The sequence below is a fragment of the Nostoc sp. DedSLP04 genome (assembly GCF_034530775.1).
In the GTDB taxonomy this organism is placed as follows: Bacteria; Cyanobacteriota; Cyanobacteriia; order Cyanobacteriales; family Nostocaceae; genus Nostoc.
In genome coordinates this window covers 36,832-93,638 of sequence record NZ_JAVRCL010000022.1, presented here as the reverse complement: position 1 = coordinate 93,638, position 56,807 = coordinate 36,832, and the positions used below count along the sequence as shown (strand labels likewise).

The window sequence follows — 56,807 nt, the reverse complement described above, 5'->3', positions numbered from 1 at the left end:
GACTTTTTGAATGACAACTCCGAGGAACACCCTAATCAACTTGTTTCCGACCACTCTGAGGAATACCCTAATCAGTTACTCAAATATCTACAGCATCAGTCTCCTGATGTTTTAGCTAGGGTTGCTCAGTCCGCCAGCCCCGAAATTAAACAAATCATCTCGCAAAATGTCCAAGGGCTAGTGGGAATGCTCCCGGCAGAAAATTTCAACGTGCAAATCACAACAGATCGGGAGAATTTAGCTGGACTTCTAGCGTCGGCCATGATGACGGGGTATTTTCTGCGCCAGATGGAACAAAGAATGCAGTTAGAGCATTTGTCTAATGGCCAATAGTTAATAGTCGCTAGTCAAACATTCTGAGACTATTGACCAAATAATCACTAATTCGTAATTCGGAATGACCCTCTCTAGAAATTACGAATGATTTTGACTAGTTCTTTTCAGGATAAGCTCCTGATTGGACTTTGAAGGTTTGAACTTTACCACTGCGGTTGACTTCGATCGCTATTATGTCTCCAACTTTGCTCGACTCTACCAGCCTCTGAACTTGGGCTGAAGTTTTGACTGGTTTCCCGTTAATTTTTTGAATCACGTCTCCAGGAAGCAGTCCTCCACGCTTGGCTGGGGAATCATCTGTGACTCCTTTAATCACAATTCCAGCATCCTGCTGAATATTCAGTTGATTTTCTTGATTAATCTGCTGTTTTCTGATAGGAGACAGGTCTGCCATTTCAACACCCAAGAAGGGATGTTCTACACGCCCTTTAGTAAAAAGTTCATTAGCGATGCGGGCGGCGGTTTCGATGGGGATGGCAAAACCGAGTCCTTGAGCATCAGCGCGGATGGCTGTGTTAATACCAATCACCTCGCCTTGAGCGTTTAATAAGGGGCCACCAGAATTACCAGGGTTAATAGCGGCATCAGTTTGGATAAAGCTGACTCGCTTATCGGGAACACCAACTTGAGTGCTAGTGCGATCGGTAGCGCTGATGATACCGATAGTGACAGTATTATCTAAACCTAGAGGATTGCCAATAGCGATCGCCCATTGCCCTGGAATCAAGTTTTGTGAATTGCCCAGTTTTACCGTCGGCAAATCATTCGCTTTTATTTTCACTACCGCCACATCTGTCACAGAATCAACTCCTACCACTTTCCCCTCTAAACTGCGACCATCTTTGAGGGTAACTTGCACTGTATCTGTATCTGCTACTACATGAGCGTTGGTGAGTAATTCTCCATCATCGCTCAAAATAAATCCCGATCCTGTACCGCGCTCAATGCGTTCTTGAGGAATTGGTTGGTCATCCTCTCCGAAGAATCGCCGCAAGATGGGATTTTTCAAAGCGTCAGAGATAGGATTGGCTACCTTGCGAGTCGCATTAATTCGCACTACAGCCGGGCCAACTTTTTGCACTGCCGTCGCAATAAAATTCACGTTGTCGCCACCAGTAAGCCCAATAGCTCCGTTAGGAGAATTTGGAACTATGGATTCTGGAGGCGAAGCCATTGTTACATTTTTTAGCTGTTGGAACGAGCGATTTTGGGGAATGAAATAGCGACTGCCAAACAAACCTGCACCACCGCCAATTACCAGTAAAAACACATAAACCGCCAGTTGCTTTAAGGATAACTTCATAATTGTTTTGCTCAAGAACAGCAATGCAGTTGCTAATTTCTAAGTGTAGTCAAGCGAACGGCAAGTGGACAGATCAATTTACGAGAAATTAGGGATTGGGCATTTGTCATTGGGGATTGGGCATTGGGGATTGGGCATTGGGAATTGGGCATTGGGCATGGAGAAGAGACAAAAAAGACAAGAAAGAAGGGGAGACTTGGGAGAGATTTTCAATAATTCGCCCTTGTCCCCTTGTCCCCCTTGTCTCCCCTGCTCCTCTGCTCCCCTGCTCCCCAATTCCCATTCTTCCCATCTAAAATCTAAAGTTAATGCGCTATTGACCTTTATACATGACTTTACCCTTTCGTCAACTATTTCTCTGTAGCTTAAGCGCCTTGGGCCTAGTAAGCATACTGCCATACTCAAACAGTGCTAACGCTGCTGTAAGTGGTTGCTCAACTCCAGCCCTATCTCGCTTCCAACGCCATAAAGTTGTTCGTGGCGAAACTTTGGAGAGCATAGCGCAGCGCTACAATCTCATTCCGACAACTATTATTGGCATGAATCCAGCTTTGCAGAATGGTGCAACTGCTGCTGTTGGCAGTGTGCTTCAGATTCCTCCCTACAATGGGATTGTAGTCGAAGTGCCTCGCGGTCAAACTTGGCGACAAGTGGCAGCACAATACAAAGTTCGCGCTGATAGCCTGTTTGAGGTGAATGGCTGCCAACAAAACCCCAGAATCGTGTTTGTTCCGGGGGTAAATTGGTCGCCCAATGGTGTTGTAACTAAGTCCCCTTTACCTACTGATGCAGGTACACCAAACCGTGCTTCTTTGTCGGGATATCCCTTAGCGCAAATAGCAACTGTAGGATTAGCTTACGGCTGGCAAATAGACCCGGCGACAGGTGAAGTTTTCTTCCACAGTGGTGTTGACTTATTATCACCAGTTGGTAGTAATGTGGTAGCGATCGCACCTGGAACTGTAGCCTTTGCCAGCGATCGAGGTTCTTATGGCAAATTGGTCATTATTAACCACAGTGGCGGACTTCAAAGCCGCTACGCCCAGCTTGATAGCATCAAAGTTACTGTCGGTCAGCAAGTGAAAAAAGGAGACTTACTGGGAACAGTAGGCACTAGTGGAAAACCAAGTTCCAGTCAACCGCACCTCCATTTTGAAGTGCGTTCTAGTTCATCTCTGGGTTGGGTAGCAGAAGATCCAAAGGGCTATTTGAAAAAATGAAGTTAGTTTTGAAACGCAGAGGAAATCTCTGTGTTCCTCTGCGAAACCTTTGCGATCCTTTGCGTTAAAAAAAAGATGCTATATTTTCGCTAGATTTTACGATGTGCATTCCTGCTTCTGCAAACCTTTTAAATGCTGCATCTGCCTGTTCTGTGTAGTCCACAACACCAGGAACAACAACAGGAGAAGTGCAATCTTCTAGCAAATAGATTTTTTGAGCAAGGGCAGCATCTACCTGTTTAATTTCTGTTAATAAATCGTCAATTGTCCAGGCGACGCAATGACTTTTAGCTTGACCACCAATAATAACAGTATTAAATTCTAAAAGTTGCTGAATCAGTTGCGTGTTTTTTTGACCAAGTGGACGTTGCTCAAAATCTTCCAACACCTCTGGACGCAAAATAGAGTAATTTTCTGTTAAGGGATTCTCACCTTTGATTTCAAATTGCGTCTGACTCTGACGAGCAATACCGTGAAAAAATATCGCTTCTTCTACCGATGGAACTAAAGCATGACCAATACCACCCAACATAGAATGATAAGGCCAAACTGTGAGGGGATATTTACCGTCTTGACTTAGTTGCTTAACATAATGGTAAGTATGTTTTTCTAATAATTCATAATTGCCATTAGTAACAGTGTCAGCAACTGCTGGATTGACTTTCCAAATACCTTGTTCAATATCTGCTGGTGTAATGCTAGTCGCGGCTGGGGTGGGATGTTGTCCCGCAGCGTTCACCCAAAAGATCGGATGGAAGATTTGGGTTGCTGTGTGGGTATCTAGAGTAGGTACAATTTTTGTAATTACTCCCAAGTTGCGATAGATAAACTCACATAATCTGACATTATCATCCACCGCTCCTTTCCCAGATTTTCCACCTACAAATAGTTCAAATCCAGGGATGCAGAAGGTGTTTTGGACATCAATTAATAGTAGGCAAATACGAGTTTTATCTAAAGATGCAGGTTTGATATCGTGTTGTTTTGCCCAGATTTCAGCTTCGGCGGCACGTTCTTGGTAAGGTACGCGCCAGACTTCGCCGACTTCTTCAGGATTAAAATGTGGGGGAATTGGTAGTTGGGGTGTTATTTGGGTGTTCATAATTACAGCCGCTTTTATTCTGTAATAACATCTATGATTTCAATCCCCCAATTTTCTCAAGTCTAGCGTTACCTTAGTAAACATCATCATGAGAACCTAAGGTCAACAAAGAAATTACTAATTCCCCAGAATCGGGATGAGGAACAAACTCAAATAGAATCCGATTATTGTAGTCTATCGAACAAGCCCATGTACCCAATAAATCCCCTTTAAGTTTATGAGTACGCAAACCAGCGTAAAACGGATCTTCGGCAAGTTGCTGTAATCTTTGCTCAACTACAGAGCGTAATTCTGGATTTCGACGGGCTAAACGCTTAAAATCTCGAATAAATCTTGCACTCCATAGCAGTTGCATCAATCATCTAACTCCGCCATTAAATCAGCAACAGTTCCACTACGTACTTCCCCTTTAGCATAGGCTTCACGAGCTTCTGCAACCGCCTTTAATAAGTCATCCCGCCGCTGTTGTTTGAGGCGTTTTTGGATAATATCTACAAGAATAGCCTGAGCTTCTGGATCTAATGCTTCTACGGCTTCTATGGCTTTCTGGAATGTAGATGTTTTTTCTAGCATGGGCGTCAAAGAATTTGATGATAAGTCTAATTTAGCTGCTATGAGGAGCGATCGCTCCTCATTTTCCTTGCTTAATAGTATATTTGTATTATTAAATAAATTTAGCGTTAGCAAAGCTTAACGAAGTTATCGCTCTTATGAACCGAGATGAATTACTCAAACGCTATGCCGCAGGTGAGAGAGACTTTTCAGGAGTTGACCTTAGTCGTGCCAAACTAAAAGGTGTTGAGTTGTATGGTGTCAACCTCAGTAAAGCAAATCTCAGTAATGTTGATTTACACTATGCTGATATCATTTGTAGCAACTTGCAAGAAGCTAACCTGAGTGAAGTTCACCTAGATCATACTCGCATTGATGAATGCAATTTAACAGGTGCTAACTTGAGAGGTATGTATGCATTTCAGTCATCTTTTGAAGGTTCTAATTTAACTGGTGCTGATTTGAGTCAGGCTCGATTAAGAGAAATCGGTTTGCAGGGTGTAAATCTCAGTGATACTAAGTGGGAAAAAGCAAATATTGATAATTGGTTTGTAGTCGAATTTAAGCATTACTTGAAAAAAGTTTATCTTAAGCGTACTGTTTTATATGTTGACGATACCAATGAAATAAATAACTGTGAAGCAGATTTAACTGACGCTATTTACTATAATTCTGATGGTTTTAAAGACACAGCAGCAAACGATCCACCAGGTGTAATTCGCATATATCCCGGTGCTGACTTAAGTGGACTAGATTTTAGCGGTTGTAATTTCAGCGGTCTTGACTTACAAGGTGTAAATCTGAGTGGCAGTAATTTAAGAGGTGCTAACTTAATACACACAGACTTAAGGAATGCTAACCTCACAAATACAGACTTGCGAGATACTTATTTGAGATATACAGACTTGCAGGGCGCTATCTTATACAACACTATCATGCCAGAAAAGAGAATTGAAGAAAATCAACTACATAAGGTTGAAGATCCTGAAGAGATTGATTATCTATTAGATTTAGATAATGACGAATTAACTTTTGATGATGACGATCAATAATTTATTCACCATTTGTATTAATTTCCATTACTTACATCTATGAGGCTTGAGAATTGGATACTTACAGAGTATAGTTGTAATTAAAATCGCATCATCAGGAATTGAGTTAATTATATCAGGTTAGGTTAAACACTTCTAATATCTGTAGGTTGGATTGAGGAACGAAACCCAACATTTGATCCATATTCATCTTGGGTTTCACTGGCGTTCAACCCAACCTACATTGATAGATTTTATTATAAGTAATCACCCGAACTTGATATTACAGATATTGCAGGTTGGGTCATATAATTACTGAATTAATAGTAATATTTGTAACTCAATAATAAAGCGATCGCTTCCTTAAGCTTTGCTGCTGAACGCTGCGCGATCGCTACTCAAGCTACTCAGTTAAAATAATTTTTCAGCAATATATCTTTACAAGTGAGCAAAACCTTTAAATTGCTCTTTATTTCTTTGCCTGTCTTATTTTCCTTTTTTTTCTACCTAATCGTCCCAAAGAGCCACCACCTGTGGCAATCTGGGAAACAGAGATTTATCAAATCTGATATTTTAACGACAGCAAATTTACCTAATCAGGTTATGCAAACTCTGCCCATAGTAGATACTTCAAATACTACATCAAGCCAACCTACCTTTGATACAACTATCAAGCGGCGTAAAACCCGCCCCGTAAAGGTAGGAAATGTCACCATTGGCGGTGGCTACCCCGTTGTAGTGCAGTCAATGATTAACGAAGACACCCTTGATATTGATGGTTCCGTGGCTGGTATTCGTCGTCTGCACGAAATAGGCTGCGAAATTGTCCGCGTCACAGTGCCGAGTATGGCTCATGCTAAAGCTTTAGCAGAAATTAAACAAAAATTAATTAAAACTTACCAAGATGTGCCCATTGTGGCTGATGTCCATCACAACGGACTAAAAATCGCCGTGGAAGTCTCCAAGCACATAGAAAAAGTGCGGATTAATCCGGGGTTATATGTCTTTGAAAAGCCCAACGTCAATCGAACCGAGTATACTAAATCCGAATTTGACGAAATTGGCGATAAAATCCGCGAAACCCTAGAACCTCTGGTAGTTTCTTTGCGCGATCAAGGTAAATCTATGCGAATTGGGGTAAATCACGGTTCCCTCGCAGAAAGGATGCTATTTACCTACGGTGACACCCCCGAAGGAATGGTGGAATCTGCCATAGAATTCATTCGCATCTGTGAATCCTTGGATTTCCGCAACTTGGTAATTTCCATGAAAGCCTCACGAGTACCCGTGATGCTAGCCGCCTATCGCCTGATAGCCAAGCGCATGGATGAACTGGGTATGGATTATCCGCTACATTTAGGCGTTACGGAAGCCGGTGATGGCGAATACGGGCGAATTAAATCTACGGCTGGTATTGCTACCTTACTTGCTGATGGCATTGGCGATACAATTCGCGTCTCACTTACAGAAGCACCAGAAAAAGAAATTCCCGTCTGTTACAGCATTCTCCAAGCTTTGGGATTGCGAAAAACGATGGTGGAGTACGTCGCTTGTCCTTCCTGTGGGCGCACTTTGTTTAATCTAGAGGAAGTACTGCACAAAGTCCGGGAAGCCACTAAACACTTAACTGGACTAGATATTGCAGTGATGGGTTGTATTGTCAATGGCCCCGGAGAAATGGCAGATGCCGACTATGGGTATGTTGGCAAAACACCTGGTTATATTTCTTTGTATCGTGGTCGAGAAGAAATTAAAAAAGTCCCAGAAGATAAAGGTGTAGAGGAATTAATTAACCTCATTAAGGCAGATGAACGCTGGGTAGAACCTTAAAGGGAGCAGGGGAGCAGGGGAGGCAAGGGGGGACAACAGGGAATTATTGAACAAGTCTCTCCTTATCTTCCCCTTCTTCCTTGTCTACCTTGTCTCTTCTCAATGCCCAATGCCCAATGCCCAATGCCCCATACCCAATCCCCAAAAACTTTGTATCTTTTAACCATCAAGGTCGCCGGATTGTCAAGTATTTTGTTTAAATTAAGGATACATACTCGGTCTGTACAGTGGTAGCCTGTGTTAGATTGAGCATACTGACTATATTATTTTCCCTCTGACGCAGCTGTCATTATGGTGATTACAAAAAATAGGCTTGTTTTGGGTGCTACGGCAGTTACACTCTCCACGATTGCTGTTACTAGCCTTGGCATTCATTCGCGAGGTCAGGCTTTATTTAAAGCAAGTCCTAAAGAATTAGTAGATGAAGTTTGGCAAATTGTTCAGCGCCAATATGTCGACGGTACTTTTAATCAGGTAGATTGGCAAGCTGTTCGTAAGGAATACTTGAGCAAGTCCTACAGTAATCCGCAGGATGCATATAAGTCCATTCGGGAAATGCTGAAAAAGCTAGATGACCCATACACCCGGTTTATGAGTCCAGAGGAATTCAAGAATATGCAGGTGGATACCTCTGGAGAATTGACAGGGATTGGGATCACCATTAGTCAGGATGAAAAAACCAAGCAATTGGTTGTAATTGCGCCAATCGAAGATACACCAGCCTTTAAAGCTGGTGTTTTGGCAAAAGATATCATCCTCAAAATTGACGGCAAAGATACCAAGGGGATGGATACTAACCAGGCAGTATCCTTGATTAGAGGTGAAGCAGGATCGAAAGTCAACTTGACTATTCAACGCGACAAGCAGATAAAACAATTTGATATTACACGGGCGCGAATTGAAATCCATCCAGTTAAGTTTTCTGAAAAGAAAACTCCAGCAGGCAATCTTGGTTACATCCGTTTGAACCAGTTCAGTGCCAATGCTGGTAAAGAAATGCAAACCGCTATCAAAAATTTAGAAAGCAAAAAGGTAGCTGGATATATTCTCGATCTGCGTGGTAATCCAGGCGGCTTACTCTTCTCCAGTGTCGATATTGCTCGGATGTGGATAGATAAAGGTAAGATTGTCTCCACTGTTGAACGCCAAGGAGAGGCAGAAAAGGAAGAGGCAAACGGAAAAGCGTTAACAAATAAACCCTTGGTGGTGCTGGTAGATAAAGGTTCCGCTAGTGCCAGTGAAATCCTCTCAGGGGCTTTGCAGGATAATAAGCGTGCTACTTTGGTCGGTACTCAAACCTTTGGTAAGGGACTAGTGCAATCAGTGCGTCCCCTGGAAGATGGTTCAGGATTAGCGGTGACAATTGCTCATTACTATACCCCCAATGGTACGGATATCAATCACAAAGGCATTTCGCCAGATGTGAAGGTGGATTTGAGCAAAAAGCAGATGGAAGATTTGTGGCTCCATGAACGCGACAAACTCGCGACTCTTGCAGACCCTCAATTCGCTAAAGCGGTGGAAGTGATAGGTAAAAAAATTGCTGCTCAGGGCACACCTACAGCAGAAAAATGAAGAGTTAGGAATAAAGTTAGGAGTGAGTAGTGAGGAGTTAGGAATAAAGTCCATCACTGTCAACTTCTAACTACTAACTTAAACTGGTTTGCATTTTCCAGCCCTAATAAGTCCGACACGTCGAGCGATCGCTTCTTCTTGCGAACTAAAAGGCCCCCACTGTTCTATAATTTCTAGATTATCATCGCCAAGTTGGTCGCTGGAGATAATTTCACAGTTTCCAGCAGAACGCTTGACAATGTACCAAGTTTGTGAATTGCTCATATTTTAAATAAAAATCTTGTTTTTATAGTAAGAATTTTATGCCATACAGAAAATATCTTCGCACTTGCTGAATCTGGGATTTAGCAAATGTAATCGTATAATTAGTTTTTTTCGGATCAATAATATCTTAGATGCTTGAGGGTAGTTTCTGTAGCTAACTCTACACTCAAAAGATTTTCTCTGTTAATTCGCTATCTTTTGGGCTTTATATTAGCTGGGCAAAATGAAGAAATAGAGCTAGAAATTACACCAGATGGTAGTACAGAACCATGAATAAGGTAAACTATGCAGCAATGAGCGACCAAGAGCTAAAAAGTTACTTTATCACCCACAAGGATGATAAGGAAGCCTTTTATGCTTACATGGATAGACGAAAATCTCGTCATCGTGATGCTGCAATACAATTAAACGATCCGGCTTGGGAAGAAAAGATAATAGCTGTGATTCAGAAACAATTAGGTTCTGATTGATAACTTAATAATTTCATATTTTTAATCGAGGTGAACAAAATTTTTGTAATCACCTCGATTTCTCATATAAATTTACCTTTGGCTAATACTTCCGCTCTTTTGGCTCAAACATATTAATCGCTACCGGTCGATATTGAATATCAATTCCTGCTGGTGAATAGTAAGCCATTGTGTGTTTGAGAAAGTTCGTATCATCTCGCTGGGAATAATCTTCGCGGAAATGAGCGCCACGACTTTCTTGGCGATTTAGGGCTGATGCCAAAATGGTCTGCCCTACTACCATCAAACTTCTCAATTCCAAAGCTTCCACGAGTTCCGTATTCCAGCAACTACCTTTGTCATCTAAATAAATTTGCGGGTATTTTTGTTGTATTTCTTCTAATTTCTGCAAGCCTTCAGTCATTAATGCCTCAGTGCGGAAAACACCGCAGTACTCAGTCATACAATCCTGAAAAGCTTCACGGACTTGGTTAATGCGGTACTGTCCTGGTTGTTCTAGCAAAGCTTGAATTTGTTGCTGGGCTTCTGTTAGATACCGTTGCTCATCTACAGAAGGTAACTTCCGTTTTTGCACAAATTTGGCGATCGCAGCCCCAGTTCTTTTACCATAAACTACACATTCCAATAGTGAATTACTCCCCAAACGATTCGCCCCATGTACGGAAACACAAGATGTTTCACCCGCAGCAAAGAAAGCGTCAACTAAACCATCACCACTACTGCGAACTTGACCATCGATGTTCACTGGGATACCACCCATACAATAGTGAATTGTCGGACGGACTGGCATCGGTTGAGTTACTGCGTCAACACCTACTAAACGATGGGCTTCTTCCCAGCAGAAGGGAACGCGACTCATAATTTTTTCTTTGCCTAGATGGCGCAGATCCAGATAGACAAAGGGGCCGCCAGCACTTCCATTGAGATGAATACCACGTCCGGCGCGAATTTCGTAAGCGATCGCTCGTGAGGTAATATCACGAGGAGCTAGTTCCATCCGACTAGGGGCATAGTTCGCCATAAAGCGATCGCCTTCACTGTTAATCAGATACGCCCCTTCACCCCGTACTGCTTCCGAAATCAGCACCCCTACTGGATATAAACCAGTGGGATGAAACTGCACAAATTCCATATCTTCGAGGGGCAAACCTGCGATCGCAGTCATTGCCAAACCATCACCCGAAGAAGCGTAATCATTAGAGGTAGTGTTATAAACGCGACCATAGCCTCCTGTGGCAAACATCACCGCCTTAGCCCGCACCACCTCTATATGTCCATCCAAAAGATGGAACATGACCACACCCTTAGCCTCATTTTCTTCCAAAATGAGACGCATCACGTACCACTCTTCATAAACTTGCACCCCATAACGCCGCAAATTGTTAACCAATTCGTGCAAAATCGCATGACCGGTTTTGTCAGCAGCGTAACAAGTGCGGTTGTGAGAATGTCCGCCAAAAGCCCTTTGGGCAATGCGCCCATCGGGTAAGCGAGAGAACAAAACGCCGAGATGTTCCAAGTCAATCACCACATCCGGCGCTTCTTGGGCGAGAATCGCTACAGCGTCTTGGTCTGCCAAGTAATCAGAACCCTTGACAGTATCAAAGGCGTGTGCTTCCCAACTATCTTCGGAATCAACATTTTTCAGCGATGCAGCCATACCACCTTGAGCCGCCACCGAGTGAGAACGAATTGGGTGGGTTTTGGCAACCACAGCAATATTTAAACTAGGGTCAGTGCGGGCAATTTCTACAGCAGCGCGACATCCTGCCAATCCGCCCCCGACAATAATCACATCGTGTTCCAGCATAATTAGCCCCCTGATTGCAAACCACTGCTGTTCTATTGTAGAGACGTGATTAATCAGCTAGTGGGTTGTAACAGTAGCATCTCTACAAAAAAATTCCCTGCTTCTATACAGGGAGGTTGTAACAAATTTTGAAATTAGGAGTGAAAAGTTAAAAACAAAGAGTTATGGCACAGATAGAGTGGCTCATAACTCCTGTACAGACGCAATTAATCGCGTCTCTACTCATAACTCCTAACTATGTTAGCTAGTTGCTTGTACAGGTTGTTGCTGAGAGACATTACCTGGTATGGGTTCCATTTTGGTTCCTGGCCCTACAGGACTGACTTCAATATGATTTAACAAGGTAGTGACAAACGCGAACAACAAGAAAGGTAGCGATAGCAGAACAACGAGACCCGCTGTTGCTAAAGCGTACACGGGCCGCTTGGCACCCATTAACGCCAAGGCTGATGCCAAACTTAGGGTAATTGTAATCAACCAAACAATTATTTGACCGTAGATATCACCGAAAGTCAGGGTACAGACAAACCGGTACTTTTGAATATTATTTTCGCTCATCACATTTGCCTCAAGTCTCTCCTAATAGGTTCTACGTTAGAACTATGTTTGCCTTGTAGGCAATTTCTAAATATTTTTGCAAGCTTTGTAATATCACTTCACAATCTAACTGCCTTTGGTGATAAGGCAGTTATACTAACAAACTTCTTTCTTTCATGGAACAGATGGCAATCGCGTTGGCGCAGCCCGCCGTAGGCATCGCCTCCTTAATAAACACTATCTTGATTTTAAGCAAAAAGACTATTTGTCATCTATCAAATTCAGGATATTTCAAATAAATATATCAATTCTATTTAATTTGTGAAAATTACAACCCACAAATCCATGATTTTGTAAAAGTTGTTGGGTATCCTGTTTTTCGCGAGTGATTCAGGATTACTATAAAATTTAATTTTTTGCTAGTAAATATTAACTAGAGAAATCAAGGAAATTCAGGATGTAAAACCGATTTTTTGATGTTAAATTTTGAATATTGCCCGAATTTGTTGATTTAAATCAACAAAAACCTTTATTTTTCGTGGCAACATTGTTTTAGGAGTGAACGTGAATACTATTTTTCTTCGTAAAGGTGTTTTTTGGTTGCCAAGTTTAGCTACTCTTGCATTCGTGAGTAGCGGTTTATCTGCAAGCGCCCAGACAGTAAACAAGTTGAGCAATCAGCCATTAACTGAACCTTCCGCAACCGTAGCGTCTCCCAACGAGTTTAGCCAAAACCTCTCTACAGAAACAACTGAAACTTTTACAGTCACAAATTTAACTAAGGTAGAGCAATCGCCTAACGCTGCGATACAGAAAAACGCTAGTTTAACACCTACACCTGTTCCAGGTACAGTGGCGACCTCATCTGCAACGCTAACCTCTGAACCTGTACAACCGACTTCTCAAACTCCTGCTCAACCATCTGCTACCAAAGTGGCGCAATCAGATATTGATTTAGGTAGAACTACCAGTGGTGGTAGTAGCTATCTGGGCGTCGCTGCTAACATTGGTTTGAGTGGTGGTGACACGTCTTTGGGCGACGGTAACTTTGCGGTAGTTAGCAAAATCGGACTGACAAATTCTATATCAATACGACCCTCAGCCATATTTGGGGATAACACCACAGTTCTACTTCCGATCACCTACGATTTTACCTTTAAACCAGCAGATGCTTTTAGCGAACCATTAGCGATCGCACCTTACGTCGGAGTAGGTGCAGCTTACAAAACTGGTGATGATTCGCAATTTGCCTTTTTGGTATCTGGTGGGATAGATGTGCCTCTAACTTCTCAATTTACGGCAACAGCTGCTATCAATGCCGGATTCTTCGATCAAACTGATGTGGGCTTGTTATTAGGAGTTGGTTACAACTTCAGTGGGCTTTAAAAGTTAAGAGTTAGGAGTTATGAGTTAGAAGTTAAGAGTTCGTAATGTTTCACTTATAACTCATAACTCTTCACTCCTAACTCCTAATTCTTCACTCTTCACTCTTCACTCTTCACTCTTCACTCCTAACTTCTACTTAGGGGTAACTTTGTCAATCACCTTAATTGTGCCATCGTCTCCTACTGTCCAAACATCGTATACACCTACGACATCGCCGTTAGCATCAACATCTACGTTACCGCTAGCTCCTTGGTAGTTAATCTTTTTACCATCTTTAAGTAACTTTAGTCCCTCGCAGACATCAGTAACTTCTGTGCCAGGGCCATCAGCAACTTCCCGAATTTTGCTGGCTATACCAACGCCTGTATTTTCCTTAGCCGCTTGCGCCGCCAATGTTAATAAAGCAGCTGCATCCCAGGCTTGAGGAGCGTATTCCCCTGGCGCACCACCTTTTTTATCCTTCCACAGTTTGTTGAAAGCTTCTAGTGCTTTACCATCGGAACCCGGTACTGTACCGATCGCTCCAGTTAAAATATATTTACCATCATCGCCCTTGCCAACTTGTTCGGGAAAAGTAGGTGATTTTACCCCATCTGTCAGCAGAATCTGTACTCCCTTCGCCACACCTTGCTGATAGGCGGCTTTCAAGAACAGACTACCAGTTTCCGCATACATTACAGCTAGGACTGCATCTGGCTTCCCAGCAAAAGCAGCAGCCGCTTCTGTATCAAATGTCTGGGCTTTTGGATCGTAGCGGACAGGCTTATCTTTATTAACTATAGTTCCACCCAATTTTTCAAAAGTTTGCACGAATGCTTTTTCAAACCCTACGCCATAATCGTTATTAATCACGACTGTAGAAACTCGCTTGAAACCTTTTTTGTTAGCAAGTTGGGCTAAGGCTAGTGCTTGGTAGGTATCGGGGGGAGCTGTACGTGCCCAAAAGCCTTTATAGTCGCCTTTTTGTGCCTTTTCGGTAAACACGGTACTGGTACTACCAGGAGAAACCAGCATGACTTTATTCGGTGTGGCAATGGAGACTGCTGCACTAGAAACGCTACTGGCAAAGGAGCCAACGACACCTGCAACTTTATCTAAAGTTGCTAGTTTGGTCATACCGGCAGCTCCAGCTTTCGGGTCGGTTTGGTCATCTACTTGCACTAAAGTAACAGGTTCGCCATTTACCCCACCGCAAGCGTTGACCGTATCGACCAGTAAAGGTATAGAACCTAACATTTGCTGTCCTACAGAAGCCAAGTCGCCTGTCGTCGGTAACAGGGAACCAATTTTTAGTCCTTTAGCACTGCTTGTAGTAGTTGAGTTTGCCGCTGGAGTTGCGGTACTTCCGTTGTTAGCTGTGCCGTTGGGGTTACTGTTATCACCACAAGCCCCAAGTAGAAACCCAGCCGCAAGGGTAGCTATACTTAAACTTAAGGCGGCACTAATTTTTCTCATAAATTACTTTCACTCCTCAAAACACTTAGGAGCCTAAAAATAAAATCCAAACTAGATTTGTAACTTAGCTGGATCTTATCAAGATTCCAAAAGATAGATCATATCATCTATCTTTAGGAGTAGAAATATTTACGCCGATATTAGTATTTCTTTTTTACACAGAATATACTCTGTGTATCAAAAGCTGAAAAACGGAGAGGGAGGGATTCGAACCCTCGGTACGGAGTTGCCTGCCGTACAACAGATTAGCAATCTGCCGCTTTCGACCACTCAGCCACCTCTCCTGACTCACGAATATCAATGTTACCAGACTTGCTCTTAAGAGTCAATAGTCATTTGTCATTGGTCATTCGTCGTTGGTTATCTATAAAACACTGATGACTAAAGACTAGGGACAAATGACTAATTTTTTAAAGGACTTGCGATCGCATCCAAGCTATGGGCAAGGTGCGTAACTTTTTCCACTGGGGAACGAAAGCCCGCTGACTGAATACATCGTAATCGTTGCCTTCAATCGCCTCCAAAATTTGACCGTACAGCATTGATGCTGCCCATACAGGCCAACGGGCATCGGATGCTAAATAAGTAATTCCCTGGTCGGACGTGGTGTAAAATTGACGGGCACGGTCAATTTGAAAGCGCATCAATGCCCGCCAACGCTCATCTACCACACCTTTGAAGAAGTCTTGCTCGGTATAGTTGAATTTTGCCAAGTCTTCTAGGGGAATGTAAATCCGTCCGCGTTTGGCATCTTCTCCCACATCCCGCAAGATGTTAGTGAGTTGATTGGCAATTCCGAGAGCGATCGCTTCTTCTATGGGAATATAAGGTTGTTTGTTCTGTTGCCACGGTGCTGCATATATGGTGTTATCCACACCCATAACTGATGTTGACATTAAGCCAACAGTGCCAGCAACGCGGTAACAGTAGAGGTATAAATCCTCAAAGGTTTCATAACGACTGCGATATAAGTCCATGCGCTGACCGGCAATCATATCCCGAAATGGCTGAATGTCCATCGGAAAGCGCTGGAGGGTATCAACTAAAGCTACATCGTAATTTTCTAATGGACGCCCCGCAAAAATCGATTCCAGCTGCTGTTCCCATAGGTCTAGGGTTTCTGGCGTGGTAATAGCAGATGCGGGGCCATCCACCAATTCATCTGTACGGCGACACCAAGCGTAAATTGACCAAATAGATTGACGTTTTACCGGACTCATCAGCAAAGTACCCAGGTAAAAAGTCTTGGCATACTTTGCTGTGAGATGCCGACAAAGTTTGTATGACTCGTCTACAGAGACCAGCGTTTTCATGCGCGGCGGGGAATCAGGCAGTTGCAGCATTCGTTGCGGGCGGTCGGGTGAGCGTTTGCAGGTTTGAGGAATTTGCTACCGGGAGGGCCTCAGAAATCGCCTGCGCTGTCAGCTTACCAGAAAGTACGGCACCTTCCATACTGGCTAAGTAGCGTTGCATGGTGTAATCCCCTGAGAGATAGAAGTTACTAATGGGGGTTGTTTGCGAGGGACGGTACTGTTGACGACCAGGGGTCGCTTTGTAAACTGAACGGGGCGTTTTCACCACATGAGATTTCAGCAATGTTGCTGGATTGTCTCCCCCAAAGTGGTCGGGGAAGAGTTTTTCTAACTCGGCAATAGTTGCAGCCACAATCTCCTCATCGGATTTGGCAATCCAATCTTTTGCCGGGGCTAGAACTAATTCCAGCATCGAGCGTTCGGGGTTGGCGTATTCACGGCAGGTATTGCTCATATCAGCATAAACGCTTAGGAGGGGCGATCGCGAGAATAGCAAGTGATCAATTTGCGTAAGTTTACGATCGAACCACAAATGCACGTTAATCACAGGTACGCCTTCCAACCCGTCTAGCTTTTGGAAAAACTCCATTTCTTTCCAAGGTGCTGGCAAAATCACCTTCAGAGGGTCAACCGGCATGGCAGATACATACAAATCTGCCGTGAAAACTTCATCTTCGTCTCCATTCAACCCCCGCATCAAGTAACCTTTGACGCTACCATCGGCGTTTAGCAAAATCTCTTTTAAAGGGGCATTCAAACGGACTTCTCCACCGCGTTCGGTGATGTAATCCACTAGAGGCTGACACAATCGTTCTGTTGGCGAACCATCCAGAAAGGCCATTTTCGAGCCTTTTTTTTCCTGGAGGAAACGATTGAGGGCAGTTAAAAGAATGGTTGCCGAAATTTCATCTGGCCCGATGAAGTTCAGCGACTTGGCCATAGCAATAAAAACTTCTTTATTGACCCGTTCTGGTATGTTGTGTTTACGCAGCCAATCTGTCCAGGAATATTTGTCCATTTCTTCAACGTACTTTTGCCCCTGAATCATGGCCGGCAATAATCCGATGCCAAAGCGGATTTTTTCTGGCCATGTCAGCATGTCGTTGTTTCGCAGAATCGCCACTATACCATTAATTGGTGCTGGCAAATCTGGGAAATCAAAGCGGCTGTAAGTACCTGGTGCATCCGGCTGGTTGAAGATCATTGTGTGTTCTTTCCACTGCAATCGATCTTCAATGTCCAGTTCTTTGAATAACTGCAACATATTCGGATATGCGCCAAAAAAGATGTGCAGACCTGTTTCGTACCAGTCTCCATCAGCATCTTTCCACGCGGCCACTTTACCGCCTAGAACGTTTCGACGTTCCAAGACAATGGGTGTGTGACCTGCGTCTGTAAGATATTTCGCGCAGGAAAGTCCTGCTAGTCCCGCTCCCGCGATCGCTACTCGCATGTAACCCTACTGCTCTTCAATATTTCTTAACCGTTTTATCGTTTTCATTATACGTTGCAATCCGTTACATTTGGCAGTTATTGTGCGATCGCTTCCCCAAAAAACTTTTGCCAAAGGGAATTTTACCTATGCGCACCTGTCCAAACAAATTGCCAATACCATTGTTGGCAATAGCTTTGCGGCGTGCACTTTATCTATATTTACATGCAAGTGATTTAGAGAAACAAAAGTATTTCCTTTGACTGAAAATAGCTAATTTTAAAAGTTGTCCTCAAGTAGTTGATTTCTTGGCTAATTTGTGTATTTGCTATTAAGAAATATCAGGGGCATTACTTAAAGAAAACTTTCCTCTCTCTATAAGGGTGTAGGATAAATGTTTATGTTCTCTAGGTTGAACAGGTAAAAGATTATGGCTGTATCGCAGGAGCTAAGGCGCTTTGGACATCACTTAATTTTAGGTATTTCCGGCACTACATTAAGCGATGACGATAAACGCGCACTCAATGAATTAAAACCGATAGGGGCGATCTTTTTTGCTAAGAACTTTTTGGATGGCACCCCATATCAGGTTTGGCTGGAAAGCTTCAAGGATTTGAATAACCAGATACGAGAATATACTGAACGTGATTCCATGTTCCTCACTCTCGATCATGAAGGAGGTCGTGTAATTCGTACACCATCGCCAATTACCCGCTTTCCTCACGCTTTTTTGCTGCGATCGCACGCTTATGAAGTAGCAAAAGCCACAGCAATAGAACTAAAATCACTGGGAATAAATTTATCTTGGGCACCTGTAGCAGATATTTTTTCCCATCCCGACAACCCCGTGATTGGGCCTCGCGCCTTTGGTAACACTCCTGAAACTGCCACTCAAGGTGCGCGTGACTATTACCTTGGACTTCGAGATTCCGGAATTTTGGGATGTGCCAAACACTTTCCCGGACATGGAGACACCAGTAAAGACTCTCACATTGAGCTACCAATACTGAATTTAACTCTAGAAGACCTGCGACTTCGAGAACTTATACCTTTCAAAGCCTTAATCGAAGTACAAATTCCTTTGATTATGACTGTCCATATCTTATTTCCCAAGATAGATCCTGATGTGCCAGCAACCCTTTCCCAGCCTATCCTCAAAACCATACTTAGACAGGAACTTGGCTTTGAGGGAGTGGTTGTATCTGATGATTTGGATATGAAAGCGATCTCAGATATGTTTATGAAAACTGGTACTGTGGCGCGGTCATTTAATGCAGGCTGCGATCTGTTTATTGTGTCGCGTAATATTAATTCATCATCTATTGAAAGAACTTATCGAATTGCTGAAGATTTTGCTGATTCGCTCAGTAACGGTAGCTTAGATGAAGCAGTCGTAGAAGCAGCCAGAGAAAGAATTGAAAAACTACTGGCAGTAACACCGCAATATCCCGTACATACTTTGGATAAAGATGTATTATTGCAACATACTCAACTAGCGATCGCTAGTTGCTATTCATAACCCAAGTACATTCAAGTTGCATGTTAGCGATTGCCAAAAGGCTAACTAAAGATTGCATTTCTTAATTTTGAATTTTAAATTTTAAATTTTTAATTGTTTAGTGGGTGGTATAGGGGTCGAACCTATTTCTGCGGGTTAAAAGCCCGCTGCACAGCCGGTATGCCAACCACCCTAGTTAATTTGAAAAAGAAATGAGCAAGTGCGATTTGTAATACCAACATTAGATATAAATCCACCAGGGAGGTACTGCCCCTCCTATTTCTGTGTTATCAGCACAGCGCCTCGCTTTTCGGCTCCAGGTGGAAAAAGAGGAAGATGGAGGAATCGAACCCCTACAGTTGCCCATACCCTGGTTTTCAAGACCAGTTGCCGTCCATTCAGCGGCATCTTCCATTCAAGGGTGTCTGACGGGGCTTGAACCCGCTTTGACTGGTTCCACAAACCAGCGCCTCGACCACTTTGGCTTCAGACACCATCAGTGGAATCAATGGGAATTGAACCCATAACCTCCTGCTTGCAAGGCAGGTGCTCTAGCCATTTGAGCTATGACCCCATAAAAATTCAAAATTCAAAATTCAAAATTCAAAATTAAAGACATTTTCAAGCGGGAGTGGTAGGACTTGAACCCACAACTTTCGAGGTAGAAGCTCGAAGCTCTATTCCATTGAGCTACACTCCCAAGATTTGGTAGTCCTGGCAGGATTTGAACCTGCAACCTCTTGCTTGTAAGGCACTTGCTCTACCGTTGAAGCTACAGGACTACGCAAGCGAGTGGAGGGACTTGAACCCACGCGCTGAGTATGGCGCACTCAGATGCTACCGATTACATCACACCCGCAAGTTCGAGCGGACGGCGAGATTTGTAGCTTGCTTCCCGCAGGGTACTCGCACGAAGACGGTGGAAACGTCTCATGCTGCCGTTACATCACACCCGCATCAAGCTGGTAACAGGAATTGAACCTGCAACCTACTGATTACAAGTCAGTTGCTCTGCCAATTGAGCTACACCAGCACTGTTTTGGTGACGGGGGCAGGAGTTGAACCTGCCGATGTTCAGGTTATGAGCCTGACGAGCCACCGTTGCTCTATCCCCGCATATTCACCAATACCCCTGACTGGATTTGAACCAGCAACCTCTTCGTTCTAAGCGAAGCGCCTCTTCCGTTGGGCTACAAGGGCGAAGTCTGAGTGGTAGGGATTGAACCTACGACCTGGAGTTCCCGAAACTCCCGCGCTCCCAACTGCGCCACACCCAGATATTTTGGTACTCTCGACAGGATTTGAACCTGCAAAAAACTAGATCCTCGGTCTAGTGCGTCTTCCGTTCCGCCACGATAGCTTAGTGCCCCTGACAGGATTTGAACCTGCAAAATCTGGACTCTGATTCCAGCACGTATGCCAGTTCCGTCACAGAGGCATATCGGGATGGCAGGATTTGAACCTGCGACTCCATGCTCCCAAAGCATGGCTTCTGGCCACTGAATTACATCCCGTTGGTACTCCTGGTGGGAGTCGAACCCACAACGAAACAGATTTTAAGTCTGCCACCTCTTCCAATTGGGCTACAGGAGCAAATTTTGGTACTCTTGGTGGGAATCGAACCCACAACTATACCGTTTTTGAGACGGCAGCCTCTTCCAGTTGGGCTACAAGAGCAGAGTTTGGCAGCCCCACCAGGACTCGAACCTGGAATCTTCGCCTTCAAAGGGCGCTATGTTGCCAATTACACCACAGGGCTTTATTGCCAGGGCAGGGTTTGAACCTGCAACCTCATCGTTCAGAGCGATGCGACTTACCAATTCGTCCACCCGGCAATGAATGGCTGCCTCAGTAGGACTCGAACCTACAACCACGCGGTTAACAGCCGCTTGCTCTACCATTGAGCTATGAGGCAACGAAGCCCCCCAGGTCGGAATCGAACCGACGACCTCCTGTTCTTCAGACAGGCGCTAACTACCAACTGAGCTACCGAGGGATAAGAAGGAGAGATAGGTTTTACCCATTGGACTGGTTTAATTCAACTCGAATCAGCCACTCCATCATCTCTCCCATGTAACGAGAGTGGAGGGATTTGAACCCTCACGTCTTCAGTTTCGTAGACTGAGATGTTATCCAGTTACACCACACTCTCAAAACGGAGAGAACAGGATTTGAACCTGCAACGGATATTAACTACCCGTTTCCTCTTAGCAGGAGGACGCTTTGAGCCACTCAGCCACCTCTCCACAGTGGGTCGAGCAGGATTTGAACCTGCGTGCAAATAAGAACAGTTTTACAGACTGTTGCCTTCAACCAGACTCGGCCACCGACCCATAATGATTCCCCTGACGGGACTTGAACCCGCAATTTCTGCTTTGAAAGAACAGCGACTTAACCATTCGTCCACAGGGGCATGATTGACGCAGGGACTAGGATTTGAACCCAGAACATCGGATTTGGAGTCACGAGGTGTTGCCGTTACACCATCCCTGCATTTGGTGGCAGCAGCGGGATTTGCACCCGCATATACCAGGGTATGAACCTGGGGCTTTGCTGATTAAGCTACGCTGCGACAGAGGTCAAGGCGGGATTTGAACCCGCGCTAATCGGTTTTGCAGACCAACGCCTTACCAACTTGGCTACCTGACCATTTGGGAGTCCCGACGAGATTCGCACTCGCAATCTTCAGCTTGAGAAACTGACGGCTTAAACTATTCGCCTACAGGACTGCAACCAGGGTGACGGGACTTGAACCCGCAACATTTCCGCAGACAACGGAACGCTCTAGCCAGTTGAGCTACACCCCGATTTTTGAGAATCTGTGCCTAAAATTTTAGGTTTTTAGGCACAGATTTTGTTGGTGAACTTGCCCATTTCTTATTTAGTTTTCAAGGTTCAGAAAATTGACTTTTTACTGTTAGGAAAACAACCGAAACTCTAGGTAGCAAGCCTGTTGTGTATTACGGATGTATTCAGTGGTTTTGATGAGTGCAAACTTAGAACTTTTTTCGTTTATTGCCTCTACTTCCGATGGTTTGCAAGTAGCAGCTTTGTTATTTGGAGACTTTGGTTTATTCCAACGCCTGTCCTTTAGTTGGATGTAGAACATAAATTTGACTTTTGAGAAGCTTTGTCTTTCGCCTCACTACAAACATACTACAAAATACTACAAGAGGTGTCAAGGGGTTTCAGAAAGTTTTTTTGAAATTGTCTATAAAAGCTGCTGCACTTATATTTGAGCTTGCTAAACCCTCTGAAAAATCAAACTACAGCTTATGATTGGGTGAATCTTTAAAAGCCTGACGTGACAGACAACTCCTTCAAGCGACAACAGATAATTAGTATTGTCGCGATCGCCTCTAGTATTACAGCTTGTAGTATTGCCCCAGGTATCTCCCCACAATTGGGGTTGAACCAGCCACTAAGCAAAATCCATACTGCACTTCAAGATCCAGCAAAGGGCAAAATTAATGCCCAATTACCGCCATCAGCCAAAGTAGAAAACCCTACCTTTACAGTCCCAGCTAAATTTCAGGGAAAAACTGTTTATAAGGTGCAACCCAGCAACAATGAAAAGGTTATTGCTCTCAGCATTGATGATGGGCCTTGGCCAAAGACAACCCTAGAAATGCTGGATATCTTGAAGCAAAATGATGTTAAAGCCACATTCTTTTGGGTAGGACAAGCTTTACAAGCAAATCCAGACTTAGCCAAGCGTGAAGTAGCCGAGGGACACGCCATTGGCAACCATACTTGGCATCATTGGTATCGGCGAATGGATGAAGCCACAGCTAAAAGTGAAATCGATCGCACAGCGGATCTGATATACAAAATTACAGGAGTCAAAACTTCTCTGTTTCGTCCTCCTGGAGGCTTCTTAAATAATGGACTAGCTGCTTACGCCAAAAGCCAGAAAGATACTGTCATTATGTGGTCGCTAACTTCCGCTGATACCGATCCTCATGCCAAACCGCAGGCATTTGTAAATAATGTCCTCAAAGGCGCGAAACCTGGTTTTATTGTTTTAATGCATGATGGTGGTGGCGATCGCCAAAGAACTGTAGAAGCTTTGCCACAAATCATCAGCGGACTCAAACAGCAAGGTTACCGATTTGTGACAATTCCTGAACTACTAAAAATGACGCAATAAAGGGTGAGAAATTCTCCTCACCTGATTTTAGATTTTAAATTTGGGATTTTGGATTGAGTAATCCGAAATCCCAAAATGTTTGTTCTCGCAGGTCTCCAAGAGTTACCCCCGAATTTCAACGTGAGAACAAATCTAAAATCTAAAATCCAAAATCCAAAATTGAGTCACCCGACTATTTGGTTTATTCGCTCATGACAGAAGCACAAGATTGAGCTTCCTGCCAAAGTTTGTGCAAAAAGAACTCAGCGCGATCGCTCATAGTGGTGACAAACACACCGACAGAATCCTTAGAACTAGCTGATAGCCAAGAACCCCGCAGGGTGACTTCCATATATTCGGCATCGCACGCACAGAGGGCAATGATTTCTCTGTCATCTCTTTTTACCTCAGCCCTGAGTACTTCTACTCCTGGTAAATCAACAGGAAGCAAAAAGGAAGCGGTACTGGGTTCAATGCACAAACTTTGCCCAACTCGCAGGGCTAAAATCACTCGTTGCGCTACCCATTCTTCTAGCGACAGAGTGACACATTCCAAATCAAAACTGCTTTCAGTGTAAGTTAATTTCAGCATTCCTTATGCTCTCCTGTTATTCCAGGTTTGCTTGCATATCTATCCAAAACTGTTCAGCAAAAGAAATCGCGGGGTGGATTGGCGCTTTTGGTTTGGTACGCAGTTGCATACCAGCTTCAAACAGGGTGCGATCGCCTTTACGGGAGTTACATCTTTCACAAGCTGCGACTACGTTATCCCAAGTGTGAGAACCGCCTTTAGAACGTGGCATCACATGATCTAGCGTTAGATGTTTGCTGCTGCCACAATATTGGCAACTGTGATGGTCTCGTCGCAATACTTCCCGCCGATTCACTGGCGGAACTTTCCACATCCGCTCATTAGAAGTGATTGTCAAGCGAATATGTTTTGGCACATCAATTACCAAACTGGGTGAGTGAACTTGCCATCCGCTTTCTGTGGTAAAACCCAACGGTTGCGCCTTGTTGGTTACTAACAGCACAATCGCCCGCTTGATATTGACCCGACATAGTGGCAAGTAATTTTGAGAAAACACCACCACAGATTGCTCTAACACTTGCATTGCGTTCGCGCCGCGCATGGGAGATATCGTCACAGCTTAACTCCTTATAAAAAAACCCCCGCTTCAAGTTTTCGGTGAAGCGGGGGTTAGAATTGACCGGAAAATTTTCTGGTCTCATATCGGTACAGGATTCCTTTGCCTGTACCCCCCGCTTTTTTGATCTAGTTGTGGTTTTGCAATTAGTGCACTAATGGCTACATACTTATAATCATCATTACCTTCTGTGATTTGCCCATGATTTCGGCTACCATCGCCCATAAATAAATACTCCACTTCCATAGCAGTTGATTCCCAATTGGTTCGGCAATTGGTGGCACACAAAATTGAAGTAGAGATGGGGTAGATTGATTTCACAGAAAATTTCACCTATTGAACATTCCTTTAAACATACTACACTTGTATTACTATCCTGTCTATACCTTTAAGGAGAAAAACTGATGCATACGATCGCTCGCACCCCAACCACCGATATGGAAGTTACCAGCATTCGCCTAGAACGGGAACTCAAAGATAAACTCAAAGAAATAGCTGGGAATCAGGGATATCAAGCTCTGATCCGAGATATCCTTTGGAATTATGTCCAGCAAAAATCAGGTGAGTGGAAGCCTCGATTTTCGCGATCCGACATTCGAGCTAGCATAGCTGCCACAGCTCAGCAAGAAGAACGCTGTGTGCTTACAGGTCAACTAATTCAACCCCAAGAACCGATGTTGTTAGGACTAACGAGGAATGGCGATATGGTTCCTCTGAGTGTCGAGAGCTTGGCTGGATAAACTTCGTCTATTTTGAAACCTGGTGTGGGGAGGGCATCTAGCCCGCCCTACCAGCAGGGAGTACAAAATGCTGTTACTACTTTAAAAAATATAGTTCTGAAAATAGATGTAGTTTTTTATATTCAGACGAATGCAGCCTAGTTATTTTTACTAATAACTGGGCTGCATTCACCATTTAGCCAGAACAGCTGCAACCTCTAGCGAGCAAGAATTTATTTATATTTAAGCTCTACTCAAAATTTCTGCCATAAGTTGGGAACAAGACGCTTATGAACTCGCTACCATAGTTACGCTATCAGTGTAGATCGGGTCTGAACACGAGTGCGTCTCGTTGATGCAGCCTTTTTTAGAGAAGAGAAGCCTACACTGCAAGAACAAGCTCCTCGTGCCTCCTTTACTTTTGTTGATATTTTACTGAGAGTTACGGAGATCGAGGAGTAGCTTGTTAAACCTACTAGTTTTTTCAAGAAATGTAATAAAGCTTTATAAACCAAGTTACGTAATTTTACGCGCTTAAAAGGGGAATTTTGCTGTAATTCCAGAGAAATTACGGTTTATGTATACTTACAGACAGGATAAAGTTAGTAAATTATTTCCAGACAGTGCAGTTAAAAATAAGCTAACTTAAGCATTTATAGGATATTTTGAGTATTTTATTACTTATGTTCCAATGTAGCAATTTGCTTGATGTGGTGGAAATTTGGCCATCTGATATAGAAAAGGGCTATAACAGGTGAGAGAAAGTATTCACACAAAATTTGTCAATTATCAGGGTATAGCAACACAACTAACGGTGAAGAATATGCCAAGAGGTTGGGTGCAAGAACAATGGGGTTACTATCCGAGGGCGTGCCAGAAATGAAAAAGCCTTTATCATCGCTGCCACATTACGTAGATGACATAGATCGACTACAACCTTATCAAGTCAAGCTGATGCAGCATCAGGAAGAACCTGCCCGCGAGTTGGTACAAAAGATTAACCAAATCATTGCTAATAACTCTGCTACGGCTTTGATGCTGCAAGAGATTGCCCAATTGCTAGGAGTTGCTTTTCAAGTGGATTGCTGCTGCTTGGTTTCTGTGGCGGGTGAGACCTCAGACGAAACAACTACGACTAATTGGTGTGCTGATGAGTATCTAGGGTTGCCACACCCAGAAGAAATGTTTTCGATGGAACAGTTGCTTATGCACTCGCCAGTGCTACAATGTGCTGCCCAACCATTGACTATTGAAGACATTTCCATAATTCAAAATAGTCTGGTAGTTGGGTGTCAATATTTACCACTACCGATAAAAGCGGTTTTGGCAATTCCGACTCGGTTTGGTGGCAATAATAATGGAGTGATTAATCTGATTAAATTCCAACCTTATGAATGGAGTGAATCAGAAAAACAATTGCTCAAAGAAGTGGAGTCGGCTTGCGCGATCGCTTTTTCTGGAGTGGCACAAGCTCAACAAATTACTCATCAAGAGCAGTCCCTGCAAAAAAGCAAGCACCATCAAAGCTTGATCAAGCAATTAACCATATTGAGTCGTAGCAACTTGGAGCTAAATCAAATGCTTCAGTTAGTTATCGCCTCAACAGCCGAATCTCTACAGGCAGATCGGGGTTTGCTCATCTTACTAAAATATACAGATCCACTATTTAAGACTCAAGCTAAAAAACAAATCCCCAAAGCGAAAGCTAGTGTAATCGCCCAATGGGCTAGAGAAACACAAAATTCTAGCATTAGTAAACTAGACACCTTAACTGAGTCTTTCTTGATTTCAGACTGTGGTTTATGCCAGCGTGCCTTCATGGATTCTGGAAAACCAGTAATCTTCGATGACTATACAGATCAAAACGATACCTTAACAGCTGCTCCATTATTTGCGATAGAGAAATTGCCTGCGGTACTTTTAGTGGCATTGGAAAGTCAAGGTAAAATTTTAGGCTTCTTGGTGCTACAGCAAGCTGTGATTCGCAATTGGCAACCAGAAGAATTAAATCTTGTGGAAATGGTTTGCGCTCAAATGAGTAACGCCATCATTCAGTCACAGACATTGCGTCAAGTGCAAACTTTGGTAGACGATCGGACGGCGAAACTCCAGAGTAGTATAGAACTCCAAGCGAAATTGCATGAAAGAACCCGGCAGTATGTCGAGCAGCTGCGGAAACTTAATGAACTCAAAGATGAATTTTTGAGTAATATGAGCGATCGCCTACGCTATCCTTTGACAAATATGCTGATGTCAATAAAAAACTTGCGTTTGCCAGGAATAGCGCCAGAGCGTCAGGGTAGATATCTAGATATTCTTGAGCAGGAATGTTCAAAAGAAATCAACTTGATTAATGACTTGTTGACACTCCAAAAGCTAGAATCGCCTCACGAAGCCCCACAATTAGAATCTATAGATTTAAATACTAGAATTCAGGATATAGCAGCATCTTTTGAGAAAAAACTTGGCGAAAAAGGATTAAAAATTTCTATAGATTTGCCGGAGGAATCGCTCAAACTGCAAACTGAACTGGAGAGTTTTGACCGTATCCTGCAAGAATTATTAACTAATGCCTGTAAATATTCAGAGTCTGATACAATAGTTCGCCTTGAAGCGTCTCACCGAGTCGATCAGCAAATCGATCAAGTTATCATGAAGGTGACGAATACAGGACGTGCCATCTCTGAAGAAGAAGCGACCTACATCTTTGATAAGTTCCGCCGTGGAAAAGGTCGCTGGACTCCAGGGACTGGCTTGGGACTTGCTTTAGTCAAGTCTTTAGTGCAGCATTTAGATGGAGCGATCGCTGTTGAAAGTCTGCCAATTTCGGATTCTGAACAGAGCGAAATTTGCTTCACCTTGACTCTGCCCCAATTTTCTGACGAAAGCAAACCATAATTCTGAAAGTGACTAAAAAACAGAACACAACAGAGAACCCTGATTTGCAGTCTTCTACTGATGACATTAACCTAGAAGAGGATTTGCTTGCTCAGGTAGAAGTTCAAATTGAGAAAATAGCAGAGCGGCAGCGGCAAATCAGCGCTAAAGTCCAAATTCCCCATCCAGTGGAGCAAATCTGGAAGGTTTTGACAAATTATGAAGCCTTACCAGACTTCCTCCCCAACCTGGCCAAGAGTTGTTTAATCGAGCATCCCGATGGTGGAATTCGACTGGAGCAAGTAGGCTCCCAACGCTTACTGAATTTCAACTTTTGTGCGCGGGTAGTTCTAGATTTGGAAGAATGCTTCCCTAAAACAATTAATTTCCGCATGGTAGAGGGAGATTTTAAAGGCTTTTCTGGTAGCTGGTGCTTAGAGCCTTATTCTTTCGGTGAGTCTTTAGGAACAAATCTGTCCTACACAATTCAAGTTTGGCCTAAACTCACTATGCCAGTTGGAATTATTGAAAATCGCCTGAGCAAAGATTTGCGGTTAAATCTTTTGGCTATTCACCAACGTGTAGAAGAACTAGCCAGTAAAGAACCGTATGCATAACAACAATAAACCATCATTCAGATGTATTCCTGAATGATGGTTTTTATTGCTAAATTTCAAATAAAAAAGCTTTTGCTTTTTATTGTTTTTAAGTACCCCCAGGGGAATTCGAATCCCCGTTACCTCCGTGAAAGGGAGGTGTCCTAGGCCTCTAGACGATGGGGGCATCGGACTCAGACCTTTTATAAGTTAACCAATTTCCTTGCCGTTGTCAACAGGTTTTGCCAAAAAAAGTTTGTGGCAGCTAAACTGGGTGGAAGCAAAAGCTTGAAGAAGATACAAAGATATGGAGACAGATAAAAAAGTTCGTAGATGCTTCTGCGGTCAGCCGCAGGGTGTGTCAGCATTGGGCGCCGGGAATTTCGGAGCATACACATCTCTAAAAAACACTGAAGACAGCAAGGAACAAAGGGTATGATGTTGTACCCTGTAGAGTTAATATCTACGGTTTTTTACAAGAGATTTTGAAATAAATCGCTCAAAATCTACAATATGGAAGCATCTTTTGAAATCACCATACAGATGGCGATCGCTGTCTTTGCAGGCATTAGCGCCCAAGTGCTGGCTGCATACCTTCGTGTACCCAGCATCGTCTTGTTATTGCTGTTGGGCATTTTGTTTGGCTCTGATGGCATAGGGCTTTTGCATCCCCATTCACTAGGCACTGGACTGGAAGTTATAGTTGCCCTCGCAACGGCAATCATTTTGTTTGAAGGCGGACTTAACTTGGATCTGCGTGAGTTAGGTAGAGTTTCAGTCAGCTTACAATTGCTCGTCACTCAAGGAACGCTAATCACCCTGCTTGGCGGGAGTATGGCTGCTCACTGGCTGGGTGAATTTCCCTGGAACATAGCTTTTCTCTATGCTTCCATAGTCGTGGTGACAGGGCCAACCGTCGTTGGGCCATTGCTCAAACAAATCAATGTAGATCGACAAGTGGCAACACTTTTGGAAGGAGAAGGGGTTTTAATTGACCCTGTAGGGGCTATCCTCGCCTTCGTTGTCCTCGATACGATTTTGAACGGCGATGCTGACCCGATTAATGCGATCGTTGGTTTACTGATGCGTCTGGGTGTGGGAGCAGCAATTGGTGGTGCTGGCGGTTATCTGATGAGTTTGATTTTCAAACGCGCCAGTTTTCTGTCATTTGAGCTAAAAAACTTAGTGGTGTTGGCGATACTTTGGAGCTTGTTTACCTTATCGCAGATGATCCGCAGTGAATCGGGAGTCATGACAACAGTAGTTGCAGGAGCAGTCTTTGCTAACTCCTCAGTCCCGGAAGAACGTCTGTTACGCAGCTTTAAAGGTCAGCTGACAATTCTCAGCGTCTCGGTGCTATTTATCTTATTAGCTGCTGACCTATCCATCGCCAGTGTGTTTGCTTTAGGTTGGGGTAGTTTATTCACCGTTTTGGTACTAATGTTTGTCGTTCGCCCGATCAATATTCTCTTGTGTACCTGGAACAGTGACCTCAACTGGCGACAAAAACTGTTTTTAAGCTGGGTTGCTCCGAGAGGAATTGTTGCTGCCTCTGTAGCTTCTTTTTTTGCGATTTCACTGACACAGCGCGGCATTAACGGCGGTGATTCCATCAAAGCTTTAGTATTCCTGACAATTATCATGACTGTTGTGTGCCAAGGGCTAACAGCTGGCTGGGTTGCCAAATGGCTGCAAATCACTTCCAAGGACGTAACTGGGGCAGTGATTGTGGGTTGTAATCCCTTGAGTCTTCTGATTGCCCGCTTCTTTCAAGAACGGGGGGAAAACGTGGTGATGATTGATACTGACCCCGAATGTCTTGTACAAGCCGAGGCGCAAAATCTCCGGGTTATTGCCAGTAGTGCTCTAGATGCTGCGGTTTTAGAAGAGGCCGGACTTGCCTCTATAGGTACCTTTTTGGCTATGACAAGTAATGGCGAGGTGAATTTTGTTTTGGCTCAACGAGCAGCTGAGGAGTTTAAACCCCCACGCGTCTTAGCTGTTTTTCCCCGCGATCCGCAAGCGAGTACCTCGACTAGTAATAAAGTTAATCAAGCTTTTATTCCAGACTTAGCAATTAAAACTTGGAATGAATATTTGAATGATGGACGAGTGAAGTTAGGGACAACTACGCTAGATGAGTTGGAGTTTTCGACTCAATACGATCGCATCCAAGAAAAGATTCGGACTGGGGATTTGATACCGCTATTGGTAGAACGAGCAGAACGCTTACAAGTAATGCCAGCAAACCAAGATTGGGAAATTGGCGATCGCATTATTTATCTATTGCATGACCCCAGACCTAGCCTTTTAAAACGCTTATCTGGTGCCACCCAATCCACTCCCCTCTCTCTAGAAAAGTTACCAGAGGTTGAAGACCTATCCCTTGCTCAATTATCTCAACTTTCTACTAGTGAGGCTTCTGGGGGATGAGGGGATTGGGGCAGAGGGGCAGGGGAGCGGGGGAGCAGAGGAGCAGGGGAAGTAAGGGGACAAGGGGGACAAGGGGAAATTATTGAACAAGTCTCCCCCATTTACCTTGTCTCTTCCTTATACCCACTGCCCCTTTTACTCTTCTTTGACTCTTTATTAGCCTTGAGAAGGAATAAATTCGCTTTCTGGTTTTGGCGCTTCTTGATACATTTGCCATTCCTGCCAGAGTAAAGCAGACAAATGTACTATGGCGAGAATTAGCGTCGTTACCGAAATCAGATAACTGTGGATTGTGTAAAGGTGTTCGACGGTAATTGTGTTAATGGCTCCACCACCAGTCAGGATTTCGCGCAGTTGCCCACCAATCAAAGGAATGGCTTCGATGGTTCCTAGCTCAATGCTAAAACGCCAGTACCCTTCCTGAGTCCAATCTAAAATCATTGCTGTCCAATCCAGCCCGATCGCACTTAGGGTTAACAAAATCACACTAATCCAAGCAGCCAGCCAACTCTTGCGAAATTGCCGACCTAAAAACATCACTACAATTTGAATTAGAGCGATCGCAATTACCGCGTTACCAGCAATATCATGCGCTCTCCAAAACAACCAACCGTATGGCAGTTGTGTATTAATCATCTTTAAGGAGTTATAAGCTCCGCCTGCTGTCGGTTCATAGTAAAAAGAAAGCAAAATTCCGGTAGAGATATAAATTAAACACAGAGTCAAAATCACGACTGATAATATCGTCGCTATTCTTCGCAAAATCTTATCGAACTGGGTGCTTTGCATAGCTCACCCCTCCTGTTCTTAACTAAGTATTTATTCTTATTACGATTTTAGCTAAGAAATTTTAATAGTTTTTACTTTTCTTATATAAAAATAAAGTTTTTTAAATCAAATACTGTACCCAAGCTTTTAAGGCTTCTGGTGAGCCATACCAAATCCCAGGACTTCTGGGAGAATGCTTGACACCTTCAATCACCAGATTTTCCGCCCCCTGCAAATGAGCAGCTTCAATGGGCGTAATCCCATCTCCCCAAGTGTTACCCTTACCACAGGTTAATTGGTAACTACTGTAAGCTAACCAACTACCAGGCCGCCTTTTCCCAAAGATACTTTTGCCAGCCACACAAACGTAACGAACGTTTTTGTAAAAAGCTCCAGGGTAGTTATTGGTAACAAAATCCAGATTGGAGCGTGTCCAGCGTTCTTGGCTAATATGGGGTGTACCCAAGGTGACGAAAGTAGCAACCAAGGGATGCCCTTGCCAGAGAAATGGTTTGACATCACCGCGCGCTAAATAAGGCTTTTCTCCCATATAAATGCGGGATATCCAACCTCCGGCTGAATGACCAATTAAGTTAATTTGAGTAGCATTATGTTCACGTAATATATGCTTGATTGTGTAATCGAGATGTTGCAGAATCAGTATTACAGGTGTTACTCCCAAAGTGGGGAGCCAGTCACGCCGTCGCAGTGGGACTGTAACCGTGGGAAAATTCAACTGCTGTAAAGATTGTTCTAGTTGGCGATAAGCGATCGCACTTTCTAGATATCCAGGCAAAATAACTGTCGGTAACGGCATTTTAAATTTTGGATGCAATAATTGAGGGTTTGAACTTTTTTGACGAAGAAGTAGTCATATTCAAGAGCTAGAATTGCGATCGCCTGACTCACTCCTTGAAGAAAAAAGCAATAGCCTTGGTGACATTTAAGGCTAAAATGTCAATAAAATTGTACAATTTGCAACAGTTTGAGGAGCTGCTGATGTGGTAGTATTCTTAAATAGGGCCCAGTCTCGGACAAACACATGTGTCATCTGTTACAGAAGTGTAGTTGACTGAAAAACAGTTGAAAAAACAAGGTCACTTCGGCAGATGTTTTGATGTATTCAAACTTGTGCATTTACTTAAACTTTAATAAAACTCCCAGATATTAATTTTAATTGTGTGCGTCATAAGAATAAAAAATCAAAAGTAGTAATTTTTCAAATAACTCTTTAGCAAGCTCGAATTTTGAAAATATGATGCAGCGTCATTGATTAATTAAAAACTTGAATAAATGGCAATTTTGGCGTTTTGATTGCCAGCAGAGGAAGTTATCATTTCCTTATGAATAACGCATATATTGCAAGATATTGCAATGTCGGAAAGATAAAATCGCTAGTCAACTGTAACTGAGTGAGTGAACGATAACAGCCATGTCTTACGTCTCCCTGCTGAAAAATATACCAGAAATCTTAAGCCAGCCAATTGGGATAGCAGCTATAGCCTCCCTTGGTATCCACGGTGCGATCGCCATGATCGTACCATTGATGCCGATGGAGTCTGACAAGCCTAAAGAAACAGCATCATCCAAAACAGTTGGACTTTTGGAATTGAGCCAAGCCGACCAAAACCGTTTGCCGCAAAGCACACCCAAAATTGGTTTACAACAATTACCTCCAGTCGCCCCACTTGCGGCGCCAAACTTTAGCCTCCAACCGGGATTAACCCCATTAGCGCCATCACCATCCAGTCAGCTAGTATTACCTCCGCTACCAGCATCATCGAATAACTATCGAGTCTCTTCCTTGCCTACAAAGCAGTCTTTGCGGATGATTCCGAGTGATAATTTGCGGTTTGACGCGTCTAAATTTGATAGTTCTAAATTTAATACCAGCGCCAGATTCTCTCGACCAGTTCCTCGGGTGAATGTAAGTGAGAGCGTCGCCAAATACGAGCCACCTAAGCCGCTACCTGTAAATAGGTTGCCAGAATTGCAGTCACAGCAAATACCTGCCGATCTTCTGCGGAATCCCCAGCCTCCAATCTTATCTGACAGTACACCCATTGCAACAGCACAGGTAAATACAGCACAGCTAAATACGACTTCGCAAATGACGCAACCAATTCCAAATGCGTCGTCTACAATTGCTCAAAATCCGCTAATAAATTCTCTAAAACAAGCTCCAACGAATGGGGGTACTTTAATTGGAACTAGGGGAAGCACATTACAAGCAACGGATTTATCAACGAAGGGAACTCAACAGGCAATTGCACAGCTAGACTCTTACGCCAACCTGAGAAAGGAAGTCCAGCGACAATACCCCAACGCTGAACAAAAACCAGTCATCCGCCAAACATTATCCACGAATAAGTCAAATCTTGAAGGTGCTGTTTTGGGAGTATTGGTTGTAGATCCTGATGGTAAAGTCTTAGATATCAAATTTCAAGACAAGTTAATTTCCCCAGAATTGCAATTAAAAGCAAGACAATACTTCAACAAGCAATCCCCCAAGGGTGATAAACAGATTAGTTCCTATCCATTTAACCTACGTTTCCAAAACAGCACGAGCAATCTTACTGGGACTACTCAAGAGCAAAACCCCTCGTCATTATCTACACCGGGAATCAATAACAATCAGCTTACTCCCTCACCAGCAGCTACTTTTAAACCATTACCTAATTTACAAATCAGAAATAACCCGCCTACATCCTCACCAACAGGTACTCTCAAACCATTAACTACACCAGCAGCTACTCCCAAACCATTATCTGAATTGCAAATTAAAAATAATCAGTCTACGCCTTCATCGGCAGCTACTACTTCTGAACCTTTATTGTTGCCGAAAATCAATCAGGGTCAGTCTACATCTGCTCCTGAATCGGATAAAAAATTAGTAGAACGGTTGCGCGAAGTCAAGGAAAACAGACAAAAGTCTAATCCAGAAAAATAATTGCCCGTTGATAATTTCGGATTCAGGTAGGGATAATTTATCTAGACGCATTTGCAGCGTCTTGTTTAAAATACAATCCGTTTGAGTTAAGGGTTATTGATGTAGAGACGCGATAAATCGCGTCTCTATATCAGGATTTTGGATTTAAAATATTGTTTTTGGTAGTTGACAAATTAGCGATCGCTAGTTCGTCATACATAACACTTAACTTAGAAGTTCGTTAAAAGGTTCCAAGAAGGAAATGTACTGAGGGATTTCCAACAAATAAATTCTCCAATGTTTTGGGGGTGAGCGTCTAGCTATGTAACTAAAGATAGGCAAACGCTCACCCCAAAAAAAACTATACGGTATAGCTACTTTACCAACCTTGTTCTGCATTTTGAAAAACGTAAGCAGCTACCTCCACGATTTCCTCAGAACTTAACTTGCTTTTAAAGGCAGGCATAGCATTTTTACCATTTTGCACTTGGTGGATAATTGCCTCGATTGAGTCTTGATTGTAATTTTCTAGGTACTTTGACAATGCTTCCTTTTTTAAAGTTTTCTGGTTGATAAGGATGTTACCGCCACCTATATGGCAAGAAGCGCAGTTAGCCTCGAAAATTTTAGCACCGTTGGATGTTTCGGCAGCTAGTGCTGGACTAATGAATGTGAATTTGAATAGGGCGATCGCCGACAGTAGAATTAATAAAAGTATTCTCAACAGTATTTCCTCGCAACAAGCCTCCAGCAAGAGTATAAACGCGATTAATCCCTGATTAAGTCAAATTTGATCAAAATTGGCGGTAACAAGTTCACTCCTCGATCGCTACAGATTGTTTAGCGTCTTAGGTAAGGATAGAACTCGTTACCGCCATTTCTGCATTTTATGCGTCACTCTAGGAGTGTAGCGTGTGGCGATGAGCTAATTTCATTGAGTAATCATCTCGTGTCAAACGCTGGTGTTTCTAGCCTTGGATAGTAATTGTACCAACCATGCCAGCACCACGATGAGGTTCACAGTAGAAGGTGTAGTCACCAGCAGGAGCATCTGCTGCAAAGGTGGTTGTTTCCTTTTGACCAGGACTCATAAGCAACTTCTTATGAGACAGAGATTTAGCTAAATCAGCGCTCTTAGTGGGGTTTTTGACCGCATCAAACACAACATTATGGGGAGGAACTTTATTGTTCACCCATTCAATAGTGTCACCTGGTTTGACGGTCAACTTTTTCGGTTCAAATGCTAGCAGTCCTTTATCGCTACCCAATTTCACCTGGTAGGTTTCAGCCGAAGCACTGGGAGTAAAAACAGCAAAGCTGCTAACAACTAAAAGGATTGTCAACACAGCTAAACTAAGGCGTCGCCAGCTTGCCGAAATTAATTTCATAGCTCTCTCCTAACAAACAATTTTTTTCCCTTTCTCATTTTAAATAAAATCAACACCAAATATGACAATCTGTCATAGATCAATTTTTTTTTAAGAATGGAGAGCAATTTATTGCAAAAAGCTGTCCAATAATTAGTCAATGGGGAATGGGGAATTAGGAGTAGGGACTGAATTCTTCCCAATTCTCTATTCCCAATGCCCAATACCCTATTCCCAATGACTCAACTCCAGGATTTAGTAATAGATTTTTCCGCCTCCCCACTTAGTACCAACGATTTTGGGTTGTAAGAGAATATGACCGGCGATCGCTTCCAAGTCATCATCCGTCAGATTTCGCACTGCTGTGAAAATATCTGCGCTTTTGAGACTGGGGTGTATTTCGGAAATCTCTTCTTCACCGTCGTAAGTAGTGGGATTTTTCAGGTAATCTACTAAACCTTCAATGTTGTTACGGTTAGGTGTTGCCAGTGCCAAGTCCTCTGGAGTGAGTCCCACGTTTTGGTTTGTCTTGGTAACTCCACCAGCATGACATTGGGCGCAAGCGTAATTAAATAAGCGTTTGCCTTCTTTGACTTGTTTAAGGCTGAGTACAACGGTATCACCTTGAGCATTTAATGGCACTGTTCGGGTAGCTTTGTCCAGTTCCACTGCTGTCGCGCTACCGACAATCAACTGAAACGAGAGTAAAACAGTAGCCACAACAACGCCAATTAGTCTTATAAACATGTTTCCCCTTAAAGATTTTGACGCTCAACACAGCTAAAAACGCGATTCTCAATCTCCAAGCTGCTAATTGCTAATGACTTATTAGTTTTTTATCATTAGCTATCAGTTATTAGCGAAAGTTCTGAGATAACCCTTCAGGGGACTTCGCGATCGCTCACCAAGTCGTTAGTACCTTTGGGGCGTATTTCAGAGGATATTTGGGAAATAATTGCCCTTGCATCTTCTAACGCCAAACGGGTCTTTTGGTGTTTGTAGGCGATTCCCAGTTGGTTGCACAGAGAAAACACTTGTTCTACAGGAATGCTGTAGTCGGCTGCTATCTCTGCGATCGATAGGTCTGCAAAACCCATAATGCTTGTTTACTGATAGATAGAGATTGAGTCGCTGTAATACCAATATCACGTTAGGAGTGCAATTTGTTGCCCAAAATACTGTTTGGGGAATAGGGTATGGGGAATCGGGCATGGGAAACAGAGAGAGCAAAGGAGAATAATTAACGCCCAATGCCCAATGCCCAATGCCCAATGCCCAATGCCCAATGCCCAATGCCTATTAACCTTTTCCCCCGGTAAAGGTGACGCTTTGAATAAAGTAACGATTAAAAAAGGCATAAATGCCTAAAGCTGGCAGCGTAAAGACCATAGAAGCCGCCATAATGTAGTTCCAATAGCTGATGTATTGACCTTTGAAGGTGTTCAGTCCCAAAGGAAGAGTAAACATTTCTGGATCGAATAGGATAACTATAGGCAGTAAAAAATTATTCCAACTCCCCATGAACACAAAAACTGCCTGCGCTGCTAGTGCTGGTTTTGCCAAAGGTAAGACAATGTGTCGAAAAATTCCAAAGGTATTTAAGCCATCGAGTTGAGCTGCTTCTTCTAGTTCTTTAGGAAAATTAACAAAAAATTGCCGCATCATAAAGATGAAAGTGGCATTAACCATGCTAGGAACAATCATGCCTTGATAAGAATTCAGCCAGCCGATCGCTTTTAAAATCAAAAATGTCGGAATCAGGGTGATTTGCGTCGGTACTGCTAGTACTGCCAAAATGAGGAAGAACCAAAAGCGCTTGCCTACAAAGCGCAATCTTGCCAAGGCATAACCAGCCATTGAATTTAACAACAAGTTTAAAAGCGTGACGCTGAGTGCGATCGCTACACTGTTGAACAACCAGCGCCAAAATAGCGGTTCTTGGAGAAAGATTTGCCTGTAGTTGTCAAGAGTAAAATTCTTGGGGAGAAAGTTGGGTTCACCACTGACAATCTCTGTTAGTGGCTTAAATGATGCTGAAAGTGCCCAGAGAAAGGGAATTAGAGTAATGATGGCATAAAGTGTCAGTAAGACGTACAACAGGGCTTTGAGCCAGGATAAGCCAGAGGTGTTAGTCAAATCCGTTCGCCTCCGAAAAGTCGCTGCTGAATCAAAGTGATGGCAACGATCGCAGCTGCTAATAAAAATGCGATCGCAGCTGCATATCCCATTTGTAAATTCCGAAATACAGCTTGATAAATCAGCAGCACCACAGTTAAGGTAGCGTTGTTTGGCCCGCCAGTACCGCCAGAGAAGATGTAAGACTGGTCAAAAAGTTGAAAAGTCCCAATCACCCCCATTGTTACCACAAAGAAGGTTACAGGCTTAAGCAAGGGAAGAGTAATATGGATAAATTGCTGCCATCCATTTGCGCCATCAAGTTCTGCGGCCTCGTAAAGTGTTTGGGGTATATCTTGCAACGCCGCCAGATAAATCACCATGAAAAACGGCGCGCTTGACCAAATGTTCATGATCGTAATGCCTTTGAGCGCAACTGCTGGATCGCCCAACCAGTTATAAGTAGGTAGCCCCACAAAAGCGAGAAAATCGTTTAGTAGCCCATCAGTGTTATAAATCCACATAAATATGAGTGTCAGCACTGCTGAAGAAGTAACTGTCGGCAAAAAATAGAGGATACGCCACCAGTTTTTACCGCGAATCCCAGAATTCAGAGTTACCGCCAAAATTAAAGCCAGGATAGTTTGAGTTGGCACAACAATAACTACATATTCGACTGTGTTTCTCAAAGCAATCCAAACTCTTTCATCTTCAGCTAATCGCGCGAAGTTGCGAAAACCGATGAATTCGTACTCAATACCGCCGAGAAGTTGGACTTTTTGCAGGGAAAGAAAAACGGCGTAGAGAATGGGTAAGACTACAAAAGTTCCCAAAACTAGAATGGTGGGCATCATGAACATATACCCAGCCAAGTCTTCAGTGATGTTCCACCTGGAGTTTCTGCGCCGCCTGTTAATTTCAAACACTACTGAACCTCCATTTAATCCCGCACTAACCCGACTGTAGCGATAGGTTGCGCATGATTATTTATCGTACTTCTGTCACAAAAGCATTCAATCCTCATTTTGTAAAGAAAAAATTATTCTGCTTTGGGAAAAGGTTAGAAAATTGTTGAAAAAATTGCTTAACTTAGCTCTTGTTCTCTTTTTGGGCTATGCACCGGAGTGGAATTTTTATCTTTAGAGGAGGTTTCTGTATATCATCTGATAAAAAAATGCCAATTTGATCAAAGGATTATTCATTGTAACTGCTTCTTAGGTATTGTAAACTCCCTGTGAAAATAGGTACTTTGTAAAAGTGGAGATTTTAAATGATGCTTCATTCACTCAGAATGTGGATTGTTCCACTAGTTTTGACCTCAGTTAGTCTTTGCTCAAATGTAAGCAAAGCAACAGCAAAGACCATTTATCCATTTATTGGCAATTATCGGACAACAGTCAATATTACGCCTATTTCAGGCAACGTTTCGCAGGTATTTGAGGTTGGTTTGAGTGATGATGCCCCCTATGATTTAGAATTATACAAAGGTTTGACATACTCCGTGATTGATGACAAAGGAAATCTCACTTTTAACAATAATCCAGAAGTATTTGGTGTTCAAGGTTTCCCATTAGGCTACATCGTGTTTGGCAACGGTGATAACAAGTTATTTGGAACTAGTGATGCCAGTGCTTCAGTTAATTTTGATAATCTGACAGCGAAAGGTTCTGGCATTGTGAATATCACTGGCGGTAAGGGCATATTCAAAAATGGTATAAGCACACTATTGTTCTCCGAAGAGGACATAGTTAATTTGGGATCAATTATTACCTTGAATGGTCTGGCTTTAGTAAGTGGTTCTATCGAAGTTCCCCAAGAAGTTCCAGAACCAACAACCATCATGGGGACAGTAGTAGCGTTTGGTGGATTAGCTGTTAGTTCGTTTGCAAAGCGAAAGAGAACTGCTAGAAAACAACATTAGTGGCAAACATTAAAGTATTCATAAACGCTTTAATTCTTATTATGGATGCTTTAATGTTTACAATATCGGAACTTCGTACTCAGAACTCGGAACTTCGAGAATTCGAGAATAAGTGAAGAGTTAGGTTTAAGGAATATGAGACTCAATTTACAATCTCAACTTTATAAGGCTGTTTCGACACGATTTAAAAAGTCGTCTAAGACTTGTAAAAATCTTTCTGTCTCTTCTAGATGAGGCATGTGTGAACTGTTTTCAAATAGTACCCACTCGGAGTCAGAAATACCCTGATGAACTGTTTTTCGAGGGCAGAAGTATTAGACATGGCACAAAAATTATTTGACATTATAATAGTCGACTATACGTAGACAAATAATTACATCTGATAAAGAGATAGGAAATTTCTACTCAGAAGTGATTTGGTAGAGGTAAGAAAGATTACTTACTCCATCGTCTTAATCTGCTGATTAGCTTCATTTTCTGCCTTCAGCATCGCTTGCTTTAATGGTTGTTGTCCCAACAAGGCGCTGACAAACTGGTTATCAAAGTTATTGACGATGCCTACGGCGGGCTACGCCTACGCACTTGGATATTGACCCACCTGCCACGGTGTAGCATAACTAACTCCCGCGACTAATGGCGATCGCAGTGGGTCTTGGTCATAGCCGGGAAATAGCAAGTGAAAACCAATGCTATACCCTATTACAATATGACTATAGTCATGACTATGGTTATTATGAAATCAATTTCCAAAAGTAAACTTAAATCTCAACTTCTTGAGTTCTTGCGACTGGTAGAGTCAGAAGGTGAAGAAATTGTAGTTACCGATCGCGGTAAACCAGTCGTGAAAATTTCCAAATACGCACAAGCACCTTCAACAGAAGAGTTATTTGGAGAAATGCGCGGTAAAGTGAAGTACTTTGAGGATTTAACTACACCAACCACTGAGGAATGGGCGCAATTGTGAAGATAGTCCTTGACACTTGTGCCCTAATCTGGTGGAGTTTAGATCCAACCAAACTTTCTGAACCAGCCAAAGAAGCGTGCAACTACATGGAAAGGGATAAAAATGGTCTTGTCCCGTCCATAGCTATATGGGAAATTGCTATAAAAATCAAAAATAAAAAACTAGATTTAGGAGTCAATCTTAACGAGTACGTAGTAATGCTAAAAAAGTCTAGTACTGTTCAGATTGTACCTATTGATGAAAATATTTGGATGGAAAGTGTCAATTTAGAATGGGGTCATCGAGATCCAGTAGATCGAGTTGTCGTTGCACTAGCCAGAAGTAATCAAGCTGCAATAATTACGTCAGATAAAGAAATAGCAAATTTTTACTCAAACGTGATTTGGTGAAGTTAAGAAAGATCGCTTACTCCATCGTCTTAATCTGCTGATTAGCTTCATTTTCTGCCTTCAGCATCGCTTGCTTTAATGGTTGTTGTCTCAACAAGGCGCTGACAAACTGGTTATCAAAATTATTGACGATCGCACTTGGATATTGACCCACCTGCCACGGTGTAGCATAACTAACTCCCGCGACTAATGGCGATCGCAACGGGTCTTGGTCATAACCCAAATTCTTTGCCACTGATTTACGTGTTGGCAAAGCAAACCCTGTTCCTGTCCACTTTTGCATTCCTTCTTTACCCGTGAGATAAGAAATCAATTTCCAAGCTTCGGCTTTGTGTTGTGCTTGCTTATTCATCACGTAGGCAACTGTAAACACCATCGTGCCTTTTTTATCATTAATTGTAGGTACTGGTGCAGTAGCAAACTCTACTTGGGGAAAGGTTTCAGTTAGATAGGGAATTGCCCAGTTACCTTCAATCGCCATTGCTACTTTACTCTGACCAAACATTTCACTACCTGAGTTTGTCCCTACATCAGATTTTTGGGCAGAGGAGCGGTCTTTTTGATATTGGTTTACTACCAACTCTAAACCCTGTAAACCTGACTCACTGGCAAAAGTAGCATAACCATTTTTATCTACGAGTTGTCCACCAAAGGCTTTAATTTTATAAGCCTGACGCGCCAATTCAGGAATTTCGCCAAACCCGTATTTGTTAAGTTTGCCTGTTAATTGTTGCGAGTAGTTACGTAATTCCTCCCAAGTCGCTGGCGGATTACTTAAGCCTGCGGCAGCGAAGGCTTTTTTGTTATAAAACAGGGCAAGGGTGGAATAGTCTTTGGGAAGACCGTAAATATGATTCTGGTATTTGAAACTGTCGAGTAGGGTATCCTCAAAATCCGCGAGGTCAAATTTGGGGGTAATATAACCTTCTAACGGTTCTAAGACATTCTGACTCATTAAGAAAGGAGCTTCGAGCGCATCCAGATAAAAAACATCGGGCGCAGCTTCCCCAACTAAACGAGTTTTGATTACATCCATGTATTGGTCGGAAATTACCTCATATTTGACCTTAATAGTTGGATGTTGTGCTTCAAAGTCTTGCAGTACTTGTCTTAATAGTTTTTGCTCAATGGGAGAGCCTCCCCAACCACTAAGTTTGATGGTGACTGCGGTAGATACTAACGGTTTGCTTGGCAATTGTAGGCTGTGACAAGCAATAATAGCGATCGCGATCGCTATCACCAATGCCAAAAAATTAAATAATCCTTTAGTGTTCACAAACAAATAATATTCTCTTTCCCCGCTTATACCTTGTGTTATTAAGGAATGATATTTTACTTATTTGAAATTTTGGCTGAAAATTGCAAGCTAAAATAACGAAAAATTATCAGCAATGCTAATTCAAGCATACTGAGTTCCTTTCCAACCTGATTTGTCCGAGGATACTTCACCCATAATTTATGTTGATGGATTCTGTTCAGATTGAAACAACTGCGCCACTGACTCTGGAATTTACCCAGATTGCCTTACCACCAACAGCAATCTCTTCAAACTCTCGAATTTCTAAGGATACTATTCGCACCAGTTTAAAAGCCTCCACTGGGGATGCTGTCTTAGCATCGGTTTACTCTCTTGGAACTGGCGGGATTTTACTCAGCAATTTATTAGTGGAGTTGGGTGCTAGTCCAGTGGTATTTGGGATGCTGTCTTCTATTCCCATGTTGGTCAATCTCATTCAGCCGTTGGGTGCTTACTTGTCTGAACGCAGCACCAGCCGCTTTCAATATTTGCTTCGGACACACGGAATTGGTCGGCTGATATGGCTGATTTTAGTAATTGGTATTGTCAGCGCCAGTTTGGGAGTGATTGATGCTCACCAGTTAGTCATATTGACACTCTTGATTGTTCTATTCAGCAATCTTTTGGGAGGACTAGGAAGCGCATCGTGGCTCAGTTGGGTAGCAATGATAGTTCCCCGGCAATTACGAGGCAGGTTTTTTGGGACACGCAATAGTGCTGCTAACCTTAGCACTTTAGTTTGCGTACCAATTGCCGGTCTAGTTGTATCACATTGGTATGGGGGATCTCTACAAGGTTATGGGATAGTTTTACTGGTAAGCGTTGTGTTTGGGATTATAGGATTAGGGTGCCAGTATTTCCAGGTGGATATGAATCCGCGATCGCAAAACACTTATTATGGCCAGTTAACCCCAAGTGAGATTCAATCAGAGGTTGCAAAAGATGAATCTTCTAAAGTCCTTCAATCAATTCATCCACCACAAGACCAGTCAATTAACAGCATCTGGAAAAACTCTAACTTTTTGATTTTTCTGCTGTATTTCAGCTTTTGGACGCTTGCTGTTAACCTCAGCAGTCCTTTTTTTAACCTTTATATGCTCGATACGCTGGATTTGAATGTGAGCTACGTGACTATCTACAACAGCTTTCAGGCGGGGGCGACTTTGCTGATGTTTATCCTCTGGGGAAAATTAGCAGACAAGATAGGCAATCGTCCCATCCTCATCTCTATTGGGATTTTGGTTGCAGCTACACCATTTCTGTGGCTGGGGATTAGTGTTAATCGCCTTGACATCTGGCTGTGGTTGCCACTGTTACACATCTTGATTGGAGGGACTTGGGCGGCAATTGACTTGTGCAACAACAATATACAATTGGCGATCGCACCAACTAAAAATCAGTCTATCTATTTTGCGATCGCAGCTGCCGTTGCTGGAGTAAGTGGCGCTTTGGGCACAACTATAGGCAGTTTCATCGTCCAATTTTCCCAGTCTGGAGGTTTACTAAGCTTGTTTGTCCTCTCTGGTGTATTCCGACTAGTAGCCCTTGTTCCGCTCATGTTTCTCCAAGAGCAAAGAGGTTAGGGAGTGGGGAGTGGGGAGTGAAGGAGCAGGGGAGCAGGGGAGCAGGGGAGCAGGGGAGCGGGGAGATGAGGGGACAAGGGGACAAGGAGATAAACAAAACTCCTTCCTAACTCTTAACTCTTAACTCTTAACTCCTAACTCCTAACTCAGCACGGGCTAAACCTTAGCTTTCCGCTAACAGCACTCCTAATGCCCAATGCCCAATGCCCAATCCCCAATGCCCCAAACTTTATTCTGCCACGGTAGAAGTCAAGGACATTGTTTCCCACAAGACCATGTGAGGTGTTGTTAATACAGGCTGATGTAGAGCAATCAGCTGGGCTAGGGTGTTCTTTAATTGGGTACGGGGTACGATATCATCAACAAAACCATGCTGGAGCAAATCTTCAGCAGTCTGGAAATTTTCGGGTAGTTTTTCCCGCAGGGTTTGCTCAATCACTCGCCGACCAGCAAAACCAATGGTTGCCTTGGGTTCTGCCAAAATTATATCGCCCAACATTGCAAAACTAGCGGTAACGCCGCCCGTTGTCGGATTGGTCAAAACTGGAATATATAATAATCGGGCGTCTTTATGGCGCTGTAAGGCTGCGGAGATTTTCGCCATCTGCATCAAAGAGAGCATACCTTCTTGCATTCTCGCGCCACCGGAGGTACAGATGATAACTACAGGATAGCGTCGTTGAGTGGCTTGCTCAATCATCCGGGTGAGTCTTTCTCCCACGACGGAACCCATACTACCACCCATGAAGCGGAAGTCCATAACCCCAAGGGCAATGGGCAAACTATTGATTTGACCTAAACCAGTTCTAACTGCATCTATTAAGCCAATTTTATCTTGTGTTTCCCGCAAGCGATCGCTGTAGAGTTTGCGATCGCGAAATTCTAACGGGTCGGTTGGACGCAAATGCTCATCCAGCGGTTTCCAGGTATTGTTATCTATCAATTGACGGATGCGCTCATCACTATCTACGCGATTGTGATGACCACATTCGACACAAACCATCTGATTGGCTTTCAGGTCTTTTGTATATGCCAACACGCCACATTTAGAACATTTATGCCACAAACCATCAGCAATTTCACGCTCTTGGCGTTCGAGGCTGGTAGATCCTGACTTCCTTCGATTTGCAAACCAATCAAATAGAGACTTTAAACCACGTGATTCTTCGTTGTTAGCCATTTTTTATTTTATTTTAAGTGGGTATGAGGTCGAAAACATGTCAAACCGTATTGGTTGTGCTTAGTCATAAATCATTAGTAAAGACAAATGACTTATGAATACATCGTTAAACTACGTTTTTAAGCAATTCAGACCTTAATTTTTGTCTTTGGTTGCCAGCTTAACGAAAATACTTATACCAATACAAGTCTCTTGCTCTTTTTTTCAGCAGACTTAATTATATGGACGTAGTGACAAAACCATGAGAATACCAACCTCCAAATAAGATGCTCTCCCCCTCCCACCCTAATCAATTATTTGTATTGCTGGGTTCTGAACAATCAGCATCTGTTGCACTAGTTGTACTTGCCAACGGTTAATCGTCGTTAAGAGGGTAATACAAGTCACAAGCTGAATATTATCAAAATGTGAAGGGCGGATGGGGTAATGTTGGTTACAGTCACGAATTATAAATATTTTTTATGAAAGGGCATGGGGCATGGGGCATTGGGCATGGTTATTCCCTTTATCCCCTTGTCTTCCTCATCTTCCCTGCTCCTCTGCTCCTCTGCTCCCTACTTCAATTCAAGACGCTGGAAAAAATAACCGCAGGTAGCTAGACAAAATGGCTTCGCCGCTAAACAGCGTAATCACAGATCCTAAAGCCAGAAAAGGCCCAAAAGGTATCTTTTGTCCTAATTTTTGTCGCGATCGCTGCATAATCAAAATACCGATACCAATTACTGCTCCCAACGCACAGGCAATAAAACTAGCTAAGAGCAAATATTTCCAGCCTAACCAGGCTCCCATCATGGCTGCTAACTTGGGATCACCTGTACCCATTGCTTCTTTACCAAAGGCAATTGAACTCAATAGGGCGATCGCCTCAAACAGCCATAAGCCTAATACTGCGCCAACTATAGCGATCATAAGGTGATTTACTAGTGCCACAAAACTACCCTCTGGTAGAAAACCAACTACCATTTGAAACAAAATTCCCACCACTAAACCCGACTTAATAAGTGGATTGGGTAGGGTCATTGTATCTAAGTCGATGAGTGATAGCGCTAATAACCAACTGCAAAAAGCCCAATAGCCTATTGTTAAAGTCGAAACTTGAAATACCAAAAAAATTAGTAAAAAAATTATGCCCGTTACCCCTTCTACCACGGGATAACGGACAGAAATTTTGCTTTTGCAATATCGACACCGCCCTCTTAAGGAAATCCAGCCAAATACTGGTACGTTGTCGTAAGCTTTTAGCTGGTTTAAGCATTTAGGACAACGGGAAGGCGGCCAAAGAATTGACAACCCAGCAGGTAGGCGATAAACAATAACATTGAGAAAACTACCAATAGATGCACCCAAAGCAAAGACCATTACACTCGCCGGGATGGCGAACAAAATGTCCATACAGTCATTTGTCCTTTGTCATTTGTCCTTTGTCATTTGTCCTTTGTCATTTGTCCTTTGTCAATAACTAATAACCAATGACCAATGACCAATGACCAATGACTAATACATGTGGGATTCAATTTGACTTAAGGGCACAAAACACTCTTGAGGTAAAAGAACTGGCTGGTTAGTAAAAATAACCTTGCCTCGATGAGTCACACGATTAATTGCTACACCGGAAGGTTGCCCAGCTATTTCGGGATGGACTTCACAGTGAGTATAGTATATCTGCCCAGCAGCTCTGATTACAGAGGGATCAATCAAAGGCGATTGGTTCTTTGGGGCGGTAAAATTTACTTGACCTTGTCGTAATGCGTACACTATCGACTGTTATTTGATTGCTAGATTTCCCTTTAGTCTACCCGAAACTTATAGCAAAGGTTGCCAAATTGCCCAAGTTGCTATACAAAATTATTTTTGTTCCATAGCTTTGATGAGTGAGTCTCCCATAGCGCGGCAACCAAGGAGATTTTTTCCTAGAGAAATTATATCTCCGGTGCGATCGCCTTGTTCTAAAACTTGCAATACGGCTTGTTCGATGCGATCTGCTGCTTTTGGTTGGTCTAAACCGTAGCGTAACATCATCGCCACACTCAAAACCTGTGCTAAAGGATTTGCCTTATCCTGTCCAGCAATATCTGGGGCGGAACCATGAACTGGTTCAAATACACCAGGGCCAGAAGCACCCAAACTAGCTGAGGGTAACATCCCAATACTACCTGTGAGCATGGCAGCAGCATCAGAGAGAATATCACCAAACAAGTTGCCTGTAACAATAGTGTCGAACTGTTTGGGAGCGCGTACTAACTGCATAGCAGCATTATCTACATATAAATGAGAGAGTTCGATATCTGGATATTCCTGAGAAAGTTGGGTGATGCGATCGCGCCACAACTGAGATACTTCTAATACGTTCGCCTTATCTACTGAACAAAGTTTTCCACCGCGTTTTTGGGCTGTTTCAAAGGCCACTCGCCCAATGCGTTCAATTTCTGATTCGGTGTAAACCATTGTATTTACACCGCGTTTCTCACCGGTTTCTGTAGCAAAAATCCCTTTAGGTTTACCAAAGTAAATCCCACCAGTGAGTTCGCGCACCACCATAATATCCACGCCTTCGACAATTTCGCGTTTCAAAGTTGAGGCGTCGATTAGCTGGGGCAAAATTTTCGCTGGGCGCAAATTGGCAAATAATCCTAAACCTGCACGCAGTCCTAACAAACCTGCTTCTGGGCGTAAATCGGATGGCAGAGAATCCCACTTATAACCACCAATCGCTGCGAGTAATACAGCATCACTATTACGGCAAGTCTCTAGAGTGGCAGATGGTAGGGGTTCGCCTGTGGCATCAATTGCTGCACCACCGATGAGAGCTTCTTGGAATTCAAACTTCAGATCGAATTGCTTCCCTACGACTTTCAGCACATCTACCGCCACTGCCATAATTTCAGGGCCAATGCCATCGCCGGGGAGTAGAGTAATGCGGTAGTTCTGAGTCATAGCTGATTATTACTAAGTAAATGCTTGCAGATCAAATATCATACCTAGTAAAATGTACTGATGGAGTTTTTAATTTATTTGGGTGTAGCTCTAACGTAATCATCTGGCATTGGATGAAACTACCAAAAAAGTCCTATATCCCTAGTTGAGCGGATCGAAACGCTGCAAGATGAGAGCTATAAATACCACTGGCAAACCTACACCCATACAAATAAGAGCTTGGATAAATGTCAAAGGTGTGGTGTCAAACACTTGATTCATCATGCTCCACTGACTAAACAGACATTGTAAAATCACCACAGCCACAATTCCGATCGCAGGTGCATAGGCTACAGGTGTGCGTTTACCTTGGATTCTCACGACTAGAGATGGTAAAAACTGGGTAATGCTTAACAGGTAAAAGACTTCTGCTGCCACCAATCCATTAATCGCCATTGTGCGAGCTAAGGCTTCATTGCCTGTAGTTTGCAGTATCCATTGAAACACCCCAAAAATTACCACCCAATTGAAAACAGAAATCGCTAATATGCGTTTAAGTAAACTACCTGATAAAAGCTTTTCTCTAGGGTTGCGTGGTGGTTGCTCGATCACCTGTCCAGATTTTGGCTCAAAAGCGAGGGGAACAATCAACCCTACTGAACTAACCATGTTCAACCAAAGAATTTGGATTGGTAAGATGGGAAGCACAGTTGCCAGGAGAATGGCAATCAAAATTGTCATGGATTCACCAACGTTAATCGGCAGCAAGAAGGCGATCGCTTTTCGTAAGTTGCGGTAAACACCACGTCCTTCCTCCACAGCAGCTTCTATTGAAGCGAAGTTATCGTCAGTTAAAAGCATATCCGCCGATTCTTTGGCAACCTCTGCCCCGGCTATGCCCATCGCTACACCAATATCTGCCTGTTTGAGAGCGGGAGCATCATTGACACCATCTCCAGTCATGGCAACAATTTCACCCTGAGACTGCAATGCTTTTACCAGATGCAATTTTTGTTCTGGAGCAACTCGCGCAAAAACCATACCTTCCTCAGCCGCTTGGGTGAATTCATTTTCATCCATCTGAGCTAATTGCTGTCCGGTGAAAACTTGTGCTTCAGTCGAGCAAATTCCCATTTGACGGGCGATCGCAGCTGCTGTTAGTGCATGATCCCCAGTGATCATTTTTACCTGAATTCCAGCAGATTGACAGGCTTTGACTGCGGCGATCGCTTCCTCACGCGGCGGATCGATTATGCCTTGAAGTCCCAGAAACACCAGTCCTCGATCGAGATCGTTACGATCCAAGGATCGCTTACTGGCAACTTCTTTGCTGGCAAAAGCTAGCACTCGTAACCCTTGGTTTGCCATACCAGCAACTTCCTGTTCCACTGCGGCAGGATTGAGACGAGCGAGTTTTCCTTGAGCATCGAACATGCGATCGCATCGTTGGAGAATTGCCTCTACAGAACCTTTGAGATAAATGACATTGAGCGATCGCTTTGCATCCAATTCATGCAAAGTCGCCATGTATTGGAATTGAGACTCAAAGGGAATGGTATCTATTCTAGGTAATTCTTGCTCTAGATTGGCTTGCGTCAATCCCGCTTTATTGGCAGCCGTAATCAATGCTCCCTCAGTTGGGGTTCCTACTAAGTTCCACTGTCCATCTCCCCATTCGATATGAGAATCATTGCAGAGCAATCCTGCTTCCAGGGATTCCCAAAGAGCAACATGTCCATCTGCATTGAAATCAACAGGTTGTTGATCGATCAGGATTTCACCGTCTGGGGCATAACCAATACCGCTAACGGTGTAATGTTGTCCACCCGCATAAATCTTTTGAACCGTCATCTGATTCTCAGTTAACGTCCCAGTTTTGTCAGAGCAAATAACAGTGGTACTTCCCAATGTTTCCACAGCAGGTAGCTTGCGAATAATCGCCTTACGTCGTGCCATCCGGGAAACTCCGATCGCTAAAGTGACGGTAACGATCGCAGGTAATCCTTCGGGAATCGCGCTGACTACCAGAGCCACACTCGCTTTGAAAACATCAATCCAAGATTCGCCTTGTCCTAATCCGACTGCAAATGTCAGGGCAGCTAAACCTAAAATGACATACAACAAGCTTTTGCTAAACTTGTTAATATTTCGCGTCAGCGGTGTTTTCAGATTTGTGCTGCTTTCAATTAACTGCGAGATGCGACCGGTTTCTGTGGCATCTGCGATCGCTACTACAATCCCTTCTGCCTGTCCAAAACTGACGAAACTTCCTGCATACACCATATTGCTTCGTTCGGCTAACGGTGTTTCGACAGCCAGCGATGCCGTTGCTTTCTCAACCGGAACGGATTCGCCTGTTAAGGCAGACTCGTCAACTTGCAACCCACGCACACTTAATAACCGCAGATCGGCGGGTACTTTATCCCCAGATGCCAGCAATACCAAATCACCCAGAACAAGTTCAGTCGAAGCCAGACGGGTTTTTTGACCATCGCGAATCAAAGTTGCTTCGGTTGTGACAGCTTTGGATAAAGCAGCGATCGCACCTTCTGCTTTCGATTCTTGAATGTAGCCAATGATGACATTAATCAGGGTGACACCAAAAATTACTCCCGCATCTAGCCAATCTCGCAGCAGCAGCGTCACCACTCCCGCCGTCAGCAAAATATATAGGAGTGGTTGATTAAATTGCTCTAAAAAACGTAGCCAAGGACTTTTTCCACTTTTACCAGTCAGTTGATTTGCACCCATTTGCTGGTGTCGTTTGGTAGCTTCTTCATGGGTCAAACCTGCTTCTGGATGGCTGGCTAAGGTTTGCACAACCTTTTCTTCACCCAGAGTATGCCATTCATAGTTGAGTAAATCTTTTGTTGTCTGGGCAAAAGTATTTGTAGCGATCGTATCTGCTGTCATTTTCGTCTCCAAAAAATAATTAGTAATTAACAGATTTAATCTGGATTTCTCTGTTTGAATCTGTATCTTTCTTTTTTGAAATTGGTGTTATTACGAGAATCTTTTGCTAAGTTCATAAATATGCCATTCCCGCACACCCCAGTCACGGAGAATCGATTCTGCTTGCCAGATTTCATCTGTTGTTCCCTCTACCTTCACCAAAAATTTTTCTTGGCAGGTGGTTGGCTCACAGAGTCTAGCTTGCCTTTCGGGAGCAAACCAACCTTGAAATGCACCATAAACACTGCCAAAAATCGCACTCGCTCCACCCGCTAGCAGTGTACCCACCACAGATTCAACCGCTAATGCCGGGCCAAAACCGGGAATAATTAATACGCCAAGTCCAGCTGTTAGTGCCAGAAAACCTCCGGTTGTTCCTCCTGTAATTGCACCTGCTTTAGCACCTTCGATAGGAGTTATGGGATGTTTATCCGCATTAGTATCCTCGTGCAATTTTTCGTCTTCAGAGTCTAAAGTGAACACAGAAATTTTTTGCATAGGAAAGTCAATTGCTCTGAGTTCATCAAGCACCTGTGTTACTGCCTGACGGGTAGAAATGACACCGATTGCATTTTTAACTGGACATAAATTCATAACAACATATCCTATAAAAATCAGTAAGTTTAAAACGAAGCTTTATTAATTTCCAAATAGGAAAAAACTATAGTTTTCTAGTGTGAGTTGGAACTGTATTAGTTTAGGTATTCGTTTGAAACCTCAGTTAGGTTAGTTTCGTTTATCCGCTTTTTTCTAGGATTGCTGATGAATGTGAACGAAAAGTGAATAAATCGTTTATCTACCTAATTTCACTTTTAAATCACATTTGTCCCTCAAGCTAAAAGACAACAAATGTAAATGAAGTAATTGATTATTGGAGTTGGATATGAGCTTTAAGAAGATTTTGGTGGCGGTTGATGATTCACCTGCGACTGCAACAGTGTTTATAAAAGCGCTGGAGTTAGCCCAAAGAGATGCTGCTCAGTTAATGATTGGTCACAGCATTGAGCTAGCAGCTTCTAATCAACTCACTGTGAATTTAGTAGACCTGGAAATAGAAACACAACAGGCACAAAGTTTACTCCAGTTGTACTATCAGAAAGCGAAAATACTAGGCATTATGGCAGAATCCAGTTATCAAACAGGAGATCCTGGTACTAACATCTGTGATTTAGCCCGGAGTTGGGGAGCAGATTTGATTGTGCTTGGTCGTAGAGGACTTAAAGGATTTGCCGAACTTTTAGCAGGAAGTGTGAGCAATCACGTAGTTCATCACGCTCCATGTTCCGTCCTGGTTGTTCAAGGTCAGTAGTTCCTTCAGAACCATACGTGTCAACTTAACGTGAAACCCTTGTAATGACGTGATATTCAGTTCTCTGCCTTCCTATCACCATTCGCATCACCCCACCCTAACCCTCCCCTTGTCAAGGCTACGGTGTACACACAAGTCTGAAGTTGTTCAAGAATCTGGGTTTTACCCCACCCTAACCACTGCTTGAATTCAATAAACGACCACCCGAATTCAATAAACGACCACCCGAATTCAATAAACGACCACCCGAATTCAATAAATGACCACCTGAAATCAATAAATGACTATCCGAATTCAATAAACGACCACCCGAATTCAATAAACGACCACCTGAAATCAATAAATGACCACCCGAAATCAATATATTTATTGCATAAATTCTCAAAACCTTACCTGAAATCTGATTTACTAAGGTTTTAGCTTTAGTTTTACCCCACCCTAACCATCAGTGCGATTAAGTAGGTAATGTTTGGGATTTAAGAAGAAATTCGACTTGTGTGTACACGGTAGCCTTGTCAAGGGGAGGGAACAAATTTCCTGTTTCCCCCCTTGACAAGGGGGGATTAAGGGGGGTAAAACGCCTGTGGGACATGCATTTGAGCTTAAGTTGACACCAATGCTTCAGAACTGTCTAACAACCACCATATTTTGCTGTTAAAACGTGAGTTTTCTACGAATAGTATTCATTATGTTTTACAAGAAACAATCTAGTTTCCTTGTGGTCTACCAAAGAAACTTTGTATGGTTTATTTTATGGTAAGAAAATCAAGTTATTTTCTCCCCCTGCTTCCCCTACTTTATCTACCTACCTTCACCCGTAATGTTTGGTTTAGTCGATTACTAGGACTAGAATACATGGGGTTGTTTTTAGCATGAATAACCGTTTTAATTTTGGTTTTCCTATCAACTCATACCCATGAAAATCTACACTGAAATTGAAATTCAGGCATCCGATGAGCAAGTCTGGAACTTACTCACTGATTTTGCTAGTTTTCCACATTGGAATCTGTTTATTCGTCAAATTAGTGGTTTGCTGAGTGAAGGGGCACAGCTAACCGTTCACTTTCAGCCTCCGGGTAGAGATATTGTGACCTTTCGACCTACGGTGATTACGGTAGAACCTAATCGCAAACTGCGCTGGTTATGGCACTTTTTGATACCAGGGTTATTTGACGTTGAACATAGCTTTATCATTGAACCGTTAGCAAGCGATGTCTACGACGGGCTACGCCTACGCGTCTGCTTCATTCAGCAAGAATCTTTCCAGGGTTTACTAGTACCTCTGTTGGCTCGTCGATTAAATATCGACGTTCGCCAAGGGTTTGAAGCTATGAACCAAACATTGAAAACCAAGGCAGAACGCATTAATCAAACTACGACTACTTCATTAGATACACAAGTCTAGGCTAAATCCCAGATATGAATGATGAAGAATTTGACAAGGCATAGATTATAATTAATGCCTAAATAGTGTTAATCAGGGATTTGTTTATAAAATTGGGCGCAAATAAGAAACAAAAATAAGCCTTTGTAAACTGAAATTTTATTGTATAAATGATAATTAGTTAAACAATCTATTAAAATCCTAAAATAGCTGTATCAAATTCTGTATTAACAAATTATGGTTATAAATATATCGTTGATTCCAGGAAAAATATACAAAGTCACCACTACTGAAGGTGAACCATTAGGAGATTGGACATATAGTGAACATACTGGTGATGTCTGGATTTTCTATTTAGCATCTATACCTGGTATAGCAAAGATAATAGTAGAAAACACATCAATAGAAGGATTGAGATTTAGTTAATCATTACCATAGGTTTTTTAATCTATTCTACTAATTCGAGAATATGGTAATCTACTTCTCAATAAGGAGGGGTAGATGGCTATTTAATCAATTAATAACATAGTGTTTGAGTGATTACGCTTTTCTTCTCTTATTAAGGATTTCCAGTAATTGAGATGCACATTTTTTAGCATTTTCAGGTGTGCTACATTCACTTGCTAATACCCGTTCTGAAATAGCTCCCTCGTGAGTGAGCATAGTTAAACGAGTATGGGCTTCCGCAGGCGTTTCTCGATGAACAGTATCACCATCAACCTCGATAATCATTATTAGTCCATCTTTAATAATTACAAAATCTGGTTCAATACGGCGATAATCTTTACCTCCTCGAATAAATACCGGAAGCGGTGCAAAGGAAACACCAAGAGCCTTAAACGCCTGATACAAATATATTTCGGGTTGAGACCGGAATAACAATCCATCACATGACTTATTTGCAATGTTGTCTGAACGTACACGACCTTGATTAGTGATACCTTGCCCCCCTATCCATGCTTTTGCTTTTTCTCTCCATTGAGAGTCACTTGATAGCGTCGGTGATATAACAACGCATTTAATATACCAATTTGTCATATATGGTCTTAGCACATAGCATGTCTTTTCCAGAATTTCATTCTCTAAGTTCTCTTGATCATTAGCAATTTGGCTAACTAGATAATCAGGAATTGTTAAGTAGAAATTATAAATTTCAGTTCCACCGTTCCAGTTGTCATAATCTGTTTGCACAATCTTGGCCGTCGCCTCTGCAAGTACCGCTACCTGTTTTGCAGAGCCAGCGTTTGCAAAAAGATTAGTTAAAGTCGCTAATAATGGCTCTAAATTATTAAAATCAAATTCCATTTTTATAAAAATTAAGCAACTAAAGGACAAGGAATCAGCGTGCAAATTGGGAGGTGTTCAATCGCAACTATTATTATGTTATTCCACAATCTCATAGCGCACTAACTTTCTAACATCTTCACGGGGTAGACCTAGTTCTTGGGCAATTGTCGCTTCTATTTGGCTGAATTCTATTGTTGGAAGTTCTAATTCCAACCGCTTCAAGATGGGGTCTGCTGTTTCCACTTCTACCTGGGTAATTCTTTTAGTTCGATTGACGGCGGCGTTAATGAGCAACACATTGACTGATACCCGTGCTTCAAGTTGAGTATCTGACTGAAGTTTTTTCTTTGTGGAGTAGGGTCGGCTTAACTCTTGAGCAGCTAGGAAATTACAGCCAAGCCAAAACACAACCGCTACCAGTGGTAGAGGCAACCAAAACTCTAATCCTAGCCCTTGCAGCCAACGTTTACTAATACGCCACACACTACACCTGCTTCTGATTTTGCTAGGTCACACTTCATCTATATCCTAATGGGGTAGACAATCCTCTGAAATCTGACTGATGAAAGACGTTGAGATTGCTTCAATGCATTATTCTAAACAAGCACAAGTGTATAAAGGTGATGAAAATCTTACTGGTAGAGGATGATCCCAAGCAATTAATGCCGCTGCAAATGGTTCTCTCTCAGGCTGGACACAGCGTCGATGGTGTCAAGGATGGTGAAACCGCTCAATGGCTTTTGGCTGAAAAAGAATATGACCTGCTGATTTTGGATTGGATGTTACCTCGGATTAGTGGAGTGAGTTTGTGTCAACAGTATCGGGCGGCGGGAAAAACAGCTCCGGTATTAATGATCACGGCAAAAGATACCACACCCGATAAAGTCATAGGATTAGATGCCGGAGCTGATGATTACCTCGTCAAACCGATTGATATCGTGGAGTTCATGGCACGGGTGCGGGCATTGAGGAGGCGATCGCCCCTTTGGCAAGGAGACACCCTCTGCTTGGCAGACCTCGAACTTCATCTCGATAGACTAATTTTGGAGCGACAAGGGGCGACTGTATCCCTTTCCAGCCAAGAATTTCAGTTGCTAGAGTATTTCATGCGTCATCCTAAGCAAGTTTTGACTCGCCACCAAATTGAGCAAGCCGTATGGGAGTGGGGTAGTGAGCCAGAAAGCAATGCAATCACCGTTTTAGTTCGTAAACTTCGCCAACGTTTGCAAACATTAGCAGCAGCCGATTGGATTGAAACTGTCTATGGTATGGGCTATCGCCTCAACCCTCCAGAACCATCTTGAAACTTGATAATGACTGAGACGCAGAGTAGGGAGTAGTGTAGTTCAATTACTTGAAAAGTCTTGTAAATACGAATTACGAATTACGAATTACGAATTACGAATTACGAATTACGAATTACGAATTACGAA

At 42.9% G+C, this 56,807-nt stretch carries 52 protein-coding genes, 31 tRNA genes and 1 pseudogene (1 of these 84 running past the window's edge); 22 read left to right on the top strand and 62 right to left on the bottom strand.

Going from position 1 to position 56,807, the window contains the following annotated elements:
* A protein-coding gene (locus RMX89_RS15065; protein ID WP_322671763.1) for a DUF760 domain-containing protein crosses the window boundary here: on the top strand, window positions 1-333 show its 3' portion. The gene continues 15 nt to the left of window position 1, outside the view; only the last 333 of its 348 coding nucleotides appear in the window; the start codon falls outside the window, past its left edge; the stop codon is at window positions 331-333.
* 97 nt (window positions 334-430) lie between these two features.
* On the opposite strand, the gene RMX89_RS15060 is transcribed toward RMX89_RS15065, so the two are convergent.
* The gene (locus tag RMX89_RS15060) at window positions 431-1,639 is read right to left on the bottom strand and encodes an HhoA/HhoB/HtrA family serine endopeptidase (RefSeq protein WP_322689465.1); all 1,209 of its coding nucleotides are present in this window, start codon (window positions 1,637-1,639) and stop codon (window positions 431-433) included.
* Between the two features lie 329 nt (window positions 1,640-1,968).
* Here RMX89_RS15060 and RMX89_RS15055 point away from each other — a divergent pair, with 329 nt between their 5' ends.
* Window positions 1,969-2,859 carry a M23 family metallopeptidase gene (locus RMX89_RS15055; protein ID WP_322689464.1) on the top strand — a complete coding sequence of 297 codons (891 nt, stop codon included), beginning with the start codon at window positions 1,969-1,971 and terminating at the stop codon, window positions 2,857-2,859.
* Between the two features lie 64 nt (window positions 2,860-2,923).
* On the opposite strand, the gene RMX89_RS15050 is transcribed toward RMX89_RS15055, so the two are convergent.
* The 3 genes from RMX89_RS15050 to RMX89_RS15040 form a co-directional block, all read right to left on the bottom strand.
* Window positions 2,924-3,961 (bottom strand): isochorismatase, encoded by a 1,038-nt coding sequence (locus tag RMX89_RS15050; RefSeq protein ID WP_322689463.1) that lies wholly within the window; start codon window positions 3,959-3,961, stop codon window positions 2,924-2,926.
* 73 nt (window positions 3,962-4,034) lie between these two features.
* Window positions 4,035-4,316 carry a type II toxin-antitoxin system mRNA interferase toxin, RelE/StbE family gene (locus RMX89_RS15045; RefSeq protein WP_322671767.1) on the bottom strand — a complete coding sequence of 94 codons (282 nt, stop codon included), beginning with the start codon at window positions 4,314-4,316 and terminating at the stop codon, window positions 4,035-4,037.
* Window positions 4,316-4,648 carry a hypothetical protein gene (locus RMX89_RS15040; RefSeq protein WP_322689462.1) on the bottom strand — a complete coding sequence of 111 codons (333 nt, stop codon included), beginning with the start codon at window positions 4,646-4,648 and terminating at the stop codon, window positions 4,316-4,318. Before RMX89_RS15040 ends, RMX89_RS15045 begins: the two co-directional genes overlap by 1 nt.
* 23 nt (window positions 4,649-4,671) lie before the next feature.
* On the opposite strand from RMX89_RS15040, the gene RMX89_RS15035 reads away from it, so the two are divergent.
* The 3 genes from RMX89_RS15035 to ctpC all read left to right on the top strand — a co-directional run bounded on the left by RMX89_RS15035 (window position 4,672) and on the right by ctpC (window position 8,949).
* Entirely contained in the window at window positions 4,672-5,565 is an 894-nt protein-coding gene (locus RMX89_RS15035; RefSeq protein WP_322689461.1) for a pentapeptide repeat-containing protein, read from the top strand.
* Window positions 5,566-6,147: 582 nt separating this feature from the next.
* Window positions 6,148-7,374, top strand: a complete 1,227-nt coding sequence (gene ispG, locus RMX89_RS15030; protein WP_322689460.1) for a (E)-4-hydroxy-3-methylbut-2-enyl-diphosphate synthase — start codon at window positions 6,148-6,150, stop codon at window positions 7,372-7,374.
* Between the two features lie 291 nt (window positions 7,375-7,665).
* The gene (ctpC, locus tag RMX89_RS15025) at window positions 7,666-8,949 is read left to right on the top strand and encodes a carboxyl-terminal processing protease CtpC (protein WP_322686340.1); all 1,284 of its coding nucleotides are present in this window, start codon (window positions 7,666-7,668) and stop codon (window positions 8,947-8,949) included.
* Window positions 8,950-9,027: 78 nt separating this feature from the next.
* Here ctpC and RMX89_RS15020 read toward each other — a convergent pair whose 3' ends face one another.
* Entirely contained in the window at window positions 9,028-9,213 is a 186-nt protein-coding gene (locus RMX89_RS15020; RefSeq protein WP_322671772.1) for a DDE transposase family protein, read from the bottom strand.
* Window positions 9,214-9,348: 135 nt separating this feature from the next.
* On the opposite strand from RMX89_RS15020, the gene RMX89_RS15015 reads away from it, so the two are divergent.
* Both RMX89_RS15015 and RMX89_RS15010 read left to right on the top strand, forming a co-directional pair.
* Entirely contained in the window at window positions 9,349-9,486 is a 138-nt protein-coding gene (locus tag RMX89_RS15015; RefSeq protein ID WP_322671773.1) for a hypothetical protein, read from the top strand.
* Complete coding sequence (locus RMX89_RS15010) at window positions 9,483-9,683, top strand: DUF6887 family protein (RefSeq protein ID WP_322689459.1); 201 nt, start codon at window positions 9,483-9,485, stop codon at window positions 9,681-9,683. The genes RMX89_RS15015 and RMX89_RS15010 overlap by 4 nt, the downstream gene beginning before the upstream one ends.
* A gap of 82 nt (window positions 9,684-9,765) precedes the next feature.
* Here RMX89_RS15010 and RMX89_RS15005 read toward each other — a convergent pair whose 3' ends face one another.
* Together RMX89_RS15005 and RMX89_RS15000 are read right to left on the bottom strand one after the other, a co-directional pair.
* A complete protein-coding gene (locus RMX89_RS15005) occupies window positions 9,766-11,493 on the bottom strand; it encodes a succinate dehydrogenase/fumarate reductase flavoprotein subunit (RefSeq protein WP_322689458.1) in 1,728 nt (575 codons plus the stop codon).
* Window positions 11,494-11,733: 240 nt separating this feature from the next.
* Window positions 11,734-12,051, bottom strand: a complete 318-nt coding sequence (locus RMX89_RS15000; RefSeq protein WP_099102821.1) for a hypothetical protein — start codon at window positions 12,049-12,051, stop codon at window positions 11,734-11,736.
* Window positions 12,052-12,594: 543 nt separating this feature from the next.
* Here RMX89_RS15000 and RMX89_RS14995 point away from each other — a divergent pair.
* Window positions 12,595-13,416 (top strand): hypothetical protein, encoded by an 822-nt coding sequence (locus RMX89_RS14995; protein WP_322689457.1) that lies wholly within the window; start codon window positions 12,595-12,597, stop codon window positions 13,414-13,416.
* Between the two features lie 132 nt (window positions 13,417-13,548).
* On the opposite strand, the gene RMX89_RS14990 is transcribed toward RMX89_RS14995, so the two are convergent.
* From RMX89_RS14990 to pds, 4 genes are all read right to left on the bottom strand, one after another.
* Window positions 13,549-14,871 (bottom strand): ABC transporter substrate-binding protein, encoded by a 1,323-nt coding sequence (locus RMX89_RS14990; protein ID WP_322671777.1) that lies wholly within the window; start codon window positions 14,869-14,871, stop codon window positions 13,549-13,551.
* 192 nt (window positions 14,872-15,063) lie between these two features.
* Window positions 15,064-15,155 (bottom strand) — tRNA-Ser (locus RMX89_RS14985).
* Between the two features lie 126 nt (window positions 15,156-15,281).
* Window positions 15,282-16,214, bottom strand: a complete 933-nt coding sequence (gene crtB / locus RMX89_RS14980) for a 15-cis-phytoene synthase CrtB (RefSeq protein WP_322671778.1) — start codon at window positions 16,212-16,214, stop codon at window positions 15,282-15,284.
* Window positions 16,198-17,637 (bottom strand): 15-cis-phytoene desaturase, encoded by a 1,440-nt coding sequence (gene pds / locus RMX89_RS14975; protein WP_322686345.1) that lies wholly within the window; start codon window positions 17,635-17,637, stop codon window positions 16,198-16,200. Before pds ends, crtB begins: the two co-directional genes overlap by 17 nt.
* A gap of 409 nt (window positions 17,638-18,046) precedes the next feature.
* On the opposite strand from pds, the gene RMX89_RS14970 reads away from it, so the two are divergent.
* Entirely contained in the window at window positions 18,047-19,135 is a 1,089-nt protein-coding gene (locus RMX89_RS14970; protein WP_322689456.1) for a glycoside hydrolase family 3 protein, read from the top strand.
* 101 nt (window positions 19,136-19,236) lie between these two features.
* Here the strand turns inward: RMX89_RS14970 and RMX89_RS14965 are convergent.
* From RMX89_RS14965 to RMX89_RS14825, 29 genes are all read right to left on the bottom strand, one after another.
* Window positions 19,237-19,307 (bottom strand) — tRNA-Lys (locus RMX89_RS14965).
* 137 nt (window positions 19,308-19,444) lie between these two features.
* Window positions 19,445-19,527: transfer RNA gene (locus tag RMX89_RS14960), tRNA-OTHER, on the bottom strand.
* A gap of 7 nt (window positions 19,528-19,534) precedes the next feature.
* Window positions 19,535-19,608, bottom strand: a tRNA-His gene (locus RMX89_RS14955).
* A 6-nt stretch (window positions 19,609-19,614) separates the two neighbouring features.
* Window positions 19,615-19,688: transfer RNA gene (locus RMX89_RS14950), tRNA-Ala, on the bottom strand.
* A gap of 52 nt (window positions 19,689-19,740) precedes the next feature.
* Window positions 19,741-19,814, bottom strand: a tRNA-Arg gene (locus RMX89_RS14945).
* A 6-nt stretch (window positions 19,815-19,820) separates the two neighbouring features.
* Window positions 19,821-19,896, bottom strand: a tRNA-Val gene (locus RMX89_RS14940).
* A 5-nt stretch (window positions 19,897-19,901) separates the two neighbouring features.
* Window positions 19,902-19,973 (bottom strand) — tRNA-Gly (locus tag RMX89_RS14935).
* Between the two features lie 101 nt (window positions 19,974-20,074).
* Window positions 20,075-20,147: transfer RNA gene (locus RMX89_RS14930), tRNA-Thr, on the bottom strand.
* A gap of 7 nt (window positions 20,148-20,154) precedes the next feature.
* A tRNA-Met gene (locus RMX89_RS14925) sits at window positions 20,155-20,231 on the bottom strand.
* A 10-nt stretch (window positions 20,232-20,241) separates the two neighbouring features.
* A tRNA-Leu gene (locus tag RMX89_RS14920) sits at window positions 20,242-20,314 on the bottom strand.
* Between the two features lie 4 nt (window positions 20,315-20,318).
* Window positions 20,319-20,391: transfer RNA gene (locus RMX89_RS14915), tRNA-Pro, on the bottom strand.
* A 6-nt stretch (window positions 20,392-20,397) separates the two neighbouring features.
* A tRNA-Leu gene (locus RMX89_RS14910) sits at window positions 20,398-20,474 on the bottom strand.
* Window positions 20,475-20,478: 4 nt separating this feature from the next.
* A tRNA-Leu gene (locus RMX89_RS14905) sits at window positions 20,479-20,552 on the bottom strand.
* 3 nt (window positions 20,553-20,555) lie between these two features.
* A tRNA-Pro gene (locus RMX89_RS14900) sits at window positions 20,556-20,628 on the bottom strand.
* Between the two features lies 1 nt (window position 20,629).
* Window positions 20,630-20,707, bottom strand: a tRNA-Leu gene (locus RMX89_RS14895).
* 6 nt (window positions 20,708-20,713) lie between these two features.
* Window positions 20,714-20,791: transfer RNA gene (locus RMX89_RS14890), tRNA-Leu, on the bottom strand.
* A gap of 6 nt (window positions 20,792-20,797) precedes the next feature.
* A tRNA-Gln gene (locus tag RMX89_RS14885) sits at window positions 20,798-20,873 on the bottom strand.
* A gap of 3 nt (window positions 20,874-20,876) precedes the next feature.
* Window positions 20,877-20,949: transfer RNA gene (locus RMX89_RS14880), tRNA-Gln, on the bottom strand.
* Between the two features lie 5 nt (window positions 20,950-20,954).
* Window positions 20,955-21,029: transfer RNA gene (locus RMX89_RS14875), tRNA-Asn, on the bottom strand.
* Window positions 21,030-21,035: 6 nt separating this feature from the next.
* Window positions 21,036-21,110: transfer RNA gene (locus tag RMX89_RS14870), tRNA-Phe, on the bottom strand.
* An 81-nt stretch (window positions 21,111-21,191) separates the two neighbouring features.
* Window positions 21,192-21,266 (bottom strand) — tRNA-Arg (locus tag RMX89_RS14865).
* A gap of 4 nt (window positions 21,267-21,270) precedes the next feature.
* Window positions 21,271-21,360, bottom strand: a tRNA-Ser gene (locus tag RMX89_RS14860).
* A 4-nt stretch (window positions 21,361-21,364) separates the two neighbouring features.
* Window positions 21,365-21,447 (bottom strand) — tRNA-Tyr (locus RMX89_RS14855).
* A 7-nt stretch (window positions 21,448-21,454) separates the two neighbouring features.
* Window positions 21,455-21,526 (bottom strand) — tRNA-Glu (locus RMX89_RS14850).
* 9 nt (window positions 21,527-21,535) lie between these two features.
* A tRNA-Trp gene (locus RMX89_RS14845) sits at window positions 21,536-21,607 on the bottom strand.
* A 3-nt stretch (window positions 21,608-21,610) separates the two neighbouring features.
* Window positions 21,611-21,686 (bottom strand) — tRNA-Met (locus RMX89_RS14840).
* 4 nt (window positions 21,687-21,690) lie between these two features.
* Window positions 21,691-21,763 (bottom strand) — tRNA-Cys (locus RMX89_RS14835).
* A gap of 3 nt (window positions 21,764-21,766) precedes the next feature.
* Window positions 21,767-21,843: transfer RNA gene (locus tag RMX89_RS14830), tRNA-Glu, on the bottom strand.
* Window positions 21,844-21,847: 4 nt separating this feature from the next.
* A tRNA-Asp gene (locus RMX89_RS14825) sits at window positions 21,848-21,921 on the bottom strand.
* 497 nt (window positions 21,922-22,418) lie between these two features.
* Between RMX89_RS14825 and RMX89_RS14820 the strand changes: the two genes are divergently transcribed.
* On the top strand, window positions 22,419-23,264 hold the full coding sequence (locus RMX89_RS14820) for a polysaccharide deacetylase family protein (RefSeq protein ID WP_322689455.1): 846 nt from the start codon (window positions 22,419-22,421) through the stop codon (window positions 23,262-23,264).
* Window positions 23,265-23,445: 181 nt separating this feature from the next.
* Here the strand turns inward: RMX89_RS14820 and RMX89_RS14815 are convergent, their stop codons facing one another.
* The 3 genes from RMX89_RS14815 to RMX89_RS14805 form a co-directional block, all read right to left on the bottom strand.
* Window positions 23,446-23,835, bottom strand: coding sequence for an alr0857 family protein (locus RMX89_RS14815; RefSeq protein WP_322671782.1), 390 nt, complete (start codon window positions 23,833-23,835; stop codon window positions 23,446-23,448).
* A 16-nt stretch (window positions 23,836-23,851) separates the two neighbouring features.
* On the bottom strand, window positions 23,852-24,358 hold the full coding sequence (locus RMX89_RS14810) for an HNH endonuclease (protein ID WP_322689471.1): 507 nt from the start codon (window positions 24,356-24,358) through the stop codon (window positions 23,852-23,854).
* A gap of 114 nt (window positions 24,359-24,472) precedes the next feature.
* Complete coding sequence (locus RMX89_RS14805; protein WP_322689454.1) at window positions 24,473-24,724, bottom strand: hypothetical protein; 252 nt, start codon at window positions 24,722-24,724, stop codon at window positions 24,473-24,475.
* A gap of 71 nt (window positions 24,725-24,795) precedes the next feature.
* On the opposite strand from RMX89_RS14805, the gene RMX89_RS14800 reads away from it, so the two are divergent.
* From RMX89_RS14800 to RMX89_RS14790, 3 genes are all read left to right on the top strand, one after another.
* Complete coding sequence (locus RMX89_RS14800) at window positions 24,796-25,131, top strand: hypothetical protein (RefSeq protein ID WP_094347436.1); 336 nt, start codon at window positions 24,796-24,798, stop codon at window positions 25,129-25,131.
* A gap of 858 nt (window positions 25,132-25,989) precedes the next feature.
* Entirely contained in the window at window positions 25,990-28,008 is a 2,019-nt protein-coding gene (locus RMX89_RS14795) for a GAF domain-containing sensor histidine kinase (protein ID WP_322689453.1), read from the top strand.
* 8 nt (window positions 28,009-28,016) lie between these two features.
* A complete protein-coding gene (locus RMX89_RS14790) occupies window positions 28,017-28,604 on the top strand; it encodes an SRPBCC family protein (protein WP_322686349.1) in 588 nt (195 codons plus the stop codon).
* A gap of 93 nt (window positions 28,605-28,697) precedes the next feature.
* On the opposite strand, the gene RMX89_RS14785 is transcribed toward RMX89_RS14790, so the two are convergent.
* Window positions 28,698-28,770 (bottom strand) — tRNA-Glu (locus RMX89_RS14785).
* Between the two features lie 326 nt (window positions 28,771-29,096).
* Here RMX89_RS14785 and RMX89_RS14780 point away from each other — a divergent pair.
* Entirely contained in the window at window positions 29,097-31,016 is a 1,920-nt protein-coding gene (locus RMX89_RS14780; protein WP_322671786.1) for a cation:proton antiporter, read from the top strand.
* Between the two features lie 156 nt (window positions 31,017-31,172).
* Here RMX89_RS14780 and RMX89_RS14775 read toward each other — a convergent pair whose 3' ends face one another.
* Both RMX89_RS14775 and RMX89_RS14770 read right to left on the bottom strand, forming a co-directional pair.
* A complete protein-coding gene (locus RMX89_RS14775; protein ID WP_322671787.1) occupies window positions 31,173-31,805 on the bottom strand; it encodes a cytochrome b N-terminal domain-containing protein in 633 nt (210 codons plus the stop codon).
* A gap of 100 nt (window positions 31,806-31,905) precedes the next feature.
* On the bottom strand, window positions 31,906-32,601 hold the full coding sequence (locus tag RMX89_RS14770; RefSeq protein WP_322671788.1) for a lipase: 696 nt from the start codon (window positions 32,599-32,601) through the stop codon (window positions 31,906-31,908).
* Window positions 32,602-33,216: 615 nt separating this feature from the next.
* Here RMX89_RS14770 and RMX89_RS14765 point away from each other — a divergent pair.
* Window positions 33,217-34,734 carry a hypothetical protein gene (locus RMX89_RS14765; protein ID WP_322689452.1) on the top strand — a complete coding sequence of 506 codons (1,518 nt, stop codon included), beginning with the start codon at window positions 33,217-33,219 and terminating at the stop codon, window positions 34,732-34,734.
* Window positions 34,735-35,092: 358 nt separating this feature from the next.
* On the opposite strand, the gene petJ is transcribed toward RMX89_RS14765, so the two are convergent.
* From petJ to RMX89_RS14735, 6 genes are all read right to left on the bottom strand, one after another.
* Entirely contained in the window at window positions 35,093-35,437 is a 345-nt protein-coding gene (petJ, locus tag RMX89_RS14760) for a cytochrome c6 PetJ (RefSeq protein WP_322671790.1), read from the bottom strand.
* Window positions 35,438-35,681: 244 nt separating this feature from the next.
* Window positions 35,682-36,101 carry a plastocyanin gene (gene petE, locus RMX89_RS14755; RefSeq protein ID WP_322686353.1) on the bottom strand — a complete coding sequence of 140 codons (420 nt, stop codon included), beginning with the start codon at window positions 36,099-36,101 and terminating at the stop codon, window positions 35,682-35,684.
* A 234-nt stretch (window positions 36,102-36,335) separates the two neighbouring features.
* Window positions 36,336-36,827: a photosystem II cytochrome c-550 gene (gene psbV, locus RMX89_RS14750; protein ID WP_322671792.1), complete on the bottom strand. Its 492-nt coding sequence runs from the start codon at window positions 36,825-36,827 to the stop codon at window positions 36,336-36,338.
* A 134-nt stretch (window positions 36,828-36,961) separates the two neighbouring features.
* The gene (locus RMX89_RS14745; protein ID WP_322671793.1) at window positions 36,962-37,177 is read right to left on the bottom strand and encodes a hypothetical protein; all 216 of its coding nucleotides are present in this window, start codon (window positions 37,175-37,177) and stop codon (window positions 36,962-36,964) included.
* Window positions 37,178-37,379: 202 nt separating this feature from the next.
* Complete coding sequence (locus tag RMX89_RS14740; RefSeq protein ID WP_322671794.1) at window positions 37,380-38,216, bottom strand: carbohydrate ABC transporter permease; 837 nt, start codon at window positions 38,214-38,216, stop codon at window positions 37,380-37,382.
* On the bottom strand, window positions 38,213-39,121 hold the full coding sequence (locus RMX89_RS14735; RefSeq protein WP_322689451.1) for a sugar ABC transporter permease: 909 nt from the start codon (window positions 39,119-39,121) through the stop codon (window positions 38,213-38,215). The genes RMX89_RS14740 and RMX89_RS14735 overlap by 4 nt, the downstream gene beginning before the upstream one ends.
* 344 nt (window positions 39,122-39,465) lie before the next feature.
* On the opposite strand from RMX89_RS14735, the gene RMX89_RS14730 reads away from it, so the two are divergent.
* Complete coding sequence (locus RMX89_RS14730; protein ID WP_322689450.1) at window positions 39,466-40,116, top strand: PEP-CTERM sorting domain-containing protein; 651 nt, start codon at window positions 39,466-39,468, stop codon at window positions 40,114-40,116.
* A 439-nt stretch (window positions 40,117-40,555) separates the two neighbouring features.
* Here RMX89_RS14730 and RMX89_RS14725 read toward each other — a convergent pair.
* Window positions 40,556-40,780, bottom strand: a pseudogene (locus RMX89_RS14725) (ABC transporter substrate-binding protein); the annotation flags it as partial.
* A 54-nt stretch (window positions 40,781-40,834) separates the two neighbouring features.
* On the opposite strand from RMX89_RS14725, the gene RMX89_RS14720 reads away from it, so the two are divergent.
* Together RMX89_RS14720 and RMX89_RS14715 are read left to right on the top strand one after the other, a co-directional pair.
* The gene (locus tag RMX89_RS14720) at window positions 40,835-41,080 is read left to right on the top strand and encodes a type II toxin-antitoxin system prevent-host-death family antitoxin (RefSeq protein WP_322689449.1); all 246 of its coding nucleotides are present in this window, start codon (window positions 40,835-40,837) and stop codon (window positions 41,078-41,080) included.
* Window positions 41,077-41,469 (top strand): type II toxin-antitoxin system VapC family toxin, encoded by a 393-nt coding sequence (locus RMX89_RS14715; RefSeq protein WP_322689448.1) that lies wholly within the window; start codon window positions 41,077-41,079, stop codon window positions 41,467-41,469. The genes RMX89_RS14720 and RMX89_RS14715 overlap by 4 nt, the downstream gene beginning before the upstream one ends.
* A gap of 16 nt (window positions 41,470-41,485) precedes the next feature.
* On the opposite strand, the gene RMX89_RS14710 is transcribed toward RMX89_RS14715, so the two are convergent.
* Entirely contained in the window at window positions 41,486-42,709 is a 1,224-nt protein-coding gene (locus RMX89_RS14710; protein ID WP_416211982.1) for an ABC transporter substrate-binding protein, read from the bottom strand.
* Between the two features lie 224 nt (window positions 42,710-42,933).
* Between RMX89_RS14710 and RMX89_RS14705 the strand changes: the two genes are divergently transcribed.
* A complete protein-coding gene (locus RMX89_RS14705) occupies window positions 42,934-44,349 on the top strand; it encodes an MFS transporter (RefSeq protein WP_322671800.1) in 1,416 nt (471 codons plus the stop codon).
* Between the two features lie 229 nt (window positions 44,350-44,578).
* Here RMX89_RS14705 and accD read toward each other — a convergent pair whose 3' ends face one another.
* From accD to RMX89_RS14675, 6 genes are all read right to left on the bottom strand, one after another.
* Complete coding sequence (gene accD / locus RMX89_RS14700; protein ID WP_322689446.1) at window positions 44,579-45,529, bottom strand: acetyl-CoA carboxylase, carboxyltransferase subunit beta; 951 nt, start codon at window positions 45,527-45,529, stop codon at window positions 44,579-44,581.
* Between the two features lie 564 nt (window positions 45,530-46,093).
* A complete protein-coding gene (locus RMX89_RS14695; protein ID WP_322686358.1) occupies window positions 46,094-46,921 on the bottom strand; it encodes a prepilin peptidase in 828 nt (275 codons plus the stop codon).
* Window positions 46,922-47,023: 102 nt separating this feature from the next.
* Window positions 47,024-47,284 carry a hypothetical protein gene (locus RMX89_RS14690; RefSeq protein ID WP_094347451.1) on the bottom strand — a complete coding sequence of 87 codons (261 nt, stop codon included), beginning with the start codon at window positions 47,282-47,284 and terminating at the stop codon, window positions 47,024-47,026.
* Window positions 47,285-47,374: 90 nt separating this feature from the next.
* Window positions 47,375-48,463, bottom strand: coding sequence for a 3-isopropylmalate dehydrogenase (gene leuB, locus RMX89_RS14685; protein WP_322671803.1), 1,089 nt, complete (start codon window positions 48,461-48,463; stop codon window positions 47,375-47,377).
* Between the two features lie 141 nt (window positions 48,464-48,604).
* Window positions 48,605-51,355, bottom strand: coding sequence for an HAD-IC family P-type ATPase (locus RMX89_RS14680; RefSeq protein WP_322689445.1), 2,751 nt, complete (start codon window positions 51,353-51,355; stop codon window positions 48,605-48,607).
* Window positions 51,356-51,445: 90 nt separating this feature from the next.
* Window positions 51,446-51,988 carry a hypothetical protein gene (locus tag RMX89_RS14675; protein WP_322689444.1) on the bottom strand — a complete coding sequence of 181 codons (543 nt, stop codon included), beginning with the start codon at window positions 51,986-51,988 and terminating at the stop codon, window positions 51,446-51,448.
* A 289-nt stretch (window positions 51,989-52,277) separates the two neighbouring features.
* On the opposite strand from RMX89_RS14675, the gene RMX89_RS14670 reads away from it, so the two are divergent.
* Entirely contained in the window at window positions 52,278-52,703 is a 426-nt protein-coding gene (locus tag RMX89_RS14670) for a universal stress protein (RefSeq protein ID WP_322689443.1), read from the top strand.
* A 916-nt stretch (window positions 52,704-53,619) separates the two neighbouring features.
* Window positions 53,620-54,108, top strand: coding sequence for an SRPBCC domain-containing protein (locus RMX89_RS14665; RefSeq protein ID WP_322689442.1), 489 nt, complete (start codon window positions 53,620-53,622; stop codon window positions 54,106-54,108).
* Window positions 54,109-54,627: 519 nt separating this feature from the next.
* Here RMX89_RS14665 and RMX89_RS14660 read toward each other — a convergent pair.
* Together RMX89_RS14660 and RMX89_RS14655 are read right to left on the bottom strand one after the other, a co-directional pair.
* A complete protein-coding gene (locus tag RMX89_RS14660) occupies window positions 54,628-55,392 on the bottom strand; it encodes a hypothetical protein (RefSeq protein ID WP_322689441.1) in 765 nt (254 codons plus the stop codon).
* A 78-nt stretch (window positions 55,393-55,470) separates the two neighbouring features.
* Entirely contained in the window at window positions 55,471-55,857 is a 387-nt protein-coding gene (locus tag RMX89_RS14655; protein WP_104909998.1) for a hypothetical protein, read from the bottom strand.
* A gap of 140 nt (window positions 55,858-55,997) precedes the next feature.
* On the opposite strand from RMX89_RS14655, the gene rppA reads away from it, so the two are divergent.
* Window positions 55,998-56,678, top strand: a complete 681-nt coding sequence (gene rppA / locus RMX89_RS14650) for a two-component system response regulator RppA (RefSeq protein ID WP_322689440.1) — start codon at window positions 55,998-56,000, stop codon at window positions 56,676-56,678.
* Window positions 56,679-56,807 lie beyond the last annotated feature (129 nt).

Coding starts and splice junctions, on each gene's coding strand:
- psbV (WP_322671792.1), bottom strand. CDS start 36,827: ATGTTTATAAGACTAATTGGCGTTGTTGTGGCTACTGTTTTACTCTCG.
- RMX89_RS14675 (WP_322689444.1), bottom strand. CDS start 51,988: ATGAATTTATGTCCAGTTAAAAATGCAATCGGTGTCATTTCTACCCGT.
- RMX89_RS14745 (WP_322671793.1), bottom strand. CDS start 37,177: ATGGGTTTTGCAGACCTATCGATCGCAGAGATAGCAGCCGACTACAGC.
- RMX89_RS15050 (WP_322689463.1), bottom strand. CDS start 3,961: ATGAACACCCAAATAACACCCCAACTACCAATTCCCCCACATTTTAAT.
- RMX89_RS14665 (WP_322689442.1), top strand. CDS start 53,620: ATGAAAATCTACACTGAAATTGAAATTCAGGCATCCGATGAGCAAGTC.
- RMX89_RS14775 (WP_322671787.1), bottom strand. CDS start 31,805: ATGCAAAGCACCCAGTTCGATAAGATTTTGCGAAGAATAGCGACGATA.
- RMX89_RS14660 (WP_322689441.1), bottom strand. CDS start 55,392: ATGGAATTTGATTTTAATAATTTAGAGCCATTATTAGCGACTTTAACT.
- RMX89_RS15060 (WP_322689465.1), bottom strand. CDS start 1,639: ATGAAGTTATCCTTAAAGCAACTGGCGGTTTATGTGTTTTTACTGGTA.
- RMX89_RS15005 (WP_322689458.1), bottom strand. CDS start 11,493: ATGCTGGAACACGATGTGATTATTGTCGGGGGCGGATTGGCAGGATGT.
- RMX89_RS15035 (WP_322689461.1), top strand. CDS start 4,672: ATGAACCGAGATGAATTACTCAAACGCTATGCCGCAGGTGAGAGAGAC.
- RMX89_RS14770 (WP_322671788.1), bottom strand. CDS start 32,601: ATGCCGTTACCGACAGTTATTTTGCCTGGATATCTAGAAAGTGCGATC.
- RMX89_RS15045 (WP_322671767.1), bottom strand. CDS start 4,316: ATGCAACTGCTATGGAGTGCAAGATTTATTCGAGATTTTAAGCGTTTA.
- RMX89_RS14990 (WP_322671777.1), bottom strand. CDS start 14,871: ATGAGAAAAATTAGTGCCGCCTTAAGTTTAAGTATAGCTACCCTTGCG.
- RMX89_RS14720 (WP_322689449.1), top strand. CDS start 40,835: ATGACTATGGTTATTATGAAATCAATTTCCAAAAGTAAACTTAAATCT.
- RMX89_RS15010 (WP_322689459.1), top strand. CDS start 9,483: ATGAATAAGGTAAACTATGCAGCAATGAGCGACCAAGAGCTAAAAAGT.
- RMX89_RS15055 (WP_322689464.1), top strand. CDS start 1,969: ATGACTTTACCCTTTCGTCAACTATTTCTCTGTAGCTTAAGCGCCTTG.
- RMX89_RS15020 (WP_322671772.1), bottom strand. CDS start 9,213: ATGAGCAATTCACAAACTTGGTACATTGTCAAGCGTTCTGCTGGAAAC.
- RMX89_RS14970 (WP_322689456.1), top strand. CDS start 18,047: ATGGCTGTATCGCAGGAGCTAAGGCGCTTTGGACATCACTTAATTTTA.
- RMX89_RS14680 (WP_322689445.1), bottom strand. CDS start 51,355: ATGACAGCAGATACGATCGCTACAAATACTTTTGCCCAGACAACAAAA.
- RMX89_RS14705 (WP_322671800.1), top strand. CDS start 42,934: ATGGATTCTGTTCAGATTGAAACAACTGCGCCACTGACTCTGGAATTT.
- accD (WP_322689446.1), bottom strand. CDS start 45,529: ATGGCTAACAACGAAGAATCACGTGGTTTAAAGTCTCTATTTGATTGG.
- RMX89_RS15000 (WP_099102821.1), bottom strand. CDS start 12,051: ATGAGCGAAAATAATATTCAAAAGTACCGGTTTGTCTGTACCCTGACT.
- ctpC (WP_322686340.1), top strand. CDS start 7,666: ATGGTGATTACAAAAAATAGGCTTGTTTTGGGTGCTACGGCAGTTACA.
- RMX89_RS14780 (WP_322671786.1), top strand. CDS start 29,097: ATGGAAGCATCTTTTGAAATCACCATACAGATGGCGATCGCTGTCTTT.
- ispG (WP_322689460.1), top strand. CDS start 6,148: ATGCAAACTCTGCCCATAGTAGATACTTCAAATACTACATCAAGCCAA.
- RMX89_RS14800 (WP_094347436.1), top strand. CDS start 24,796: ATGCATACGATCGCTCGCACCCCAACCACCGATATGGAAGTTACCAGC.
- RMX89_RS14670 (WP_322689443.1), top strand. CDS start 52,278: ATGAGCTTTAAGAAGATTTTGGTGGCGGTTGATGATTCACCTGCGACT.
- petE (WP_322686353.1), bottom strand. CDS start 36,101: ATGAAATTAATTTCGGCAAGCTGGCGACGCCTTAGTTTAGCTGTGTTG.
- crtB (WP_322671778.1), bottom strand. CDS start 16,214: ATGCTGCAACTGCCTGATTCCCCGCCGCGCATGAAAACGCTGGTCTCT.
- pds (WP_322686345.1), bottom strand. CDS start 17,637: ATGCGAGTAGCGATCGCGGGAGCGGGACTAGCAGGACTTTCCTGCGCG.
- RMX89_RS14815 (WP_322671782.1), bottom strand. CDS start 23,835: ATGCTGAAATTAACTTACACTGAAAGCAGTTTTGATTTGGAATGTGTC.
- RMX89_RS14795 (WP_322689453.1), top strand. CDS start 25,990: ATGAAAAAGCCTTTATCATCGCTGCCACATTACGTAGATGACATAGAT.
- RMX89_RS14695 (WP_322686358.1), bottom strand. CDS start 46,921: ATGGACATTTTGTTCGCCATCCCGGCGAGTGTAATGGTCTTTGCTTTG.
- RMX89_RS14730 (WP_322689450.1), top strand. CDS start 39,466: ATGATGCTTCATTCACTCAGAATGTGGATTGTTCCACTAGTTTTGACC.
- leuB (WP_322671803.1), bottom strand. CDS start 48,463: ATGACTCAGAACTACCGCATTACTCTACTCCCCGGCGATGGCATTGGC.
- RMX89_RS14765 (WP_322689452.1), top strand. CDS start 33,217: ATGTCTTACGTCTCCCTGCTGAAAAATATACCAGAAATCTTAAGCCAG.
- rppA (WP_322689440.1), top strand. CDS start 55,998: ATGAAAATCTTACTGGTAGAGGATGATCCCAAGCAATTAATGCCGCTG.
- RMX89_RS14810 (WP_322689471.1), bottom strand. CDS start 24,358: ATGCAAGTGTTAGAGCAATCTGTGGTGGTGTTTTCTCAAAATTACTTG.